The organism is Enterococcus mundtii, assembly GCF_013394305.1.
Lineage (GTDB): Bacteria > Bacillota > Bacilli > Lactobacillales > Enterococcaceae > Enterococcus_B > Enterococcus_B pernyi.
Window position 1 is genome coordinate 1 of the sequence record NZ_AP019813.1, and the last position, 56621, is coordinate 56621.

General features: G+C 35.7%; 43 protein-coding genes and 7 pseudogenes. 9 read left to right on the top strand and 41 right to left on the bottom strand.

The window, feature by feature from the left end; all coding sequences use genetic code 11:
- The first annotated feature begins 90 nt into the window (after positions 1 to 90).
- Positions 91 to 324 carry an AbrB/MazE/SpoVT family DNA-binding domain-containing protein gene (locus HZ311_RS15440; protein ID WP_178946905.1) on the top strand — a complete coding sequence of 78 codons (234 nt, stop codon included), beginning with the start codon at positions 91 to 93 and terminating at the stop codon, positions 322 to 324.
- Complete coding sequence (locus tag HZ311_RS15445) at positions 321 to 728, top strand: type II toxin-antitoxin system death-on-curing family toxin (protein WP_178946906.1); 408 nt, start codon at positions 321 to 323, stop codon at positions 726 to 728. Before HZ311_RS15440 ends, HZ311_RS15445 begins: the two co-directional genes overlap by 4 nt.
- 504 nt (positions 729 to 1232) lie before the next feature.
- Here HZ311_RS15445 and HZ311_RS15880 read toward each other — a convergent pair.
- From HZ311_RS15880 to mazE, 14 genes are all read right to left on the bottom strand, one after another.
- Positions 1233 to 6248, bottom strand: a complete 5016-nt coding sequence (locus HZ311_RS15880) for a WxL domain-containing protein (protein ID WP_228065639.1) — start codon at positions 6246 to 6248, stop codon at positions 1233 to 1235.
- Positions 6249 to 6261: 13 nt separating this feature from the next.
- Complete coding sequence (locus HZ311_RS15455) at positions 6262 to 7299, bottom strand: DUF916 and DUF3324 domain-containing protein (protein ID WP_137073118.1); 1038 nt, start codon at positions 7297 to 7299, stop codon at positions 6262 to 6264.
- A gap of 69 nt (positions 7300 to 7368) precedes the next feature.
- The gene (locus HZ311_RS15460; protein ID WP_137073117.1) at positions 7369 to 8196 is read right to left on the bottom strand and encodes a WxL domain-containing protein; all 828 of its coding nucleotides are present in this window, start codon (positions 8194 to 8196) and stop codon (positions 7369 to 7371) included.
- A complete protein-coding gene (locus HZ311_RS15465; RefSeq protein ID WP_137073116.1) occupies positions 8193 to 8516 on the bottom strand; it encodes an LPXTG cell wall anchor domain-containing protein in 324 nt (107 codons plus the stop codon). Before HZ311_RS15465 ends, HZ311_RS15460 begins: the two co-directional genes overlap by 4 nt.
- A gap of 589 nt (positions 8517 to 9105) precedes the next feature.
- The gene (locus HZ311_RS15470; protein WP_074802072.1) at positions 9106 to 10572 is read right to left on the bottom strand and encodes a helix-turn-helix domain-containing protein; all 1467 of its coding nucleotides are present in this window, start codon (positions 10570 to 10572) and stop codon (positions 9106 to 9108) included.
- 62 nt (positions 10573 to 10634) lie between these two features.
- Positions 10635 to 11855, bottom strand: a complete 1221-nt coding sequence (locus HZ311_RS15475; RefSeq protein ID WP_137073115.1) for an HTH domain-containing protein — start codon at positions 11853 to 11855, stop codon at positions 10635 to 10637.
- 2585 nt (positions 11856 to 14440) lie between these two features.
- Positions 14441 to 15793, bottom strand: a complete 1353-nt coding sequence (locus HZ311_RS15480; protein WP_178946907.1) for a HAMP domain-containing sensor histidine kinase — start codon at positions 15791 to 15793, stop codon at positions 14441 to 14443.
- Positions 15790 to 16446 (bottom strand): response regulator transcription factor, encoded by a 657-nt coding sequence (locus tag HZ311_RS15485; protein WP_178946658.1) that lies wholly within the window; start codon positions 16444 to 16446, stop codon positions 15790 to 15792. Before HZ311_RS15485 ends, HZ311_RS15480 begins: the two co-directional genes overlap by 4 nt.
- A gap of 12 nt (positions 16447 to 16458) precedes the next feature.
- On the bottom strand, positions 16459 to 17691 hold the full coding sequence (locus HZ311_RS15490; RefSeq protein WP_137072016.1) for an ABC transporter permease: 1233 nt from the start codon (positions 17689 to 17691) through the stop codon (positions 16459 to 16461).
- Between the two features lie 6 nt (positions 17692 to 17697).
- Entirely contained in the window at positions 17698 to 18381 is a 684-nt protein-coding gene (locus HZ311_RS15495) for an ABC transporter ATP-binding protein (protein WP_137072014.1), read from the bottom strand.
- Complete coding sequence (locus HZ311_RS15500; protein WP_178946908.1) at positions 18368 to 19621, bottom strand: efflux RND transporter periplasmic adaptor subunit; 1254 nt, start codon at positions 19619 to 19621, stop codon at positions 18368 to 18370. The genes HZ311_RS15495 and HZ311_RS15500 overlap by 14 nt, the downstream gene beginning before the upstream one ends.
- A 59-nt stretch (positions 19622 to 19680) precedes the next feature.
- Entirely contained in the window at positions 19681 to 19911 is a 231-nt protein-coding gene (locus HZ311_RS15505) for a hypothetical protein (protein WP_074802108.1), read from the bottom strand.
- Positions 19912 to 20173: 262 nt separating this feature from the next.
- Positions 20174 to 20515, bottom strand: coding sequence for a type II toxin-antitoxin system PemK/MazF family toxin (locus tag HZ311_RS15510; RefSeq protein ID WP_178946909.1), 342 nt, complete (start codon positions 20513 to 20515; stop codon positions 20174 to 20176).
- Positions 20515 to 20745, bottom strand: a complete 231-nt coding sequence (mazE, locus tag HZ311_RS15515; protein WP_023520685.1) for a type II toxin-antitoxin system PemI/MazE family antitoxin — start codon at positions 20743 to 20745, stop codon at positions 20515 to 20517. Before mazE ends, HZ311_RS15510 begins: the two co-directional genes overlap by 1 nt.
- A 230-nt stretch (positions 20746 to 20975) precedes the next feature.
- Between mazE and HZ311_RS15520 the strand changes: the two genes are divergently transcribed.
- Positions 20976 to 21560 carry a recombinase family protein gene (locus HZ311_RS15520; protein WP_178946910.1) on the top strand — a complete coding sequence of 195 codons (585 nt, stop codon included), beginning with the start codon at positions 20976 to 20978 and terminating at the stop codon, positions 21558 to 21560.
- A 28-nt stretch (positions 21561 to 21588) separates the two neighbouring features.
- On the opposite strand, the pseudogene HZ311_RS15525 reads toward HZ311_RS15520, so the two are convergent.
- From HZ311_RS15525 to HZ311_RS15550, 6 genes and pseudogenes are all read right to left on the bottom strand, one after another.
- Positions 21589 to 21906 (bottom strand): annotated as a pseudogene (locus tag HZ311_RS15525) (DUF7006 family protein); the annotation flags it as partial.
- 171 nt (positions 21907 to 22077) lie between these two features.
- Entirely contained in the window at positions 22078 to 24414 is a 2337-nt protein-coding gene (locus HZ311_RS15530) for a WxL domain-containing protein (RefSeq protein ID WP_178946912.1), read from the bottom strand.
- Positions 24415 to 24418: 4 nt separating this feature from the next.
- Positions 24419 to 25477 carry a DUF916 and DUF3324 domain-containing protein gene (locus HZ311_RS15535; protein WP_178946913.1) on the bottom strand — a complete coding sequence of 353 codons (1059 nt, stop codon included), beginning with the start codon at positions 25475 to 25477 and terminating at the stop codon, positions 24419 to 24421.
- A gap of 144 nt (positions 25478 to 25621) precedes the next feature.
- Positions 25622 to 26418, bottom strand: a pseudogene (locus HZ311_RS15540) (WxL domain-containing protein).
- A 4-nt stretch (positions 26419 to 26422) separates the two neighbouring features.
- Positions 26423 to 26791 carry an LPXTG cell wall anchor domain-containing protein gene (locus HZ311_RS15545; protein WP_023520679.1) on the bottom strand — a complete coding sequence of 123 codons (369 nt, stop codon included), beginning with the start codon at positions 26789 to 26791 and terminating at the stop codon, positions 26423 to 26425.
- A 738-nt stretch (positions 26792 to 27529) separates the two neighbouring features.
- Positions 27530 to 28864, bottom strand: coding sequence for a hypothetical protein (locus HZ311_RS15550; RefSeq protein WP_178946914.1), 1335 nt, complete (start codon positions 28862 to 28864; stop codon positions 27530 to 27532).
- A gap of 518 nt (positions 28865 to 29382) precedes the next feature.
- Between HZ311_RS15550 and HZ311_RS15555 the strand changes: the two genes are divergently transcribed.
- Positions 29383 to 30018, top strand: a complete 636-nt coding sequence (locus tag HZ311_RS15555) for a recombinase family protein (RefSeq protein ID WP_178946915.1) — start codon at positions 29383 to 29385, stop codon at positions 30016 to 30018.
- 68 nt (positions 30019 to 30086) lie between these two features.
- Here the strand turns inward: HZ311_RS15555 and HZ311_RS15560 are convergent, their stop codons facing one another.
- The 20 genes and pseudogenes from HZ311_RS15560 to HZ311_RS15655 form a co-directional block, all read right to left on the bottom strand.
- Positions 30087 to 30437: a DUF7006 family protein gene (locus HZ311_RS15560; RefSeq protein WP_178946916.1), complete on the bottom strand. Its 351-nt coding sequence runs from the start codon at positions 30435 to 30437 to the stop codon at positions 30087 to 30089.
- 19 nt (positions 30438 to 30456) lie between these two features.
- Positions 30457 to 31935: a helix-turn-helix domain-containing protein gene (locus tag HZ311_RS15565; RefSeq protein ID WP_178946917.1), complete on the bottom strand. Its 1479-nt coding sequence runs from the start codon at positions 31933 to 31935 to the stop codon at positions 30457 to 30459.
- 49 nt (positions 31936 to 31984) lie between these two features.
- Positions 31985 to 33268, bottom strand: coding sequence for a helix-turn-helix domain-containing protein (locus HZ311_RS15570; protein ID WP_178946918.1), 1284 nt, complete (start codon positions 33266 to 33268; stop codon positions 31985 to 31987).
- A gap of 62 nt (positions 33269 to 33330) precedes the next feature.
- Complete coding sequence (locus HZ311_RS15575) at positions 33331 to 36771, bottom strand: WxL domain-containing protein (protein ID WP_178946919.1); 3441 nt, start codon at positions 36769 to 36771, stop codon at positions 33331 to 33333.
- Between the two features lie 13 nt (positions 36772 to 36784).
- Positions 36785 to 37825: a DUF916 and DUF3324 domain-containing protein gene (locus HZ311_RS15580; RefSeq protein WP_178946920.1), complete on the bottom strand. Its 1041-nt coding sequence runs from the start codon at positions 37823 to 37825 to the stop codon at positions 36785 to 36787.
- Positions 37826 to 37916: 91 nt separating this feature from the next.
- On the bottom strand, positions 37917 to 38723 hold the full coding sequence (locus HZ311_RS15585; RefSeq protein ID WP_178946921.1) for a WxL domain-containing protein: 807 nt from the start codon (positions 38721 to 38723) through the stop codon (positions 37917 to 37919).
- A gap of 24 nt (positions 38724 to 38747) precedes the next feature.
- Positions 38748 to 39056 (bottom strand): LPXTG cell wall anchor domain-containing protein, encoded by a 309-nt coding sequence (locus tag HZ311_RS15590; RefSeq protein WP_224434981.1) that lies wholly within the window; start codon positions 39054 to 39056, stop codon positions 38748 to 38750.
- 610 nt (positions 39057 to 39666) lie between these two features.
- Positions 39667 to 39963 carry a type II toxin-antitoxin system RelE family toxin gene (locus HZ311_RS15595; RefSeq protein ID WP_074802064.1) on the bottom strand — a complete coding sequence of 99 codons (297 nt, stop codon included), beginning with the start codon at positions 39961 to 39963 and terminating at the stop codon, positions 39667 to 39669.
- Positions 39960 to 40199: a type II toxin-antitoxin system RelB/DinJ family antitoxin gene (locus HZ311_RS15600; protein ID WP_074802062.1), complete on the bottom strand. Its 240-nt coding sequence runs from the start codon at positions 40197 to 40199 to the stop codon at positions 39960 to 39962. The genes HZ311_RS15595 and HZ311_RS15600 overlap by 4 nt, the downstream gene beginning before the upstream one ends.
- A gap of 80 nt (positions 40200 to 40279) precedes the next feature.
- Positions 40280 to 40492, bottom strand: coding sequence for a hypothetical protein (locus HZ311_RS15605; protein WP_248299604.1), 213 nt, complete (start codon positions 40490 to 40492; stop codon positions 40280 to 40282).
- A gap of 134 nt (positions 40493 to 40626) precedes the next feature.
- Positions 40627 to 41976 (bottom strand): DNA cytosine methyltransferase, encoded by a 1350-nt coding sequence (locus HZ311_RS15610; protein WP_169059113.1) that lies wholly within the window; start codon positions 41974 to 41976, stop codon positions 40627 to 40629.
- A gap of 126 nt (positions 41977 to 42102) precedes the next feature.
- Positions 42103 to 42555, bottom strand: a complete 453-nt coding sequence (locus HZ311_RS15615; protein WP_178946922.1) for a transcriptional regulator — start codon at positions 42553 to 42555, stop codon at positions 42103 to 42105.
- A gap of 220 nt (positions 42556 to 42775) precedes the next feature.
- Positions 42776 to 44278 carry a relaxase/mobilization nuclease domain-containing protein gene (locus HZ311_RS15620; protein ID WP_178946923.1) on the bottom strand — a complete coding sequence of 501 codons (1503 nt, stop codon included), beginning with the start codon at positions 44276 to 44278 and terminating at the stop codon, positions 42776 to 42778.
- A 1-nt stretch (position 44279) separates the two neighbouring features.
- Entirely contained in the window at positions 44280 to 44666 is a 387-nt protein-coding gene (locus HZ311_RS15625; RefSeq protein WP_086335715.1) for a plasmid mobilization protein, read from the bottom strand.
- 237 nt (positions 44667 to 44903) lie between these two features.
- A complete protein-coding gene (locus tag HZ311_RS15630; RefSeq protein ID WP_023520661.1) occupies positions 44904 to 45185 on the bottom strand; it encodes a hypothetical protein in 282 nt (93 codons plus the stop codon).
- Positions 45169 to 46785, bottom strand: a complete 1617-nt coding sequence (locus tag HZ311_RS15635; protein ID WP_232092517.1) for a hypothetical protein — start codon at positions 46783 to 46785, stop codon at positions 45169 to 45171. Before HZ311_RS15635 ends, HZ311_RS15630 begins: the two co-directional genes overlap by 17 nt.
- A gap of 70 nt (positions 46786 to 46855) precedes the next feature.
- Positions 46856 to 47005, bottom strand: coding sequence for a hypothetical protein (locus tag HZ311_RS15640; protein WP_178946924.1), 150 nt, complete (start codon positions 47003 to 47005; stop codon positions 46856 to 46858).
- Positions 47006 to 47013: 8 nt separating this feature from the next.
- Positions 47014 to 47859 carry a replication initiator protein A gene (locus HZ311_RS15645; RefSeq protein WP_178946925.1) on the bottom strand — a complete coding sequence of 282 codons (846 nt, stop codon included), beginning with the start codon at positions 47857 to 47859 and terminating at the stop codon, positions 47014 to 47016.
- A 140-nt stretch (positions 47860 to 47999) separates the two neighbouring features.
- A complete protein-coding gene (locus HZ311_RS15650; RefSeq protein ID WP_169059064.1) occupies positions 48000 to 48287 on the bottom strand; it encodes a type III secretion system protein PrgN in 288 nt (95 codons plus the stop codon).
- 156 nt (positions 48288 to 48443) lie between these two features.
- Positions 48444 to 49936, bottom strand: a pseudogene (locus tag HZ311_RS15655) (primase C-terminal domain-containing protein).
- A 1705-nt stretch (positions 49937 to 51641) separates the two neighbouring features.
- On the opposite strand from HZ311_RS15655, the gene HZ311_RS15660 reads away from it, so the two are divergent.
- The 5 genes and pseudogenes from HZ311_RS15660 to HZ311_RS15675 all read left to right on the top strand — a co-directional run bounded on the left by HZ311_RS15660 (position 51642) and on the right by HZ311_RS15675 (position 54971).
- Positions 51642 to 52562: a ParA family protein gene (locus HZ311_RS15660; protein ID WP_178946929.1), complete on the top strand. Its 921-nt coding sequence runs from the start codon at positions 51642 to 51644 to the stop codon at positions 52560 to 52562.
- 12 nt (positions 52563 to 52574) lie between these two features.
- Positions 52575 to 53189 (top strand): hypothetical protein, encoded by a 615-nt coding sequence (locus tag HZ311_RS15665; RefSeq protein WP_178946927.1) that lies wholly within the window; start codon positions 52575 to 52577, stop codon positions 53187 to 53189.
- A 222-nt stretch (positions 53190 to 53411) separates the two neighbouring features.
- Positions 53412 to 53810, top strand: a pseudogene (tnpA, locus tag HZ311_RS15670) (IS200/IS605 family transposase); the annotation flags it as partial.
- Positions 53811 to 53824: 14 nt separating this feature from the next.
- Positions 53825 to 53936, top strand: a pseudogene (locus HZ311_RS16105) (helix-turn-helix domain-containing protein); the annotation flags it as partial.
- Positions 53937 to 54070: 134 nt separating this feature from the next.
- Positions 54071 to 54971 (top strand): annotated as a pseudogene (locus tag HZ311_RS15675) (RNA-guided endonuclease TnpB family protein).
- Positions 54972 to 55387: 416 nt separating this feature from the next.
- Here the strand turns inward: HZ311_RS15675 and xerS are convergent.
- A pseudogene (gene xerS / locus HZ311_RS15680) lies at positions 55388 to 56472 on the bottom strand (tyrosine recombinase XerS).
- Positions 56473 to 56621: the final 149 nt, after the last annotated feature.

Consider the following 56621-nt stretch of genomic DNA (forward strand, 5'->3'; position numbering starts at 1 on the left):
TATATAAATCAAATAAAATAGATTATATAAATTTGATTTCGAAAAACTTTTCGTATATACTGTATATACAAAAAAAGAGGGGAGATTCATATGCCTATTAAAGAAAGAAAATTTAGAGAAGTAGGAAATTCAGTTGTGTTGACTATTTCAAAAGAATTTCTTAAAGAAAATGGATTGAATCCTGGGGACACAGTTTTTTTAGATGAAGAGAAACTGAAAGCTGCAATTACAAAAAAACAACCCGTATCTGACGAAATTGATGTAGCGATAGCCCAAGCATTAATGGATTATGACACAACATTCAAAGAGTTAGTGGATAAATGACGATAAAGTATCTTGAAGCCAGAGATATCATAAAAATGAACGTGATCCAGATAAAGAAATATTCTCCTAATGAACCAATTGGTGTAAAAGACCCTGATGCTCTAGAAATGTGTGTCGGTCAATTACAGATTACTGCTTTTGGTGAGGAAGTTTACAGTTCCATTTATGAGAAAGCAACTATGCTATTAATACAATTAATTAAGAAGCATCCCTTTCATAATGCAAATAAGAGAACTGCTTTCTTAGCATTATTTGTCTTTTTAAAGATTAACGGTTATCTTCTAACTATTCCAGAAGAAAAAGCAATTAATCTAGTTATAAATATTGCTGTATATGATGGTGAATTTGATCAACTAAAACAAGAAGTCATAACTATTATAAAAACACATACAAAACCAAGTTAACAGGTCTTGTATGTGTTTTTATAATTGAATAATATTTTGTAGTCCAACTATATAGAAAACTATAATTTTCTATATAGTTGGGTTTTTAGCATCCTTGTCTCCTGTCTTTAGAATTTAACATTATTCGCTCTATTTTTTAAGGTAGCTATAAAATATTTCAATTGATTAGAATCCTTTTAATAGCATTGATATCTCCCATCACGGTGTATATAAGATATACAGAACAAGCACACTAAAGAATATTGAGCAGCTTCTTGGCATTTTTATATCACATTTTGAACAGATTCAGCTTGATGGAAATCATGTGTCTACCTTGATAATTTTATATCCATATCAGTCAGATTTATAAGGTGATTTACTCACAAAACTAGTCCGTGATCCCGTGTTCTTAGTTCCCAAGTATGTATCATGCTTTTTTCGATTTAGTTCATTACTATAGATAGTAGTTATTGAGTATTCGCTTTCCTAAAAAAGAAAAAGAGCCGAAGCTCTTCTTCTAACTTATCAATTATTGGGTACCATACTTAATTCCCAGGTTAAAGTCGTTTGGTAAGTGGTCGCTTTCGGAGCAGCTATTGGTGGCACTTCAAGAACGACACTTTCCCCAGCATTTTTTCTATCCCCAAACCGATAGATCCAAGTTTCTGCACCTTGACCATCTTTGGCTGTCAATAATTTTGTCTTGACTCCAGGAAGCAATGCGACTCTGTCAGTCTCATTTAATTCAGGTTTTCCTGTCTCTTGGACAGACGCTAACTGTTGATTGGTCAACTGTAAACTAGCTCCCTTTAGTTTATGATCATTTGGATCTGCGAACTGTCCGTTTTGGGTCACTGACAATACCCAACCGTTACGTGTGTCTCCTAGCCTTCGATCACTTATTTGAACATAATTTGGTCGTTCTTCCTTCTCATCGATGCTCCCGTCCTCATTCAATAATCTTTGTGGTTGAGCATAGTAGTTTTGCGTTCTTGTAGAAATACCTTGTTGGCCAAAGGTAAATCTAGAGACAAAATCTATACTTAATTTCCCCTGATTTTCAGAAAGCACTGGTGGATTTTCAGGTTCTACTTTTGTTTCAGGACTCAATGGATCAACAGGTGAGACTTTACTTGCTAGCTCAACAATATAAGTTCTAGCACTTGGAAAAACTGCATCATGATATTTATAATCCTCCATTTGAGGGTTTCTATTTCCATTATCATTATTAGTTTCTGGTCTTTTAAAAACACTAGTTATAGTACTATAACTATCAATTACGGCTCCCTGATTATCTTCCATCAAAACTTGCACTTCATCACTTTCATTTAGTTTAGTTTTTAGTTCGAAAGAAAAACTACCATCATTTCCTACTTTCTGTGTCGCTATATGCTGATTATTAATATACAACAACGCATTATTTCCAGGAATGTTTATATGATTTGGTAATGCCTTAATGGAAGTGGTCTCAGTAGTTAACTCTATAAAGTGGCCAAAATCAACTAACTCTGGTGGAGTTACATTTATAACCGTTATTGGACGGATCTTTTCCAATTCTTCTTGTGATAGGGATATCCCTCCCTCATTCATTCCTCTACTTATTGATACAAATTCAATAATTGTACCTTCTTTGAGGAGATTTTCAAATTCAAAAGATACTCTTCCAGCTTTTCCGAGAGCGTTATTTTCTTTTTCTTCCCATGTTTGGATCGGTGATTCGTTCCCCACCGTAGAAGCCGTATAATTATTAGAATTATTGTCGGGATCCGTTACTTTTATTTCGACAGTAATTTCATCCGTACCAGCTTCCCTTATATCATCTAATCCTTCTTTATAAGAAAACTCAGCTATAAATGATTGATCTGCATTGGTTGGTTGCCTAACTCCGTCTAAAATAGGAGCTGAATTATTAGCAGATATTCTGGATACTCTTCCAGATAGTCCAGGTAAAGAGTCTGTTAGGTTCAGATTATTACTCGAAGATGCGGAAACAAAATCTCTTCCTTCATAAGCGACATCAATTTTCTCAAAGAAACCTATTTGGGGATCATTATCAAACTTACTTCCAGTGGCCCATGCGGAAAAAAAAGTATCTGTTATATTTAAGCTAGATCCGTTTTTAGTTCCAAAAATATCACCTCCATCTTTCCTGACGTTTTTAAAATCAAAATAGTACGGGGAGTGTACATTGAATTCCATAGTGTCTTGGGCTACGAAAACCCCCCATTCACGAGTATTAATTGAAGAGCCTTCAGCATAAAAAATAGTATCCGCTTTTTGATTAAATTTTAGATGTCCACCATCAGAATACAAAGCTGCTGCATAATCATTCGTTAAACGTAATTGTGACCTAGCTCTATCCGCACTATTATTATCGATACTAAAATTATTCTCTCCATTCCCAAGATAAATAGTAGAATAATTTGATGAAACAGAGCCACTATTAGGACGATTGGTATAATGCCTATTATTTAAGTTGAGAGTTCCACCACTTGTAATAATAATATTATTGTTAGAACCACTCATAGATAGTGCTCGAGTATTAGTCCCAGGATTATCAAACTCTACGTGCTTGCTAGAAATAGATGAATTATTTCTTATATAAACATCATTTGACCCCGTAGTAATATCAATCAAAGGATTATTTCTTCTCGCTGAACTCTCAATATCTATTTTCGAAAAATTATCTACTGTAAGCTGTGCATTAGTCGTGCTCATTCCAATAGAAGTACCATATAAATTCTTACTGATAATTTCAGAATTATTCTCCACTTTTAAATCTGCAGACTCTCCATTCATAAAAATACTTCTAGGTCCACCCGATAAAACATCAATGGATATTTTAGAATTTTTTGAGACCTCTAATATTGGTGAGGATCCAGCTATTCGGATGGAGTTATTATTATCAATTGCTGCAGTATTTGTGGTACTCTGTGCTCTAATCGATAAGTTTGAGTTATCAGTTACCTTTAATGATGGATTAGTATTCCCATTTCCGATTAAGATATTTTCATGTATGCCGTTTCCTCCAGCTATAGACATTTGGCTGTTATTAGTCAATTCTAAAAAAGAATTTTGCCCATTCAACGTTACTCCATTGGCTGACCTCATATTTTTGATGTTGATTTCACTATCAGATGAAAGGAATTTGGGTTTGTTACCCGTGATTTCTACTCCATAACCAGTTGTACCAATAAAATCAATAAGACTAGATTGTGTATTAACTAAAGCATTGTGTCCAGATAGAGATATACCTGCACCCTCTGCAGTATTAAGCTTTAGATTTGATTTATTAGCATTTAGCGTGCTACTTTCTCCATTTAGATTGAGTGCTCGACCGGATATTGTATTTATATCTAAGTGACTGTCATTTAAATTAACTTCCGCATTTGTACCGTTTAAATATAGTCCGCGGCGTGCATTAGAAGTTACAGAAACATTGAGCTCTGACCCACTGGTAATATTTATTTTTGGTTCTACTCCTCTTAAATGAATAGCATTATTTAAAGTGTCTGTCGGAGATCGAGTAGCACTGGATGTTGTAACGGACAACTTTGAGCCACCTGTAACGGAAAGCTCTGGACGCGCATTATTGTCTCCTATTGCAACGTTTTCTAACGTCCCAGTTCCACCACCATTGATGGACATCTCACTTTTATTTCTCAAAGAAAGTAACGCATCTGTTCCTCGTAAAATCATTGCTTGAGAAGGATCAGTATCCGTCATTTCAATGCTACTCTCATTCATTAATACCTGTGGAACTATTCCTTGTAAGTAGATACCTCGACCTGTAGTAGCTGTCAGAAAAAATTGTGTCTGATTTAATGACAACTGTGGATTATCGCCAATTAAGTTTATTCTTTGACCTGTAGTACTTGTAAAACTCCCGGTCCCCTCCTCATAATCAACTTTAGGTGAATCACCAGTCAAGGCAAGTGTCGCTCCTGTTGTTGAGCGAATGTCACTATTACTTTTAGTGGCCGAAAACAATGGCTCACTACCTATTAGACTAATTGCTGCGTGTGTAGCAGAGGTCACAGATAATTTTGAATCAACAACTATTATTTTAGGATTATTTCCAGATAGATATATGCCTCTTTTAGCAGCCGTGCTTGTAACCGTTAGCTCACTAGCTGAATTAACCGAAATTTTAGGACTTGCGCCGCTGAGTATAATAGCATTATTTGTTGTAATGGTCGGAGTTGCTGGAGTTCCAAACGTGCTTATAGATAACTTCCCATTTGTTTGTAAAGCTATTTCGGATTTTTCTCCTCTTAAATCGATCGTATTTGCCGTCCCACCAGTTGTCATAATCGTAATTGCTGAGCCAGCTTCTATTACAAGTTTTGGCGCCGATACTAGGGCTGAAGAAAAGAAGATAGTCATATTACCTCGGCTAATTGTCACTTGTGCTTGATTTACAGCTTTGACTTCTTTTGCTTCAATAAAAGCCGCAGAAGAAATTATCCGCGTAAAATTGGAGTTCCCACCTGTAAAAATAATCGTTCCATCTGGCATAGAAGCAAGTCGCATCGTATTTGCGTTGACTTCTGCTACATCTTCTATTTCTAATACCCAATTGCGACTAACTTGCGTTGTTGCATTGACTAAAGGAGTAGTGCCAGTCTTTGTGATTGTTGCGTCCTCTATCCGAAAGGTCATTGGTTCACTCACTTCTGCTAATTGAAAATAAAAACTATTGTTACCAAAAGTCAGCGTATGACCGTTTCCTTGTATCTTGATTGGTCGATCGATCGTCATGATATTTGCTGTAGTTTCAGTTAAACTCGCTTGAACAGAGATAATTCCGACTTCAGGATTTGCAACTGCTTCTCTAAATGCAGCCATTGTTGCGACTTCTGCCGTATTTCCTTCAAAGACTGTCTTTTCGAATTTTTTGTTCTTAGAAGGAATTGATTCTTCATTCGATTCTTCGGTTGCTATAAGCGCTTCTTTTTCTTCTGATTGTTTCGTTGTATTCGTCTCTTCATTTGCTTCATCAGACGAATCCTGATTCGTTTCTGATTGATCTTCAGTCTCCGGTTCTTCCTTTTTCGATATTTCAAGTGTCGCAGTTGCTTCTTCGACCGACACCTCATAGTTGCCTTCAGATTCAAATACCACAGGAAGTACAAACGTTTGTTGCGCACGCTCCGCTTGAATCACCCATTCACCTGATTCTTCTTCTTGATCGATGGTAATCCCAGCTTGTAACTGATCTTTTCCCAGCTTTGCTTCCTTCGAAAGAGTAATCCTTGCCTCTGACACCTCTTGATCTGAGAAAAAGGTCACCTTCAATGGCGCTTCAACCGTTCCTTGCAGGCGAGAGTGAGGAAAATAAAAGCGAGGCTCGCTTTCTTCTTCCACTTCCAGGTAGTTTTTCATGGTTGGAAGTTCCAACTGTTCTTCTTTCTGTATCTGCCCCGCTTCTTTTTTCTCCGTAGTTTCCGCATAGACGATGCCTACTGGCAGGAGGAATGCATGTAGAATAAGAATCGTCGTCCCTAAAACGAGCATTCCTTTTTTCATTAGCTTTCTCATGGAATCCTCCTCTCTATACTTCTTTTTCGCTTTCACGTGTTCTTTTCTTTTGTCTCATCAGGTAAAGCACAAGTCCAAGTATTAAAATAAGCAAAATAATCGCTCCAATCATCCACCAATTGACACCTGAATCAATCGTTACGTCTTCTCGATTTAGCTTTCGGGCTTCATCAGCTTCAATCGTAAATTCACGCGTCCATGACCATTCATTGTCTCCAGAAGTAGCCGTCAATTCTAAGATATAGTTCCCACTTCGAAACCGGTCTCCTTCTAAGGAAATTGGAAAATTGAAATTGGAATTAGGTGCCATCTGCATCATTTCTTTCTCCGCCTTATAGAGAACCTCGTTCTCCCCTGCTCGTTTTACGGTAGCTTCCACCGCCAATTGATTGACAAAAGTGGGCGTAAAGTTTTGTAAAGTGGCGCTGATCACATTGCGGTAGTTCAATTGATCTGCAAACACATCTAATAGTTCTAACTCCGGTTGCACTGAGTCTCTGTTATTACTGACGACCACACCAACCACATAGGCAAATTCATTTTTAATGGCCACGCCTTCTCCTTCATTGGTTTCTTCTGTTTCCTCTTTTAGTTCGGCAATGCGTAACCCACCTGCTAAAAAGCCGTCAAAGGCTTCTTCTGGCATCTGTAAGGGAATCTCAACCGTCTTCTTTTCATTTCCAGCTAATTCAATGACACCGGAAGTAGTTATCAGCTCATCCAAGGAGTGGGTTAAGGTTGGATCCGCTTCTTCGGCATCTTTGCCGTATTCGACGTGTCCTAACACGTTGGTATACGCCGTATGCGGTGTCAACTGAATCCTTATGGGTTCTGCACTCGTATTCCCAATCTCCAAACGCAAGGTTTCTTTTTGATTCGGGGCTAGATTCAAATCGTAATAGCCTTTGTCCTCATCTACTTGGCTGTCTGGAAAAAGTGGTGTGGCATAAATATTTAGCGCCGTTTCTTCTGCTTGAACTGACGTCGGAAAGAAAAAGAAGAGAATAGCGAGTATCCACAGGTGTCTATCGTTCTTTTTTGTAGGTTTCATTCTATGAATCCTTTCTTACAAGGTGCTGTGATACTATTAGTTTGTCATTTGATAAACAAATTGTTTTTTTTAGATTTCTATACTCTTAGGATCTGGATTTTCTGGAGTTGTAGTTAATTCCCATGTCAGTGTGGAGCGATACGTCACGGCATCTTTTGCAGTTGAACCTGGGACAAATAGTTTGATTGCTTCATTTTCGACTACGTCCGCTCCCGCTGTGACTTGTTGTGCAATGGTCGCGTAGTTCCCCCAAACAACGGAAGTTGATCCGGCACCTTTTTTAGCTGCCGCTGTCATCACTGGCACAGCCTTTTCCCCGGGTAAAATCTCAAGGCCCGTAGCATGTACCTCGGGTTTTTGTTCAAGGTCTTCAACGCTATAAATTAGTTCTGGATTAAATAAGGTGATTTTCGCGCCTTTAAGTATGGAATTTTGTGTATCCTTTGGTCCCTCAAATTCAGACAAGCTAACCGTTAGTTTCCATCCTTTATTCGTACCACGTGTGTCTTGGACTTGTGCCAAACTCACATAAGGGACCATGTTTTCTGCGCCCGTCGTGCCTGCCTTTTGTTGTCTTTCTGCAACCATATTGTAATTTTTATCGGTAGTTGAGATAATTTGTGAGCCGAAGTTCATCGTTGGCACCGTCGCAATCGTTAACGGTCCTTTATTTTGTCCATCTGGTCCTGTAATAGGTGGGATTGTTACGTCTGGACCTTCTGGTAGTTTATCCACTTCAGTATCATCATTTCCTGGGGTGAATGTGATTTGACCTTCGGTTGTCGTTTTACGGACTTCGCTTGTTTCTTTCTGTTCTCCATCAGCAAACACTTGAACGCCTCCAGCTAAAATGGTAGTAGATAATGCAGTAACACTTATTAACCGAATAAATTTCATATGTGATTTCCTCTTTCAACTTTTATTTTTGATTTTCTTAGTCTTATTTTTACACTGATAATAACAACTAGAATAATGATTAACCAACCTATTAAAATCAGTGAGTGGTTTTGCACAATAGTGTTTGTTTGCGGCAGCTTACCGCCTGTTTGGGTGGTTAAAACCGGTGGTGGATCTGGTGTACCGATTGGCTCGTAATATCCTGAAAACTGAATTGATCCTTCGGACTCAGTCGACTGAATCAAGGCGGCTTCTACCCTATACGGTATGCATAGAAGTAACAATATATTGTTGTTAACAAGTTTTTTTGCATTTTTCATTTCCCTCCTCCTTTTACAAACCGATATATAACCCATCATATTTTGGTTGTATGTTTACAGATCGGTTTTTAGATATATCCTCTCTGCAACTGATACTTTACCTAAAATTTTCATTAAATAAAATCCATTATTTTCGTAATATAAGGAAATGAAAAAATATCTATAAACATTTCTCTCACATGTGAGTATTTTACGAATTGTAAATACGTTCGAATAAAATCGAGAAATAATTTTGTATTTATAATTGTCTTAACGCATCATAATAGGGATAAGTTTTTTCACAAAGAGTACTACCATGTCTTCTTTTAATCACAAGTCACTACTAAATCAGCATATGTTATACTTTTTTAATAAACTATCGTTTAATTTATTTATAAAGCAAGTTTAGAAAATATTTCGCTCTTATAATTACGCTTTAAGTTTGAACTTCCATTTTTATAATTATCTTGTTTTAAGGTTACTTCTTCTTTTAAGATTATTTCTATTTCTACGATTGGGTTCATAATTTCCTGAGAATGCGGCATTCTCCTTATTTTCCGTATTATTGAAATAATGTAGAAATATCTTTCTATTTTTCCAAAGAAAAAATTTAGTATAAGTGCCGATTTAGTTGCTTAGTTATACGTGTCCAATCATTCTCACTTGGAATCGTATTTACCAACAAATAATCTTTTTTTAATGAATACTCCCAGAGATAGGGACGATAATTCGTCACAACTAAATCAATTTCCTCAGCATCAATTCGATCTGACGTCAATTCTTGCAAGGGAAGTAATTGAATCCGATGATTGTGGCCTATACGTTGCTTGGCCTGCTGGTAAAGCGTTTGGACCACAATAGAATTACCTGCTAATAAAAATAAAACAGACTTTTTAGGATAATAAGTTCTAAGTAACAGATTAGTGAACAAAGTAAATTCGACAACGACATCCTCAAAGAACTGTTCACCTAATCCAAGCACCTTCTGATGCTGGCGTAAAAATTGACGGTTTGTTTGATAGGCTTGTGAGTGGTTCACAATAGCTTGATCTCTTTCTTCTGCTAATTGCTTATTCCAAATAGGATGAAGAGTGTAGGTGAGGCTTTTTGAAGCCAAAAATGAAGATAATAAATCGGTGAGAATCTTACGATCCCAGCCTTCAAACTGAGAATTCGAAAAATACTTCCATGCGACTGATTTTATTAAAGGCCGTTGATTAAATAGGCTGTAAAAATGTCGTTCTCGTTCAATCTGATTAATCGTGCGCTGCGCCACAAGTATTAAATAAAGCCAGATAAACTCATCCTTAGGTATATTTATATTAAATGCGTTAGCTAACAAATCTCGAAGAGAATACAGCATGATAAAATCCTTTGCTTTTGTAATCCTTTGCTTTTTAAAAAAAGTAAGGGTCACGAGTTTTCCTTGCTGGACTCGGTTCATCATAAGATATACCAAAAAATAAAATTCTGCAGCAGATACCCCAGTACCAACTTCATAATCGCCCAAATAATCGGATAAATTTTCCAGAATTAATGAGTGTATAATTTTGGGTGGCTGTATCGTATGCGTTGTGTATTCCCCCAAGTAGTAAAAATCATAAAAAAATTTCCTGATATTCTCTTCATCTCCAACTAACGTGACAGGATTCAAACTAAGTTTTAAATCATAGGATTTGAGAGGCTTTTCAGCCCGAAGTAAAAAACGTCGAAATGAACTTTCCCCGTAGTTATATTCAAGGGCTAGTTCTTGAAAAGGTTTTAATTCGCCTCTAAAAATCTGACCAATTACAGCAAAAAGTATCTCCGATTTTACCAAATCTGCCTTTTTGTCCATATAGCAGTCATGGTTAACCTCTTCAAATCTATATCCGGTTTGTTTAGCACATAAGATAATATGTTCCCCAAAATACTCTTTAATGCCGTTAATATCTTTTCCTAGCGTCCGTTGTGATACAGAAAGTCTTTTCGATAATGCAACAAGCGTAAAATTCGGTTCTTTTTCAATATTATTTAATATTTGAATCCATCTAGTACTCATAGAATTCACCATAAAATCTAATTGGAGTTGACGCATCGATTCCGTTCCTCCTTTTGTTAATTATATATCTTGTCTTTGATTACAATATGCCATGATACTTATGCGAAGTATCGGGAGATTGCCTTCTGTATCTCTTCTTTTCTGGGGAACTGAGATAGCTTTAAGACTCTTTCCTTCTGATTTATTTCCGTGAGATTACTCACTTCAAGAAAATGTTGATAAGAAGTCTTATCAAATGCAGATATGTTCACGACTAACCAGCCAGCTTGGAGTAATTCTGATTCTACTTCCTTTTTTATCCATCTCTTTAGTGCATTGGATCCTGACAATCGATAGGTAACGTAGAGAGATTTATAATAGAACTCTTTTTGACGAATAACCCTACTTTTATGACAGGGCAATAATTGAAAAAAAAGGTGCATTAATGATAAGTAGGTACTAAGAAACTGAGAAGCAAGTTCCTCATCTGTTTGTATTAACATATAAGAAGAGACATTTGGCAGAGAAAATTCTCTTAAAAACCTCTTTTGTAGCATTGGATTAAGAAACTGTTCCTCCTTTAAGGATAAAAGAAATAGTGCTGCTTTTTCTTGATTTGGTAACGAAATTGTGACTTGATAATTGAATGCTCGTACAAGCATTTTTTGGAGAGAAGTTTCCTCATTTTTTTTTAGCTCGCATCTCTGTGTTATTCTTAATTGCGCAATAACTATCCATTGGTTCATTCGTTTTTCATCTATCTGCCACGCTCCTTTTTGTACTCTTGTTTGTATCTTACATAACTGTTTGATTTTTTCTATAGCCACCTCTGGATAGACCGGCAACGAAAAATAAAAATCATAGAGTAGCTGACGGATCGTCACTTCTTCCCCCACAAAAAAGTTGTTCTTAGCATCTAGCTTAACTTTGTACTGCTTGGTTAAAAAAGATTGGAATTGATGCTTCATCCGGCCAAAACTGGCACTTGACACATTTAGTTTTTTTGCCCATTGGGCATTAGATAGTTCTTGTCCACTGGCAATGCAGTCAAAAAAGAAAAAAAATTGTTCTTCGGCTAATAAAGCACGTTTTTTCTGTTCATAAGTATTGGGATCTTGTAAGGAAAAATGATACCCTGTTTCATCTCCAATCCAAAGAATCGAGCAATCAAAATAGGCTTTTAATTCTTGGACATCATTTAAAATTGTTCGCCGTGTATAATTAGTTTTTTTTGCAAGCGTATTCAGCGTTGCATATTCATCTTGTTCTAATAGATTCAATAAATTAAACCATCTCCGGATCTTTTTTTTACAAATCAAATGCTCAAACAAAGGCTTCATTGATAGATATTCTCCTTTCGTAAAATAGGAAAAGGTCTCTTTTCACAGTTTTATTATTCGTTTACTGGTACTATACTGAGATACCGTGTAAAAGTCGTTTAATAGTTTGTAGATTTAGTTCCAGAAGCTTGCGATATTTAAAAAAATGTACTCTAACCTACATTATTCTCATTATCAAAGTGATACTGACTCCTTACATATTCTTACTAGTAATAAGGTCCATCATTTCTTCAGAAATCAATAATATACTTTCAGTTTCTTCATTATCTACACGTCGATTTTTTATTTGTACGTTCCTCAATTATCGTTAATTTGTCCTGCTACTTTTGTTAAGCGTTGAGGCTGTGAATGATAAGTTTTATCTCTCACTGTAATTGACAGAATCCACCTCCAACTGTTAAAAATAATCGAAGCTTCAATATGCACTTCACTTCGTTCAAAAACTGCTATTCTCAGAACTTATAAATAGAGCAGTTAGTGTGAAAATATTTGATTCGAAATTAATCTCGTGTTTATTTCCTGAATAATTAAATCTCTGATGAGAATTTTTAATGAAGAATATAATATAAAGTTGTTCTGTATACATTTTTCGTCTACTGAATTATTATTTAAATCATCAATATACTCAACTGAGTTTGTGACTCGATCTACATTCTTAAATATATCTATATCTGTTTTAATTTACTCTGATATTTCTTTATTATGACCTTCATAAAATCCGCTATCGTCTAAAGTTAAAACCTTCTCTTTCTTGTTCGACTCGTTATTAACCGATTATTCTCAACTATTTGACTGGCTATCTGATTGTTAGGCAACTTATCCCAATCCCTTTTTGCTTCTTATGGAAAATGAATACGAATTACTTTGGTTCCTTGTTCACCAAGAATAGATATTCTAATAGTTTCATTTGGAATCCCATTCATTTTTGATTATTAAGCGGATAAGCCATTTTTTCGATATACTCGGATCTATTTTATTCAAGGTTTTAAAGTGAATTCGAAATTTCTATTTCACTATCTTTTTTTAGTTTGATTAGAGAAACCTTCTTATAGAAAGACTGAAATACTGGATCCTGAAGAAATTAATACTATAGTTTTAGCAAATAATAATTCAGAAGATAATTTCTCTTTCTAGGTATCTTCATTAATCTTTTTTAATCAATTTCCATTGAAATACCAAACTAGAAACTTCAAAGTATTGATAATCACCCATTAAAATAGTTACTGTGACACTATGATATATTATTCTAAAATTTGTTTAATCTTCATTTATTATCACGCGTAACACCGTCAAGTAAACGCTTCCTTTTTATTTAAGAATAAATAAAACGACAATAGTTTGTTTACAACAAAACCTTGCAATATCAAATAATAGAAATTATCTACATTGTTATAGAAGAAAGAATCGAATATTATGACTCTACTGGTTAAATTTAATAATAAGGATTCAGGTATAATAATACACATCGATAAGCAATCGTTATCAAAATCTCAAGACTCATTTCACTCCTTATCTTTTTTAAAATGTTTTTATTTACATTATCCGAAATATACTTCAAATAAAAATCATTATTTGCACCTTCTGTTGAACCTGTGAAAATTATCTCATTATTTAAAATTTGTAAACTGATATCATACTATCTATTTAATATAATATAATTTAAAGAATATCTACTATTCTGTGTTTATGTTAATTCTATATAAAGGTTAAAAAATACTTATTTTCCATACTTTTTGCTTCGATATTTATATACTAACTGAAAAGATACCGAGTTACTGTCACTTAGTCATATAATATATACTACGTGTCAATAGCTGAGAATTTTTTGCAAAATTGAAAATAAATCAAATTAATTTGTGAACTATTATCCTTAATTAGTGCAATCATTTCTATTAATTTTTTTTAAACCTTAAATATTATTAAAATAGCGATATCCTATTAAACAAAAAAATACTACTTAATAGCACATCACTACAGAATAAATAACGATTTATGTGTCTTCCAATTTAAGTACAATACAATTTATCAAATATAATGGTATTTGAGTGCTACAAATTGTAATTGAAAAAAGCTGCTAAGAAGCTATACAATTATCTCACTAAACAGAAAGAGAATTGATATTGTTTTACCTAGAGTTTTTAAATGCTTCATTCAAATAATTGGAAAATGTTCAAATTGGTTCCCTTATAAAATTAGTAAAGAAATAAAACGATATACAATTAAAATAATTGATTAGTTATCCACTTCCATGTACTCAAAGACAATATAATATAAAAATATCTATGTTTACGATACAACTGTCATTTTTATGAGCTGTCCTTATTTTTAAATTAGAACAAATTTTTTTCGGTCCACATAAATCATTACCGCTTGTTTTCTTACTTTATATAACAACCTGATTGCACAACTGCTACTCACCAGGGACTAAATTTTCTACAAGAGTTTCTAGTACATTGTGAGTTTTTGGATGGGGTTGTTCTTTACTATTTAGTGGTATGGTATAGTGTGGTTTTGTACATTCCAGTTGAGTGTGTAAAAATAAAAAATCAAAGTCCCTGGCAAATAGCAGTTGTGCAATTTGGTTGTTAGCTGCTTTCAACAAAAATGACAGAAAAGCACATCCTTGAATTAGCAGTTGACTTGAATGAATACTCCCAGCCATATTTTTCAAAAAGTTGTTGTACGATAAACAATCCTAAACCAGAACCTCCAGTATCTCGACTTCTGCTAAAATCCGGTCGATAAAAAGGTTGGAAAATCTTACTTAATTCCTCCTCCGTAAGTATCTGATTCACTTCGTTTTCAATCACTAATTGTTTACCATCAAAAAACAGACTGATTTCTCCCTCATGCTTCGTATATTTGAAGGCATTACTTAGTAGGTTATCTAAAATTTTATCAATATCATTTTTATTACCGATGATTTTCTCCCCTTTTAGATTGACGACTAGTTTTTTCTGTTCTGCTTCCGCAAGTATCCGGAAAGAAGTCAATTTATGTTCGATCATTTCTTTGATTGAGACTTCTTCATAGACCACATCATCTGAAGGCAAATTGTTTCTTGAGGCAAAGAGGATATTATTGATCATTTCTGTTTGTTCTTGCAAAATATTTTTACAAACTTCTAAATAACGCTCTCTGTCTTTAAATTTCCCGACATTATAGATCATGCCATCAATCAGCCCCATCAATGAAGCAACAGGTGTTTTCAATTCATGAGAAGCGATTTGCATAAACTCTGACTTTGCTTGTTCCAATTCTTTCGTTTTAGCTACTTCAAGCTCTAACACTTCAATTGTTTGGATCAAAGAAACATATAGATGGTTGATATCTTGCGCTAAAAGTGAGATTTCATCCGTACCTTTGACATCACAACGAATATCCGCATCTAATTCGATCATTTTTTCTGTTACTTTGGATATCTCTTTGATTTTTTTTGTCGAATAAATACTATAGTAGTAAGCGCCGATGCCCCCAATGATTAGTGAGACGATGATGATAAATGGATATAAATGAAGTAACACTTGACTTGCTTCTGCGACTGGTTGCATTGAGTATATACCAACTAAATAATAAGTGTTACCTTGTTTGTCAGTAATTTCTTGATAAAGGTTCGTTTCATCAGGTACAAAACTTAGTCCTGAATAGTCAAGATTCTCGTCAAAGAAGGGACCAAGGATCATACCATTGTTATTAATCAGCATGATATCAAGACTTTGTTCTCTTCCAAACCAGTATTGATCAACCACCTTTTGCATAGTAGCTAAGTCTTTGTTCTCTATACTCTTTGCCACTTGATTGAATTCCTTGTTTATTTCGTTCAGCTTCATTCGTTCATAGTAGATAGGCATCGTGAAATATAAAACAATCAACGAAAGAATCGAAACTAGAAAAATGATGATCCCAGAAAACAAAAAATTTTTCAGCATGATACTCATGGCGTGTCCTCAAGCTGGTAGCCTCTATTTTTGATCGTTTTTATGGATAAAAGTGGCATTTTCTTTCGGATATTTTTTAGATGATTATCTAATATTCGATTTTCCAACTGATATTCATACGACCAAACTTGATGTACTAATTGTTCTCGCGTGATGATTTTCCCTTTGTTTCTTATTAGAATCACTAAAATATCATACTCTTTTCTTGTTAAATGGATTTCTTCCTCTTGGTATTTTACAAGACCACCATCAAGATCAATGGCGTACTCCCCGACAGTGATGTGGGGATTTCCTTGATTCATCCGAAACACATTTTCGATCCGTTTGATCAAAATAAGTGGAGAAAAAGGTTTGACGACATAGTCACTGATCAAATGAGAAAAACTGAGCAACTGCGTATATTCATCATCCAAGGCAGTCAGCATGATGATCGGCACATCCGACGTTTCCCGAATTTTCTTTAAAACATCCGTCCCCCTTATCCCAGGCAACATAATGTCCAATAGGATCAAGTCAAATGTTTCTTCAGCAAAAACTTCCAATGCCTGTTCGCCACTTCTTACTGAATAAACTTCATATTTACGCTCTTTTAAAAATTCCGTCACGATTTGATTGATCATATATTCATCTTCAACCACTAAAATTCTTTCCATATCACTCTCTCCTTATTCAAAGCGTAATGCCTCAATAGGGTTTAATTTGGATGCTTTCATCGCTGGTAATAAGCCAAATATCACACCCATTAGGGAACAAAAAACTAAGCTAACGATAATAGACAGTACAGACACAATATAAGGATAATCAAGCGACTGTGTGATAACATAGCCACTTAGTAAGCCTATAAGTATCCCCAGTATCCCACCAATCAATGTCAAGACTACCGCTTCTACTAAAAATTGTTTTAAAATAATTTTTCTTCTTGCGCCGAGTGCTTTCTTTATCCCGATTTCTTTCGTTCTTTCCGTGACAGAGACTAACATGATATTCATCACACCGATCCCCCCTACTAATAACGAGATACTTGCTATACCGGACAAGAGAATAAAACTTGACTGGTTCATTCGTTCCAATTCTCTGGCAAAGTCTTTCAGATTCATTACCCCATATTCATAATCGGATGGTGGGATCTGTTGATTAAGAATCTCTGCTGCTTTTTCTGCAGCGCCTTGTAATTGATCGGTATTATTTGTTTGGATCGTGACAAGTGGCACAATATCTAACTCATCAGATAGTTTATGTGCTTGCTGTAAAGGAACATAAGCTCTTTTCTCAAAGCTAAATAGATTACTACTATTGGGATCTAACTGAAATACCCCTTGAACTTTGAATGGCACGCCATTCACTTCGACAAACTGTCCGATCCCTTCTTCATTGGGAAATAATTCGTCATACAAGGAATCTTCCAGAAAAATGGCTTGTTGTTGCTCCTTGAAGGCTTGAGAAGCAAAACCTTCCCCTTTGATGAAGTTTAATTGCTCCAAATCCTCAACAGAAGAAGTGACAGCAGAAACTTTGGCGTCAGCCCCTTTTGCTTTCCTATAGATTTTCCCATCTTTTTGATATGACAAGCCACTTGCTAAGACCTCTGGTATCTCATTAATTTTATTTAATACATCTTCACGTAAAAACGGAAGGTATAACGGTTTTTTTTCTTCCTTTTCTGATAGGCCTCCCCCAAATAGGTTTCCACTTTGGAATGAACTTTTTTTATCGTATTGGATGTTCATCGTATTATTGTTACCACCAATCATTTCTCGTTTCATTTTTTCGGTATTTCCACCGATGATGCTGAAAATCGAAATAATGGCAGCAATCCCAATAATGACACCTAACATAGTCAACACTGAACGCATCTTATGAGCAAAAATCGATTGTAAGGCAAATCTGATTTCTTCCATTCTTGATCACCTCACTTTATTTTGTTCATCACTGATTATTTGACCATCTCGTAAAGTGATCGTGCGCTGACATAACGCTGCAATTTCTGGCTCATGGGTAATTAGAATAATTGTTTTTCCTGCTTGGTGGAATTCCTTAAAAAGGTCCATGATTTGGCTACTGGTTTTTGTATCAAGTGCCCCTGTCGGCTCATCCCCTAAAACAAAACTAGGGTTAGTCACTAAAGCTCTCGCAATTGCGACACGTTGCTTTTGTCCTCCTGATAATTCCATTGGTTTGAAGTCACTTCGATCCTCTAACCCTACGAGTTGCAACATATCCAAGGCACGCTTACGCCGCTCTTTTTTATTGACTTTTTTATACGTTAATGGCATTTCCACATTTTGCGAAACAGTTAATTTTGGCATGAGATTGAAATTCTGGAAAACAAAGCCGATTTTTGCGTTACGAAAATCGGCTAATGAATTGTCCGCTAACGTTTTGACATTCGTTCCTTCAACGATGTAATCCCCTGATGTAGCCGTATCCAGACAACCAATGATATTCATCAACGTCGACTTTCCTGACCCCGATGGCCCCATGATTGCGACCAGTTCTCCTTCATTGATTTGCAAAGAGATATCTTTAAGGACTTTTAGTTCTTTCCCGCCTTGCCAATATGACTTCTGAATGTTGTTAAGCGTCAACACTTGCACCAACCTCCATTCCCTCGACCATTCCTGTTTGAGGCAAAGCAAGTTGATCTTCAACAGTCAATCCTTCGACTATTTCTGCGAGTTCATTATCCATCGGATTTACCTTGACTTCATGCTCTTTGATCCGATCATTTTCTACTTTCCATACATAATATTTTCCATCTTTTTCCATGAGGTATCTTTGGTTGATGATTACTTTTCCTGACACAAAATCTTTCGGTAAAACATTGACATACACATTGGAACCAATCAGTGGCATTTCTTCTTTTGGATCAATCTTAACTTTGTAAGGAAACTTAGATAAATTTGGATTCTCTTCTTTTTGATCGTCTTGTTTTGCATCACTTGTTAAATTTGCCACCTGCACAATGGTTCCTTGCCAAGTATTCTCTTGGTCTTTACGATCCATAATTTCTACTCGCTGATCGACAGCAACTTTTTCACGATCAAATTCAGTGACTTGGCCATCCACGTACAAGTTCGAATCATCAAGGATCTCCATAAAGTTTTCTTCTTTTTGACGTTCTTTTGATTGATTGACTAAGTCACGATTCAATGATTTGATTCTTCCTGAGTTATCGGCTGTCACTGTGTCTTCATTCAGCCGTTCTTTTTCGTTTTCGTGAAGTAGTTGGGCTTTTCGCAAGTCTGTTTCTATATTCTTCACTTCATTGTCACCAGCAATAGCTTCTGCATGTAGACTGGTGATTTCTCCTTCTAATGCTTTGATCGTACTTTGTAACTCTTCGGATTTTTCCTTCGCATAATCTTGTCTTGCTTTTCCAAGCTCTGCTACTTTTTGGTTATGTGCTGTCCATTTTTGATTTGCAGTCACTCGTGCTTGTTCTACTGCTCTCACTTTGATTTCTACGTCCATTTCAGCTTCCACAACTTTTCTCTGTTGATCCGTTTGGTATGTAAACAAAGGTTGCCCTTTTTCTACGACATCGCCTTCATTTACCAGAATATCTTTCACTGTTCCTCGTTCTGGATCAATTTTGATTTTGTTGCTATTATTTGGCATGACTTTTCCTGCTAAAATCAAATTCGCCGCTTTCACCTCATCAATGAGGGATTTGACAGACCGTGCTTCAATATTTGTTCCTGCATTTTCTTCTTTTGTTTTCCCACTAGAAACAACTATACTGATTGCACCAACTACTAGTAAAACAGTGATGACTGCTACTGGAAAATACCATTTTCGGTTGAATTTTTTTCTTTTTTTAGGCTTCATGTACCTACTCCTTCATTCAGATCAGTCATAAAGAGCGCTTACTACATTCTATCCAATACTTACTCTTCTTCTTTTTCCGACACTTCTTCCTCAAACTCTTGAACAACCGTTCCATTATCAAAAACTTTTTCTGTTCCTTCTTTCCCATCCACGGTTACTTTTCGTTCACTTTTTACTTTTGGCATCTCTGATTCACTTGTATCTTTGGTCTCTGAACTGCATGCTGCTAAAAGACCAATAGAACATACTAATACCAGATAACCTTTATACTTTGTTCCTTTTTTCATCATAAAAAACCATCCTCTTCTATTTGTTTTAGTTATGTTTCTCTTGTTATATTTACTATCATACATGACAGACCTATTCTCTTTCTAAAGCTAATCTGTTTTTTGTGTAATTTTTTTGGTAATTTTTTTGAACAAAAAGATAGCGCTTAAATTTCACATACAAAAAAACAATCCAAGTGATCGTTGGATTGTTCAGACTACAAAAAAAATACCCAATTTAGGAGGTTATCTACAGCCTTAAGCATCGTGATTAAATTTACAATGCTTAAAATATATACTGGATAATCTGATCAATTTTAGCCATATCTTGTAAAGGTAAATTTTCTACCTTTTTGAGTTTTCTTTTCTTGAAATCAAGTGATTTTAATTGAGAAATAAGTACTTGCCCATTTGTATCTAAATCTGCAGGAAGAGAATAGCGCGTCGGTAGATTCTTTATAGTAGAAGTAATTGGACAGATTACCGCAAACATTGTCTTCCGATTAAACTCATATCGAGAAACAACTAATCCTGGACGTCTCTTTTGAATTTCGTTTCCTGTTGAAGGATCAAAATCAATCCAAACAATGTCTCCTTTTTTAGGAATGTAATTTTTATCTTCTAACACTATAAAATTTCTCTCCCTTCAGGAGTTAAATCTTCCCATTCATCTTTTTCATAATACTCAGCTTCTTCTCCTCCACTAAATGGATCATCGATTTTAGGAACTAACGTAATTGTTCCATCATCAGAATATACAACGATATATTCTTGGTTATCTGAAGGTTTTTTACCATTATCAGACGGAAGAGTAATTACTACAGAACTTCCTTGTAATCTAGATTTTGTAATAAGCATAGATACCACTCCTTTTATACCATGATAATATACAACACTGAGTAACGCAATGGTTTTAAAATATTTATTTAAGTATTCAGTGTACATAAAATCACCCGTTTCTGGACACTTTATTTTTTTACCTTAAATTTAAATTTCTCTATACTTTTAGTGTTCATAAACCCATATCAAAATCTATGTTCATTTAATCTATATAGATAAAGTTATGTTACAATAGATTTTAGTTAGGAGTGATTTTTTTGAAAATAGGATATGCCCGAGTATCCACTGGATTACAAAATTTAGATTTACAAGAAGATAGTTTAAACAAATTTGGTTGTGAGAAAATTTTTACCGATCATCTGAGTGGAGCAAAAAGTAATCGACCAGGATTGGAAATGGCCATCGATTTTGTTCGTTCTGGAGATACTCTCGTGGTTTGGCGTTTGGATCGGCTGGGAAGAAATATGGAAGATCTGATTTCGATCGTTAATCGATTGAATGAACGTGGTGTCAGTTTTCATAGTCTTCAAGAAAATATTACAATGGATAAATCTAGCTCTACTGGACAACTTATGTTTCATTTGTTTGCGGCGTTTGCCGAATTTGAGCGCAATTTAATTTTAGAACGATCGGCTGCTGGAAGAGAAGCTGCACGTGCAAGAGGAAGGTTTGGTGGTCGTCCTGAGAAGTTATCCTTTCAGGATTTGGAACTACTGAAGACTCTAGTAGATAACGGTACGCCTATTAAGACGATTGCCGAACGATGGAACGTTTCTCGAACAACCATTTATCGTTATCTTGGTAAAATAATGGAAAAGGAAACACCTAAGTAGTTATTAGGTGTTTCCTTTTCTTAGAAATTTATACTACATTAAATACCATTGAATATTTATTATTTGCACTCAGATCATTGCCACAAAGTTCCTTAAAATACGTACGGTAGTCCGTCTCCACAAGCCGCAGAATCTCTTTTATTGGCAAATTACTATAGTCGTAACAAATTATTTCTGCCATTAGTGTTAGTTTCGCATCGATCCCTATAATTTTAGGGAGATTTTCCCAAAAATTGTCTGGTGAAATCGTGCTTATCAATTGATTAAGTTCCTCGAACTGTTGCGTTAAGTACGCATTCAGTTCTTCATTTTCTCTTTTGTCATGTGACATTCTTTCTTGAAACTGACGTAGATATTCATCCTTTGTTAGAGTGGTTTCATCTTACATTCTCCTTTCCCTTTGTCTTTATTTTTATGGATCTAGCTACAGTATTTAGATCATCATTCTGGATAGCAATTTTTTGATTTATCAAAGTTTGTAAATTTATAGTAAGAGGAGAGAAAATGGAATGCTTTTCTAATTGTCAGGCACACTACTTAATTCCCACGTCAACTTGGTCGAATAAGTAGTTGCTTCTGGATTCGCTCCTTTTGGTATATTGAGTGCCACACTTTCTTTTGCTGTTTCTGCATCACCAAACCGATAGATCCAAGTCCCCATACCTTCACTACCTTGTGCTTTGAGCAATCTTTGGCGATTTCCAGGTATTAGGGGATGACCGGATTGAAGTTCTGGAGTGGTTCCGCCTTGAGCAGTAACGACTTGTTGGTTTAACAGAGTTATACTAGCGCCATTCAATACTTGGTTTTCTTTCCCTTTAAATTGTTCTTGTTGCGTGACTGCTAATTCCCAACCATTGCGCTCAGATTCTGGGCGTCGGTCACTGATCTGGACATAGTTAGGGCGTTCTTCATTTTCATTGACGGTCCCATCTTCATTTAGCAAGCGCTGTGGTTGTGCATAATAGGTTTGGTCATGAACCGAAATAGATTGTGAACCAAAGTTAAAAGATGAAACAAAGTCAATACTCAATAGTCCTTGATCTCCAGGTAGATCTGGTTTATTTTCTGGGTTCACTTCAATTTCTGGATTTAATGGATCTACAGGATCTACTGTATTTTTCATGTATCGAAAAATGACGGCTTGCTCTACTTCAGTAAATCGACCAGAAGTATTATCCGAGATTTCTTGTAACGTATACCCTTCAATTGCTTTTTCTTCAATTTGAAATGGTTCACGTATCCCACCAGTAATGATTTCTGAAGCGATAATTTCTTGATCATTGATATCTCTGTAATGAACGGCTACGGATCCTTTTTTTTGCCACTGATAAGTACCTGGATTACTACCATCGTATTCCCGCCAAAAATTAGCTGAAGAAGAGGCAATATAGGCTTCAGGAATTGTATTGGCTTGATTCAAATAATAAACCCAGTTGCCAGTATAGCTATCTGAAGAAGTAATGGTAGGCATAGTAGGAGGACTAGCCAAATGGTCAAATCGGGAATTTGTTCCTAGACGAAGATCTGAAAGATTGGTCGTATTAGAAAACATACTGGTAGCTACAGAGACATTTGTAGTATTCCAATTCGAGATATTTAATGATTCTAGTCTACGATTACCAAAGAACATCCATCCCATATCGGTAACATTCGACGTATTCCAGCTTGAAACATCTATCACTGTTAGACTTTCGGTAGTCTGGAACATCGCTCTCATACTGGTAACATTTGACGTATCCCAATTAGAAACATTTAAGGTTTCTAGATTACGATTACTATTGAACATAAAAGCCATATCAGTAACTTTCGAGGTGTCCCAGTTTGAAAGATCTAACGTTTTTATGTTGTTCGTTCCACCAAACATATTATTCATATTAGTAACATTTGAGGTGTCAAATCTCCCAACATTATCAATACTTTCCAGATTTGGCAATGCCCAAAATAAAGCGGTTGAATTTGATGGTAATATCACTTGATCTTCTACGATAATTTGTTTGACCGAAGAGTAGGTTTTCCATGGTGCATCTCCTCTTGCGCCAGCTTCCCCACCATATAATGTGATTGTTTCAGTTCCTTCCTCATACGACCAAGGGACCGTTCCCCATAGATTCTGTTCAGGCTCATAAGTATAGACAACCGTTTGTTCTTCTACTCCAAAAGTCCCAGAGGCATTTTCGGGAATCTTACTCAATTGCCAACCACTAATGCTTAGCGCTTCGGTTGTATAAGTTTGATCAACTAAACCAGTCAGCACGCTAGGATCAGCTAATTGATTCCCTGCCTCATCTTCATGCTTTACAGTAACATTTCCACCTTGAACTGGTTCAAAGACTGCACGAATCACAGAGTTTCCTGCTTCCCTTTGGCTTACACTAAGATCTTCGCTATTTGGACTAAATATAAATATCGGACCTGAGGCGACTTCCCAGTGTAAAAATCGATAACCGGGATTGGGAAATGCTCTCATATTTCCCAGATTATCTCCTACCCGGAGCCATACCACATTCGATCCTGCCGAATCAGTTCGTCTTGGGTTGCCACCGGCTGGAGGGCTTGCAACTAATTCTAAACGATATTCAGTAGCACGATTACTTACCTCTTCACTTTCGTTTTTTTCTGATTCTTCTTGCTTTTCTGGATATTCCGAAGTCGCTGTTACTTCATGATTATCAGAAGAGCTTGAATAATCATGTGTATAGGTTAGTGGATCCGATAATTCTGCTTCTTTTGTTAGTTCCACAGGATTCTCGATCGCAAACACAGGCATACCCGTTTCAATCACTGGAGAAAAAAGCAAAGGAAAACAAAGAAGATAAGTGCTTGCCACGACCAGGGCTTTTTTAATTTTCATCGGGCTAGACCTCCTCGTCATTTTTAAGTCTTCGTTGTTTAATAAGTAGCCAAACAATAAGCAATAACAATAGAATAATCAGGCTAATCACTGCAACGATCCACCAATTAATACTTGTATCAATCGTGACATCTTTCTGATTTAATGCTCGGGCTTCATCCGCCTCGATCGTAAAGGTTCTTTCCCATTGCCATTCCTCTTCCCCAGAACGTGCCGTCATTTTCAACAAATATTCACCACTGCGAAAACGAGCGCCTTCTAAAGAAATCGGAAAATTGAAATTAGAATTTGGTGCCATTTGCATTTGTTCTTGACTTGCTTGGTATAAAATTTTTTCTTCCCCCACTTTTTGAACCGTAGCTTCAACTTCTAAGCGATTCACAAATGTCGGGGTGAAGTTTTGTAGATTCGCACTGATGACATTGCGATAGTTGAGTTGATCGGCAAAGACATCCAACAACTCTAAATCTGGTTTCACGGCGTCTTGATTGTTACTCACCACCACACCGATGATATACGCAAACTCATTTTGGATGGCGACACCTTCTCCATCGCTCGTTTCTTCCGTTGTGTCTTCTTTGACTTCTTCAATCCGTAACCCACCAGCTAAGAAGCCTTCGAATGCTTCTTTAGGCATCTTCAGATCGAGCGTCACCGTTTTCGTTTCGTTACCACCAAGCTCGATGATTTCGGGTTGTTCAATTAATTCATCCAGCGAATGCTTGAGCGTAGGATCGGCTTTTTCCGCGTCTTGTCCGTATTCCACGACCCCCATCACATTCGTATACGCAGTATGTGGCGTTATTTTGATTTTCTTTGCTTCTGCATTGGCGTTTTGTAGTTTCAATGTCAGTTTTTCTGTCGCATCCGGTGCAAGTGTCAACTGAAAATAGCGTTCGTTGCCTGACTGTTGATTGTCTGAGAACTCCGGTGTCACATAAAAATTCAAGGTTCCCTCTTCTGCCCCCACACGCATCGGTGCCACCAAACTGACCAACAACAGAAGCAGTATCATTCCTGTTTGTTGGATTATATTTTTTCGATATGTACTGACTTGTTTCATTCATTTACCCCTTCCTTTAAAGAAAGTAGCGCTACAAAATTGTAACGCTACATCTTTTGTTTCTATCAACTGAAACCGTTGGTTTCGTCAGGACTATACGCCAACATTTTACTCAGGTTGGTTTACATCTTCGTTATCGTCATTCTAAGGAGTAGAAGATAATTCCCAAGTCAGTGTGGATTTGTATTGTGTCGCATCTTTTGCTGTCGAACCAGGAATAAATAATCGGATGGCATTATTTGTAACTACATCAACCTTATCGTCCGCCTCTTGTGCATCTAAGTTTGCTTGATCCCCCAAACGACGGAAGAAACACCAGCACCTTTATCTTTTTCCGCAGTCATCACGGATACAGCAGACTCATTTGGTATTAATTTTAATTCAGCTGCATGAGCCACTGGTGCATTACCAGGCGTACTTCCTCCATACTGGATTCTTGGATTCAATAATGAAATCTGTGCACCACGCAAAGTATCATTGACTGTTTCAGTCGTTGCTTTGAAATCTGTCATACGTACTTGTAGATCCCAACCCGCATTCGTCCCACGGACATCTTGTACTTGTGCAAAACTGACATAAGGGACTTTATTTGCTTCACCAGTCGTACCGGTTTTTTGTTGTTTTTCTGCGATCATATTGTAAGTTTGATCCTGATTCGAGATCACTTGTGAACCGAAATTCATCGTGGCAACTTTCATAATCGATAAAGGTCCAGTTGTGCCTGGCACTTCAGGCTTGATCTCAACATCTGGTCCTTCTTCTGGTGGAACAACGACGAGGTCTTCCTCTTCATTTGGTGTAAATTCAATTGTTCCATCGGTTGTGACGTTACGTATTTCTTTTGATGTTTCCTCAATTGTGTCGTCTGCGAATGCTGTGAGTCCTCCGGCAAAAATGGTAGAGCTTAGCGCTGCAATAGTTGCTAATCTAACAAATTTCATCTATTTAAATCCTACTTTCTTTATTTGTTTTTTTCTTTTTGTGTCGCCAAAACCAAAAGCCAAGTATTGTGCTGACAAGCAATAGACCAGACGTTGACCATATGCGCTTCTGACTCTCGTTTGTTTTCGGTAATCTTCTGGATATTGAGTGATTGACCATTGAGGGGTGTTGAGCAATTTCTTTTGGTAAATCTTGCTTGATCGCACCTTCCGGTGCTGGTTCAGGTGTTCCAGGTATTTCATATAGCCCAGTAAAACCAATCGTACCTTCTGTTTCCACCGAACGTATTTCAGTTCCATGAACAACTAACGGTGCATACACATGAATAAGTAACATACCTATACTTAGTATGTATCTATTTTTACGTTCCATATTCGTCTCCCTCAGTATTCCCAAAAATCTTCGTTTTTAAGGAGACGACAAAAAAAGACATCCGATTGCATCAGATGTCTTGAAAAAGTGATTATATTAGGTTTTTAATTAAAAAATATAAATAACGTATTTACATTATTAAAAACGAAGGTTTTTGATAATTTTTAGTAAAAATGTACTAATATATAAGCATTTACTTTCTAAAAGGATAACATTTTATATTTTCAAAAAAAAACAATTTTTTCATATAAGAGCGAAAAATTTGTTTTCTTTTATTTTTTATCATCTCATTTAAATTCCATAAAATATTTATTTGTAGGTTCTATTGATAACAAATATTTGTTGATAAATATTAATCCTTCTAATTTCCTGATGATGTCTATCTACAGTAAATTCAATTGTACTCATACAATATCTTCCTGTAATTTACACACATTTACGCCTTATCCGTTCACTAATTCTTGATTGAATAACTAGATTTTAGACCAACTAAACTCTTTTCCGAATAGAAAAAGTCATTCTTATTGTTGAAAAAATCGATCGAAGTGATTATTTGGAAGGTGTTCTTGATCCAGATATTACTTCTCTTTAATTGGAGGATACAAATCAACGGGCAAAAAAATAGTCGAAGCTTTCTTTACTGGACTTTCTAGAGACATAAAAAAATTTTAGTAGATTTTTGATCTTTCAATCAAATACAACAAATTTAAAGCAGACTTATTTCAACCTCTTGATACATTAGTCTCGTACATTATGATTTTTTACCGAAGAATTTCTCACTGATCCTCTGGAGACGTTTGGCTCTATAAACATTGACATAGTTAAAGCTTTCTCTTTGATGTTATTAAAATTCCTATTTATTTTTTCTTTATCTTTTTCTAAGTTTTTTCTAATATCATTGACGTTTGATCGTATTACCGTTATTTCTTCCTTAGTCAATTGATTGGCTCGAACTTTCGTTCCTTCTAATTTTATAAACTTTTTAAATCTACTAAGAAGATTCTTTTTTTTATTATTATAAAATGATGCTTCAATATTATAAGAAGCTACTCTTTTAAATTCTGGAATGCTATTAGTAAAATGTTTATTTAATATTTTACCATTTTCTATCTTTCTCATAACTTTAATGTCTTCTGGATACTTGTTTCTATCATCTTTTAAATAACAATACATTTTATATTGCTCTCTTAAATAATTACTGATATCAGTTCCATACCCCATTTTTTCTAACCGGAAACACGCAACTTCTGTAAGAATACCGTTTAAAGAATCTGTTCTACCTTGTTTATCAGTGGAAAAGATTAACTGCCCTGGAGAACTTTTTTCTGAGAGTACGCTTTTCAATGAAGCTACCACCTCTTTCATTAAACAGTTTCCTTGTATATATTGACTTGATGTAACATTGCGTCCATAATACTCGCTATTTGCTATTTTACTAAGAAAGTGTAACGGTTGATATTTTATATCAGAAGGTTCAAATCCTCTATCTGTAAATCCACTTGCAATAGCTTTAGCCATTGAATTAATTCCATCAGGAGTATTATCTATTTTATAGAAATAATTGCTTACAATATAATTTTTTCCATAATTATTGAAATTCTCATTTGATTTTTCAAAACGTTCAGGAGGAGAAGCACCAGCTTTGTCAAATATTTCCACTTGAATTTCTTCACCAACTTTTTTTATAATGCACGATACTTCATGCGCTCCAGTTTTGGTTTTAAACCCAGTTGGCACTACTAAGAAACTATCATCATTATGATTGATAAGTTGGTCAGTATAATGAGATAAAAGAGTCGCATTTTGGGAAGCATAGTAGCTTCGATCTAAAGAAGACTTTATTAAATCAATATTACGATGTTGAAGTTCTTCTGGATAAGATTCAATAGCTTGTTTTACGAGCGAAAATATTTCTTTTTGAACATCTAATTTATCTAACGTATTTCCTTTAAAATTAAAATTTTGAAGGAATAATTCACATATATCTTTACCATACCTTTTACTCTTCATATACTCAGTTCTTTTTTTATCGATTTCTGCGATTAATTTTTTTTCTTCTTTATTACTAATCATTTGTTTCCCCCTTACAAATCTTTTTAAGTATGGAAAGTTTAAACTAGTACTTCAATAACTTATCTAAGATCAATACAACGATTTTAACTATAGATGTACAGAAAATTTTTTGATTTATAAATGGAATAATACATTATTGCTTTTTTTCTAAATTGAGCATGTTTTCTACATCAGCTTAATTACCAATATATGTAAACTATCTATCTGTTCTCATTAAACTAAGTTACTTGGTCGTTAACTTAAACATTAATTAAAATAATCAGCTGATCGGTGATTTTTTTGTTTAATGCGCTGAGACACCACTTGCTATACGCTGTTCTTTCAATAAAGTATAGTATATCTAACATAGAAAAATATAATCCTTCTTTTTCATAGACACATGAAAAATTTTTCATTAGTGTAGATATACGAAACATTAGGATGTACCCTAAATAGACACTAGCCAATCATTGAAAAATCTCGATTTCTAATGTATGATTAGGGTGTATTTTAAATAATTCGAGAAAGTAGGTAAAAAATTGAAAGTTGCATATATTAGAGTCTCTTCTCTTGATCAAAATGAACAACGTCAAATTGAAGAAATGAAACAATTCGGAGCGGAAAAAATTTTTATTGAAAAACAATCTGGAGCCACAATTTCAGAACGGCCAATTTTTCAAAAGGCTTTAGATTTTGTACGTGAACAAGATACTTTTATTGTAGAAGCAATTGATCGATTAGGGAGAGATTATGATGAAATTATTGCTTCAGTTAATTACCTAAAAAATAATAACATCCGACTTATCATTACTAGTCTACCTATCATGGCGCAAGCAATTGGAGATCCACTCCTGGATAAATTCATTAAAGACTTAATCATTCAAATATTGGCCATGATTGCCGAACAGGAACGTAAAGAATCCAAACGACGCCAGGCACAAGGAATTAAGATTGCAAAAGCGAATGGTGTTTACAAAGGACGTCCTAAGTTATATAGCGCAGATACAAAAGATCCCCAACGTCGCCTTGTTTATAAAAGCATCGTTGAGGATCTTGAGAATGGCGTTGCTATTTCTAAGATTGCAAAAGACTACAATATTACTAGACAAACAGTTTATAGAATTAAAAATGAAATAAATAATAAGAATACCTATATAAAGACAAATAATCATTAACCATTATAAAAACTCTTACTAAAGTAAGAGCCTACACATTTAAGTTATTCCCATCAGCCATCAATCCATCATACCACATTGAAAATCATGGAATGTTTCGGGTCCATACTGCGTTTGTACCCACATAGTTCTTTGAAGTAGATGAGATAGTCACTTTCGACGATTCGAAGGATTTCCACATCTGAACAGTGATCAAAGTCGATCAGATCTGCTACTAGACTCATCTTGGCATCGATTCCTAAGATCTCCGGCAATAGTTCCCAAAAATTCTCCTGACAGATCTGACTTACTAAGGTCTCCAATCGTTGGATCTGGGTGTTTAAATAGACCTTTAGGTCTTCACTTGCTCGTTTTTCTGCCTCTTCAAAGGTACTTTGAAAGCCCTCCAAATACGCTTCTTTTGTAAAAAATGTAGGCATTGTTTTTTCCTTCCTTCTTTTAAAATGTTTCATGATCGATCAGTGGATTCAACTGATGCTTGACTCTTGCCCAATCTTGCGCCGTAGGGATACTGCCCATAAGAACGCAATCCGTGTCAAGAGCGTAATCCAAAAGGTACGGTCGATAGTTCGTTACAATCAAATCAACGTGTGCATCATTTAAATGTTCCGGCGTCAATTCCTGAAGCGGCATAAACAACAGCTTATGATATTCCCCTAATAGTACACGTGCCTGCATTCGGATTGATTGAACCATTAAATAGTCACCTTCTAATAAAAATAAAATTTTTTTGATCGGTTGGTAATAGTGGAACAATAAGTTCATATATGCCGTAAAACTCACCACGATATCTTCAAAATATTGGGCAGAAAAACTGAGTACTCGGACATGTTTTAAGAGAAATTGTTTATGGGCCTCATAAATCTGTTTATCGCATTTCTTCACCATCCAATGGATTTCTTCTAGCTCTTTGTTCAACACCGGACTCACTGCTTCATTCATCAAACGCGAAATGAAAAAAGAGGTTATAAACTGTCCTAAAGTATCCGTATCCCATTGTTCAAAGAAAGGGTCAGAAAGGTAATCTGACACGATGAACTGAAGATCTTTCCAATGGCTGAATCGTTGGTTAAAAGTTTGTTCTTGGTCCACACGATGGATCGTCCGTTTGGAAATAATCGATAAATGGATCCAAGCGAATTCTTCTTTTGGTAGATAAATCTCATATTCCTGTTTGATCCTTTCTTGTAAAGAAAAAAGCAACTGAAAATCTTTTTCTTGATAAATGCTTACTTTTACCCATTCAGGTAAGGACACAAGATGATTTTGATGGACTCGGACCATTGCGATATAAAGCTGGTAATAAAAGGCTGAAATCGTTATTCCTGTACCCAATTCATACTTTCCCAATTTGCCAGACAGTTCGTTCAAGACCAACGTATGTAAGTCTTCTGGCGGACGGATTGTATACGGAGTTTGTTCACTGCTATAATAAAAATCAAAAAAGAACTTTCGGATATTGACTTCTTCCCCTAAAAAATTGACTGGGTTAAAAGCCAACGTTAACTCATACTCAGCTAATACCGGTCGGATTCTTAATAAAAACCTTCGTAAAGTACTCTCTGCATAACTGTGCTGGTGAGCCAAGTCAGCCACTGTAAAATCTTTTCCCCAAAAAACATTTCCCACGATTTCAAATAACACTTCGTTTTCCAACAGTTGTTCTTTTTTCTCTTGGTAGTCCCTACGATTTCGTTCTTCAAAATAATACCCACTATAATTCGAACGTAATTCGATGCTTGTGCCAAAATGGTTTTTGAATGCTTGAATATCTTTTATCAAGGTACGTTGTGAAATAGCCAGTCGTTCACTCAGCTCTCCAATCGTAAAACGCCGTTCTTGTTCCATCACACTTAACACCTGCATCCATCGCTTGACCTCTGCGCTTGTAATAAACGCCATCTGAAACTCACGCAATTTTTTTCCCCCTCACTTTTTCAAATATTTCCCTCTCATGCTCGTTCACTCATCTTGACTCAGAAAATGCAGAGAGCACTTCATCGATTTTCTCCTTGCTAGGTACATAGGAAAGTTCAATCGTTTCACGAGCGTTTCTAGCTTGTGGTTGATTCACGATTTGTACATGACGTACTAGTCCCAGTGGATTCATTTGTGCAGCTTCCACCACCTGTAGGCCAGATTTTTTTAAAATCGTTTCAACTTCCTGTTTGATCCATCGTGTCAAAGCACGTGGTCCTACTAGCTGATAGGAAACATAAATCGTCTGGCTATATTTTTTCTTCTCAGCTAAAAAACGTTTCATGAGTACTTCTAAAGGAGACGGTTTATCACTGTTTGCATACGGAACTTGTTCTGGTGCTTCAAGTGTAGGTAGCTGGAAAAAGGCCTCCATTAAAAAAAGGAGTGTTTCGAAAAAACCATAAGTCAGACCTTCGGTCTCATGCATCGGTAACTCATACTCACTCGCAGGTGAAAATGTGCGGGTAAATGCCTGTTGTGTCAAAGGGTTCAAAAATTGACTCTCATCTAACGAGAGAAGAAACAACGCAGCTTTTTCTGGTCCTGGCAGAAACACACTCACCTGTTGATCCAAAGCCTGGATTAGAGTTGTTTGGGCTTGTTTATGTGCCACTTGTTCTTGTAAGCAATGTCCTTGGTCGACTCGTTGCTTAGCTAGTTTCAGCCATTGATTAAACAAGGTTTGATCTAGGTGCCAAGGTCCGTCTTGAATCGCCACTTTCTCCTGATGTAGGTCCTGAATATGTTCTGAAAGAAACCTAGGATACAATGGTAAGGTGAAATAAAAATCATAAAGGAATTGGCGAATCCCCGCTTCTTCGCCCCATAATTGATTGGTTTTAGATTCAATTTTTATCCCATAGTAGGTCGTTAATAACGTTTGAAGCTGCCGTTTCATCCGTTGGAAGCTTGCACTCGACACATCAAGATACGCCATCCACTGTTGATTGTCTAAACACTTTCCCGCAGCCAACTGATCCACAAAGAGAAAAAGTTTCTCTTCATTTAGTAACGCTTGTTTCTTCTCATAATACTCTTTAGGGTTCAGAAAGGAAAAGTGATAGCCCTTCTCATCGCCGATCAAATGGATCCGCTCACCAAAATAGTCCTTGATCGCCTTTATATCCTCAATAATCGTCCGTCGCCCAAACCCAGTCTGTTTAGCTAAGGTTTGTGCGGTAACATGTTCCTCTTCTTCTAACGTCGCCAATAAGAGCAGCCAACGTTTAGTCTTATCTGCCATGACTAAATGATCAAATAAAATGTGCATATTTTTTTCTGTCCTTTCTATGAAGAAAAAGAAAAGAGCCGCAGCCCTTTTCTTTCTTGTGACTAATTATCGGGAACTACACTTAGTTCCCAGGTGAGTGTTGTTTCATAGGTGCTTGCTCTTGGATTCGCGGTTGGAGGGACTTCAAGTGCCACGCTTTCGCTTGCACTTTCACCGTCACCAAACCGATAGATCCAGGTACCTGCTCCTTGGCCATCGAGCGCGGTCAGAAGTTTAGTCTTTTCTCCTGGAATAAAGGTAACACCGTCTTGATTATACAACATTGGTTCGTCGCTTCCATGAACAGACTCCAATTGTTGGTTAGTTAAAGACAAACGCGCCCCTCTTAGTTCATTTTCCTGTAGATCCGTAAATTGATTGTTTTGCGTAACTGCTAATTGCCAGCCGTGACGTTCCTCTTCTGGCCGTCGATCACTGATCTGGATATAGTTTGGTCGCTCTTCAGCCTCATTGACGGTTCCATCCGGATTTAACAAGCGTTGCGGTTGCGCATAATACCGCTTCGTTCGCGTAGAGATTGCTTGTGAGCCAAAATTGAAGGCCGAAATAAAGTCAATACTTAGTTGCCCTTGATCTTCTGGCAATTCTGGTTTATTTTCAGGATCCACTTCTAATTCTGGATCCAAAGGGTCTACCGGTGAGAAAGGCCCTACATCCTCAATGATTAATGTCGTAGCCGGTTCAAAAGTTACATCGTGAAATGTTAAGTCAGCGGCTGGGTTGATATTTCCACGCGCGTTATTCGTCTCTGGCGGATTGATCACACCTGCGGCTTCTGCCGAGCCTTCCGCATCTCTTAGAAAGACCTGAATCTCATCGTCTTCTTTTAAAGTTAAGTCAGATAAATCCAGGATAAAGTTACCCTCGTTGTCTACCGTTACATCAGAAGTGTCAAAGATTTGTCCATTATGAGTTGCGGTTATTTCAACCTCTTTGTTTTCAACATATCCCTGAACATGTGTTGCTGTTTTTCCGATGGTATTCACAGGGAACTCCGCTGGTTTTGGTGGGATAATTGGAAAGACGACAACACTATCTATTTTGATATCGTCCGGCAAACTAGGAACTCCAACTTCACCAACACCGCGAAAAGCAGATAGAACGCTAATCCGATCTCCCTCATTTAAAAGTTCCGGTAATTTTACTTCAAATATTCCCTCTCTATCTGCTTCACCATAGATACTATCTACTTTAGTAACTGCTCTATGTGTTTCTTTTTCTCCAGTAAGTCGTTCAATTTCTATCTCTAGTTCTACCTCGCCTTCAAACGCTGATCTATAGTCACTCCCTTCCGGAATACTTACATGACCAAAAATAGACTTATCTGCATTGGTAGGAACTCTTAATTCATCTACAACAGCACGTGCGTTATTTGCACTAATTCTACTATATGCAGTCATTCCAGCCGGTCCAAAAGTACTTGTATTAAATGATTCCGGATCGCTAGTCTGTCTAATAGTATTAAAGTTGCTTCCCGTTAATTCAAAATCAATCATATTCCAATACTTTTCTGCTTCAAGATCAAAATTAGAACCATTAGTCCATGCTGCAAAATTAGAATTTTTCAAATCAAATATAGAGGATGCCGATACACTATATATATTGCCTCCGTTTGGACGTGTATTTTTAAAATCAAAAAAAAGTGGATTATCAATAGTTATATTACTAATTGAACCATTAAATATTGCACCTGATTCAGTGCTCGATCTTCCAATTGCTGTAAAACTAGTTCCTTCCCTAACATTGATTTCCATCGAACTGTTTCCACCAATAGCAGGTCCAAAATCAGAGACAATATTTACTTCTGTTCCCACGCCACTCAAATCAAAAACTCCACCATCATTAGCAAATTCTATACCTTGATTCGCCGAATTATTAGGTGATCCGTTTCCACCATTGTACATTTGTAATTTACTATTTCCTTTTACAAAGAATTGACCATCCGCACGAAATCTTACTGCCGGAGCAGCTCCTTCTTCAGCCTCAATAATAACAGTACTATTATTATCTATATCAAATCGAGAACCTCGGCTTGCAGCCCCATAAAATCTAACTGTTGCATCATTTCCATCAAGACGAGAAGAGTAAAGTTCCATTTTAGAGCCATTGTCTACCAAAATTCTTGAATTCGTAGCAGTATCATAAAGAAGCGCACTAGTTTGAGGGGCTTCTATTTTCAAAGATGCTCCATTGTTAACCTCAATAAGCGATTCATTTGAATCAAATCTAATAACCCCTCCGTTTCTACCCGAGCTTGTTGAAGTTGTATTAATAGAAACTGTAGTGTCTTCATCCGTAATTTGAACTACCGGTAATACGCCTGAAATTTGTGCTAACTTTGCTTGCAGGTCAATACTTACTTTACTTCCATTTCGAGCAAAAAATTTATTGACTCGGAAGACAGCATCATCACGCCCATTCATAGTCGACCTATAAGTATTTTCGCCACCTATATATCCTGACTTTGCATTCGGTGCATTAACTAAACCAGATACATTCCCACTTCCCGTATGAACATTTTCAAAATTTAATGTCCATCTTTGACTGTTGGCTGCTGTACCTGTAAAAATTGCTGTAGTTCCCGGTTTTGTTATTGTTATATTTTTTAAAGTAATTGTCGTCTCTACGCTCACTGCTCCAAGTGTGAATCCAGCAGTATTATTGGCAAAATTTATCGACCATCCTTGTCCGTCAATTTCTATATTTCTGTTGATCGTACCTGCCGCTCCAGCGTTTCTGACTATGTCGTTTTCCAAAATAATTTTTTGTACATCATCGTTACTTATGGCTTTTTGAAATTCTTCCCATGTTGAAACACTTACGAAAGGCTCTTTCTCCTTTGTTTGTTGATCCTGCGGAGCTTCTTCCACAGGCGCTTCTTTTTCTTCTGATTGTTCAGTCATATTCGTCTCTTGATTGTATGCTTCATTTGATTCAACAGTTGAATCCTGATTCATTTCTGATTGATCTTCAGTCTCCGTTTCTTTCTTTTCCGATATTTCAAGTGTCGCAGTTACGTCTTCGACGGACACATCATAATTACCTTCAGATTTAAATACCACTGGAAGCACAAACGTTTGTTGTGCACGCTCCGCTTGAATCACCCATTCATCTGATTCTTCTTCTTGGTTGATGACGGTAACTCCAGCTTGTAACTGGTCTTTTACCAGCTGTGCTTCCTTTGGAAGGGTAATCCTTGCCTCTGACACCTCTTGATCTGAAACAAATGTCACCTTCAATGACTCTTCAACCGTTCCTTGAAGGCGAGAGCGAGGAAAGGAAAAGCGAGGATTGCCTTCTTCTTCCACTTCTAGATAGTTTTTTATGGATGGAAGTTCCAATTGTTCTTCTTCCTGTACTTGCCCCCCTACCTTTTTATCCGTGGTTTCCGCATAGACGATCCCTACTGGCAGGAGGAATGCATGCAGAACAATAATCATCGTCCCTAAAATGAGCAATCCTTTTTTCATTAGCTTTCTCATGAAATCCTCCTCTCTATACTTCTTTTTCGCTTTCACGTGCTCTTTTCTTTTGCCACATCAGGTAAAGCACAAGTCCAAGCATTAAAATAAGCAAAATAGTCGCACCGATCATCCACCAATTGACACCAGAATCAATCATTACGTCTTCTCGATTTAACTTGCGGGCTTCATCGGCTTCAATCGTAAATTCACGCGTCCATGACCATTCATTCTCTCCCGATGTAGCTGTTAATTCTAGGACATAGTTCCCACTTCGAAAACGGTCGCCTTCTAAAGAAATCGGGAAGTTGAAATTAGAATTTGGGGCCATCTGCATCATTTCTTTCTCCGCCTTGTAGAGAACCTCATTCTCCCCTACTCGTTTTACGGTCGCTTCCACCGCCAATTGATTGACAAAAGTGGGCGTAAAGTTTTGTAACGTGGCGCTGATCACATTGCGGTAGTTCAATTGATCTGCAAACACATCTAATAGTTCCAACTCCGGTTGCACCGAGTCTCGAGTATTACTAACGACCACACCAACCACATGGGCAAACTCATTCTTGATAGCTACGCCTTCTCCTCCTGGGGCATCGCTATCTTCCTCTTCTTTTACTTCGGTGATCCTTAAACCGCCGGCTAAATACCCTTCAAAGGCGTCTTTAGGCATTTGCAGAGGAATTTCTATAACCTTTGTTTCATTTCCAGCTAAAGCAATGACCTCCGAAGGAGTCATCAGCTCATCCAAGGAGTGGATTAAGGATGGATCCGCTTCTTCAACATCTTTGCCATACTCGACATTCCCCAAAGTATTAGTATAAGCTGTATGCGGTGTCACCTGAACGTTGATTGGTTCTGAACTGGAATTTCCGACTTCTAGTCGCAAAGTCTCTTTTTGTCCAGGAGGGAGTAATAACTCATAGTATCCTTTACTTTCATCCACTTGGCTCTCTGGAAAAAGAGGGGTAACATACGTATTTAAACTCGCTTCTTCGGCCTGGACCGCCCGTGGCAAGAAAAAGAAGAGCGCTATAAGCAACCATAGACTTTTTTGTATCGTTTGTTTGTGTATCATTTGTCATAATCCTTTCTAAAAAAGCAGCGTCACAGAATTCTGTAACGCTGCCAGTGACTAATGGAACATGGAAATAGGAATGGTTTACTTCTTAAACCGCATCAGGTTCCTCATTATCTGGTGTTAGTTCTAATTCCCATGTCAATGTAGAGGTATACGTTACTGCATCTTTGGCAGTCGAGCCAGGAACAAACAATTGGATCGCCTTATTTTCGACGACATCTACCCCATCTTCCACTTGTTTTGCAAGCGCATCATGATCTCCCCAAACAACGGAAGAAGTTCCGCCACCCTTTTGGTTAGCAGCCGTCATGACCGGCACGGCCTCTTCACTTGGAATCAACTCTAAACCACTTGCGTGAATCGTCGGTTCCTGATTTGCATCATCGACACTGTAACGAAGGGAAGGATCGAATAACGTGATTTTGGCGCCTTTTAACACACTATTTAGGGTATCTGTTTTTGCTTGAAATTCACTTAAACTCACGCTCAGTTCCCATCCTTCATTGGTACCACGGGTGTCTTGAACTTGTGCCATACTGACATAAGGAATCATATTTTCCTCGCCTGTTGTCCCGGCTTTCTGTTGCATTTCCGCAATCATGTTGTAATGTTCATCAGCAGTTGAGATCACTTTCGTTCCAAAGTTCATTGTTGGAACTGTTGCAATCGTTAGTGGTCCTGTACCAGGAATTGGTGGGATCGTCACATCTGGACCTTCAGGATCAGGTTCTACTACTGTGTCTTCAATATTTGGAGTGAAGGTGACCTGACCGGTCGTTGTTGTTTTACGTACTTCTTTTGACTCTGGGTTTTCCTCTTCAGCGAAAGCCTGTACACCTCCTGCGAAAATCGTGGTTGATAATGCGGCTACAGTTGCTAAACGAATAAATTTCATACTTAAATTCCTGCTTTCTTTTAATTAATTTTCTTGTGTTGCTTTTCTTTTTTTATTCCCTACGACTAATAAAACACCTGCCACTAAGAAACTTCCAATCCATAGCCCAAGTGAGCTACCGGTCATATTGGTTTTTGGCAAAGTTCCTCCTGGCTTTTGTGGGCTGGTGCTGGGAGGTGGATCTGGTGGACCGATTGGTTCATAAGTTCCTGTAAACCCAATAGATCCTTCTGACTCGACGGATTGGACCTGTGTACCATACACCTGCAGGGGAAATTGTATCGCTATTATTAGGGACATTAGACCAATCATAAGACCAATAGTTTTTCGCATCTTCCCTCCTCCTTTAACATCTATCTCAAAAACTATCGTTTTTGGGTGTACAGCAAAATAGACATCTGAACTTGTCAGATGTCTAAAGTAATGTTGTTAAATTGGTGTTTCGATGACTTAGCATACATAAGTATTCGTTATTCTAAAAAACGATGGTTTCTAATACGTTTTAGTGAATAAACAAGGCTTAACCTTCAGCCTTCCTTATACTCATTATCTTATAATAATTTATACAAGATTAAAAATCACAATTTTCACCTCGTCATGCATATCTAGAAAACAACAAAAAAAACAAATGAAATCATGGATTCATCAGAATGAATGGGAGAAAATAATTAGTGCTCAAAAAAAAATAAAAGGTAAGGATCAAAAATATTTAAGTTTTTTGATCCTTATCTTTTATTTTTCTTGCTCAACTTCGATGTCATTTTCTAATTTAAGTGTTTAAAAGCGAAATAGAAAGTCCAACAGGGTATACTCTGTTGGACTTTAGGTAAATTTCTTACTAAGCCTAATTAAGTAAATAGCTGAAAGAACTATAAAATAAGTAAAAAAGGATCAAAAACTTAAACGTTTCTGACCCCCTTTGTAAATTAATGATAGTTTATTTCTATCTACCTAATCTTTTTTCTGCTTCCCTGTAGACTTCTTTTTCGTTCCGTTTGCCGATCACTACAATTTCAATTATTTCAATTCCTAAGTCAGACTGTTTGAATATCACTCGCAAACCTAATTTTTTATGTTTCATTTTTTTACAATCTGCCAGTTTTCCTCTAAGAGGTTGCCCAGTGTCTAATCCAAATTCCTCAATTTTTTTTAAAGACTTCCTTATTTGCAATTTTTGACTATTGTCTAGTTTTTCATAATCTTTTTTTGAAGCAGAAGTGTATTTTATTTTGTAACTCATTCCCACTCGTCCTCAATGCTATCTAAGTCTTCTCTCCAATTCTTTCCCATAACCTCTTCGGCAGAGAAATATTTTGGAGCAGAGATTTCAAAAGGAATTTTTTGCTTACTAACTATTTGTTTGAAATAGATATTAATGGCGGTTGTAAAATCAAGTCCTAAAGCTTCTAATGTTTCTGCTGTATTCTTCTTCAATTCAGAATCCAAATTAACGTTCAATCTTTCTTTTGTTGACATCTAACCCCTCCTCTTTATACACCTATTATACTCATTTAAGGTGTATAAGTCAAGAGTTTGATATCTCGATTTATGATTTATTATCGTTTAAAGTTACTCATACGTAACTGTGTAGAAAATGGTTCTGCGCCAAACAAAACGATCGCACTATTCTTTTTGACTACACGCAAGTATTGTGACCACAATTCTTCCCAGGGCAAAATAGTATCCCAGGAACAAGCAGTAGTTCCATATGGCAAGTCGCAAATGATCGTATCGATCGATCCGGAATTTTTTTCATTCCTTCTAAGCAATCTTCAAAGTAAATCGTATCTTTTTGAATCATAGGTTTCTCCTCTATGATTCAGGCCTGAATCTAATGGTTTAGTCAAGTCTTGATACGTTTACTATACAGGGTAGCTGTTCCCTGTTGAGTCTGCTTAAACGACTATGAAAGGTGGAAATGCTTCGCAATAAAGTAGATCACATCTACTGTCACACTATTTCCTGCTTGTTTATATAGTTGGCTGTCAGAAACCTTCTGCTCAAAGGGAGAGTTATAATGATCCATACGTTCAACCAAAATTCTTTGTGCAACTTGTTTACTGCCGAATTTGGCTGCTAGAAATGCCCAATCTGGAAACGATTGAAGCCTCCAGCACTCTAAAGGTGTTAATTTACGAACCTGAAAATCTCTCTGTGCTAAATTATTTGGATCCTCATCCGCATTATTGCGTATTTCATTCACAACAATTTTCGGCTGTTGCCCACCTCCTTGCATGGTATTTAACGTTGGACAAATCCCTTCAGGAGAATAGACACTGACCGCTGATCGATAACGTCCATCAATCTTTCCTTCTACTATGATTCCGTGGCGATCTTGTGCGGTAAGTGTGAACATTTCTTCTCCATTATTTTTTATTCTTCGACCATTCTGTCGAACTTCATCTTTATCTGGAGATATTATAGGAATCGCTATCTTATTTCCTTCTCCTTTGTTTGTCGTAAGAGTTGGAGCGATCCCCTCTATACTACTAACCTGACCATTCATACCATCCCCACTAGGATTTACATTTCCGACTACAATTTGTTTTGGCATTTTATAATCAGTAGCCGTTAAAGTTCCCATTAATCCGTTAGTATAATAGGTTCGTTCTCGAAAATTTGTATTTAAGTTATTGCGTTTATTTGTCGTCCCAGCTATATTGATTTTTGCTGATTTTTGATCAACTGATTTTTCTTCTCCTGTGAGAGGTAAAAACTTTCTGGCACCTGACTCTCTAAAATGTCCGACAATAAAGACACGTTCTCGGTTTTGCGGGACAAAATCCTTGCTGTTAAGCACTTGCCATGCCACGTCATACCCCAGTTCATCCAGTGTTCTGAGTATTGTTTCAAACGTAGCTCCGCCATTGTGGTTGAGCAATCCTTTGACATTTTCAAGGAATAAAATGCTAGGTCGCAAAATATGTGCGAAGCGTGCAATCTCAAAAAAGAGAGTTCCTCTAGTATCTGCGAAACCTCGTCTTTTTCCTGCAGAACTGAAAGCCTGGCAAGGAAATCCTCCTGTGATAATGTCCACACGTCCGAATCCTCGAATAGTGTCGTCTGAGATCCTCGTAATATCATGCATTTCCACCTCATTTTCAGTATTAAAGATCGCTTTATAACTCTGTCTAGCATATTTATCAATTTCACAAAAGCCGACACATTTATGTCCTGCTTTTTCCATTCCCATCCGAAAACCGCCTACACCCGCAAATAAATCAATAAAAGTTAGTTGTTTCGATTGTTTCATTCAATATTCTTTCCCACAGCTGTGTTCTTGTATTCAAGCTTGTAAGATAAGAATAATAAAAGAGCGGGTGAAAGAAGGGCATTCAAAAGTCTCAGAAATGTTTAGATTTTTGTTTCTGCTTTAGGACTACCCTCGCTTTTGATCCAGTAATTGGATTGCAGATGTAAACTGAATGAGCGATTTTTTTGAGTCAATCAAAATAATATTCTTCTGATAATGAACTCGCTCGCTGACTAATGATATTGATAAGCCATAAAAATATCGAAGTAAAAATATTTTCCTTCTTCGGTCAGTAATTTCAGGCTTATAAGGGTGATTGATTGAGAGATACCCTTTTATAAATAGTCTGTGTAAATACTCAAACTCTTTATACATTGGATCATTAATTACTTCTGGTGAAACATTTTCTCTGTGTATCATCGAATATGTTTCTTGAATCCTCGGAGTAGCTGGAATCCCAACTTTTTCTCGTAAATTTTTATACTCTGATAGAAATATACTGAATTTTTCTTTGGTGGTTTCCCATTCTATATCCACATCCCTGGGCAATTGATATTTGGCCACATCAAAAAGTTCCATTCGTCCCTCCATAATACAAAAAGCATTACCTCTCAAAAATGAGTAGGCAATGCTTTTATGTCATCATTATTTTTATTATCAGTTGTACCATGATTTTTTCTTCACAGCTCTGGCTCATTGTCTTTTTCCGTTGATCGAAGTTCAGATTTCACTCGAAAAGTAGAAAGATCTTGGGCCACATTGCGCTCTTCAATCGGTTGACAGTAAAGTTTTTTCGTGTCTATTTATCAAGATCAACCGAATCGTATACTGCCTTTTCTGTCAAAATACCCAAGGCGGCATCGTAAGTTTTTAATTGTTTCTCAAGCAACTTTACTTGTTTTTCCAGTTCTTTTTTCTCTCCATGTAAGGATTTTACTTTTTCTATTTGTTCAAGATTGGAGGGATCATACTTTAGTTTTTCATTCGCTCGAAATAACTTGTCGTCCAAAGTTGCTCTTGCTGCTTGCACAATTTCATAATTATCATAAAAGTCCTTCCCTAAAACATGTGGTAGTTGATCGCTGCTTACTTGACTAGTTGACAAAATATTTAAAGCTGTAACCATTTCTCGGACATTTTGAATAGCAGAATTTTTTCGTTTTGGAAACAGTCCGCTTTCTCCAGAAAGATAATTTGCTAAAGAGGCTCCCTTTACAAATTTATTTTTTTGTCCTTTTTCATCACTCCAAAAATAAAAAATATCTTTATAATTAAAATGCGCCTCGTAACGTCCGTCTTCCAATTTCTCTAACATGTAATCAGGAACTTTGACCACACCTGTTTCATACCGGCCATAGGCAATCTCCACATAGATCCCTGTCATCGTGTCTCTTTGTATTTGCCAGGGTTCAATGACAAAGGTTAGATCGGGGAAAGATTCTTTTTCTGCTTTTTGTTCGACATATTTTTTTGCAATATCCCTTGCATTGAAAACCGCTTCCGGTTTATTTTTACTTACCCGCTCGATAATATTTTCTTCATTGTAGATTCGTTGTTTTTTATTTATCGTATAATCACGAGCTGGACGTTGTTGTGGCAGATCCAATAATTTGTAGTTGATCACTTTCCCATATTCTTCTGAATTATGATTAGGATCAACATCAATATTTAGAAGCCTTGCCTTCACTAAAAAATCATCCCAGCTTGTACTATGGGTAAGCAAAAAATTTAACCGTTCTTTTAATTCAACTCGATACGCATTCTTTCTTCGATATTCTTGATACTTTTTATGTGAGTTTCTTTTAGGCGTATCGAGGATCATTGCGCCGTGATAGTCCGCTACCTTATCGGAGTAATTTCTTAAATGAGCCGCTGTTCCTCGTTGCCAGCGGAACTTCGTTAAATCGACACTTGAGGTTGTATTAAAAATAATATGGTTATGCAAATGTTCTTTATCTACATGGGTCGCAATGACAAATTCATAATTTTCACCTAAGAACTCGAGCGCAGTTTGTCTCCCAATTTCATGAACTTCTTCAGGTGTGAGATTGTCTTCAGGATCGAACGATTGAACAATATGTCTTGCAATTACTTCCTCAGTCTTTTTTTTATTCATTTTTCCACGGACTCTTTGAGCCAATGTTCTTGTTAAGTTCATTTCAAAAAAAGCATTGTTCACGGCGTTAACTTTATGACCACTCGTTAAAGTTTGGTTTTTTGTTTTTTCTGGATCTAGAATGTATCTTATCGCTTCTTTTAGATATCTTTCTTGCTTAATCGTGAGCGTTTTAGTCGTTGGCACTTCACTCCCTCCTCGTTAGCTTCTGAATTTCTTGTAGCAAAATGTCTTGTGAACGTACATAGTTATTTTGCATTTTCGCGAACTCTGAAACGAGATATTGGATATCTTCTTTTTCTACCAGATCGGTCTGATTTAATTTATGGGCAATCTGGTTGATATTATTGCCAATCATATTCAACTCAGAAACATATTGCCCCGTTTCACCTAAAGCTTCCTTCAAATCTGTAAAATCTATATTGATTACCCATCCGTTAAGGGCCATTAGACGAATATAATTAGTCATTGTTCCTATTCTCGCTAAGTTCATATTTTTCTTAATTCGCTGCTTTTCTTCTTCAGTAACATATACTTTTACTATTTCATTACGGAACAAGTTTTTTTTATCCATTTGAATCTCTCCTACGATAATCACTTAATGCTTCGCAAGGCTATGCCTTGCCCACTCCCGAACCAAAATCTTCCGCCCCTCCTGGGCGGAGTTTCGACAGTGGCAAGCATAGCGAGGTGGTCCCACCTCACGAAAAACCAAAAAATAAGGGAATCACGAAAATCTAGGATTTACGAGTTTCCTCTTTTTTGGTTTTAAACTTGGGGCATGCCCCAAACCCCATTTTCTTTCATTACATCAATGACCTTTTCCGAATTCTTCGAGATCTGAAATGAGCTTTCTGAATGATTGTTCAGATTCGTTTTTTAGTATTTCCTCTAACAAAGCAAGGCTAGAAATGTGAAGAGCGATTGATTCTTTCTCCACTTTTTCTAAGTTTCGTCTTTCTGATTGTAGCTGACCAATCACTGCTTTCACTGGTGGCAGAATAAGTTCTTGAGATTCGTCTCGTTCAAATCGCTGACAAACTTTCCAAAGATAATACTGACACAAAGGTCGCTTTTTAATCAGTTTTATCATCTTCGCTACTTTCTGAATTACCTTTTAATTTTTCTAAAGTATCCGCTAAATTATACTCTTCCTCAGATCGTTCTTCTTTTTTATTCGCCTTGTCTGTTGCGACATTTTCCATTGCTCGACTTTGGAGCTCTCGCGCACGTCTGATTTCTTCTTCCAATGTTGGTCGAACCAGCTCTGTTTCCTTTTCATACATATGCGCAGCAATCTTTTGTAAAAAATTATCGCTTCGAACAATCAAGTCAGTAAATAATTGTTGCAATTTCACTTTTCCGTTATTCATCGATCGTAACTGAGTTAACAAACTCAAATTAAGAGGCAAAGGTTTAAAACAAAAAACAGTCATCACAATAGAGGCGATACTTTCATTTTCAAATCGAATAATCTCTTCTGACGATTGTTTCTCTTTTTCTAAAAGGCAAACAATCAAATCAGCAAGTGTTTGTTCTTCTCCCTGATTCGCTTTTATTCGAATGGTATGATCTTCAAGGACTGATTCTTCTCTTTCTTCAAAAACAATTGTACGATTCGCAATCTTTTCTAAGATAGCGAAAACTTCTTTCGGACTCGTTTCTATTTTTTTAGTTTCTTCTTTTCCTTGCGTTTCCGTTTTTTCAAAATATGGAACGATTGGGGCATGAGTGATTTGTGTAAGCAGCGTTTGTTTTTCTTTCAGGATCTCCCCAGTTTCACTATTCACTTTTTGTTGGTTTCCTCCAAATAGAAAGACAGGTTCCGCATTATTCTTCAACGTCCTATTTTCTCGAATCCAATCATGGACTTCTTTTGATTCAACTGCTTCTGCACGTTGATAAAGCAGCAACAACTGATTCATTAACGATAAGTTTTTTGTCTTAGGTATACTTTTAAAAAAGCGTTGATAGTTTTTTTCATCTAACCAGTCACTTAAGTGATCGATAACATAGGCACAGATACTATTTGAATCTCCTTCATCTAACAACTTTTGTAAATGAGCATCAATAATAAAATCTTCTTCCACTTGTTCAGCTAATTTATTTTCTAACAGTCCGAGCAACATATCCTGCGTTTCTTTTCGATAATACTTTTGATCATTTCGATAAAAGTATGCCAAAAACATCTGACGTGCTTTCTCAATTTCATTCCCTTCAGCTTTTCCTATGCTATCTTTTGTCTTCAACCATACTTGTTGGACAAAAGCTTGCAAGAGCTTTTCAAGATCATAAGCATCCAATTTTGTTTCAGGCAGTAATGCTTCTGCCTTTACGTATTCCTTCCAAAATGAAGCGGGTAGTTCTTCAAACAGGGCAAGGCACATCGAATAAAAATCAATGGTTATCGGAACGATTGGTAAATCTTGTTTGTCAATAATTTTTGCTTTTAGATTGAATAAATAAGAAACAGCGAATAACTCTTCTTCTGAAAGAGACGTTTGTGTAAAAAACGCCTCATCAATTATTTCATATGGTACGCCTAACGCCTCTGCCGCATATTGAAATAATAAAACAAATGCACTATTCCGTTTTTCTACTCCGTGTCCCGTTAGATAAGCGAAAATGTCATGAGCATGTAAAGCAATGTCTAAAGCTGACAATTCATTCTTGAGTTTTAAATTTCTGGCCAACTTTTTTCTTTTTGCTGTATTCGCTTCTCATAATTGTCAGGAAACAATGTTGGCATTCTTTTTTACTCCTTTATCCCACTTCAAGTTCTGTCTCTTTAACGGAAACTGATTTGTTTTTTTCTTCGACAGCTACTTCCATTGATCGAATCAATTCTGATTTTTGTGTCTGCGTTAAATCTTTAATCGTATCTTTTTCTTTCTCACTCGCTTTAAGTCCCAACTGATTGCTTAAATCTTTTTAGTTGCGATCGGATATTCAATAAACCAGTTCTTAACATAGACAAAAATAAGGTTGTGAATATTATCAACTTTTTCTGTTTTTTGCTTTTGATATGCTTTTAGGATTGTTTTATATAATTCATTAGCTGCGTCGATTCCGTAATTCCCTATATCTTCAAAAATAACTACCGTACTAGTTTCCTTTTCTGCTTTGGCTTTTGCATTGTGAATTGCTTTAACTGTTTTTTGAGCTTCAACAAAATTTGAAGAAAATATTTTTATTAAATGCAATACTTTTTCAGGAACGAATGTAGCAATACTATTGTCTTTCATGATTGATTCAAAGTTATCTAGCAATAATTGATCTTGTAGCTGGTCTTTTTCTGTGGCTATATTGTGTCTATTAGTGTCTAAAGAATTATTAGAAGAATAGAATAGATTGTCTGCGATTTCCGCAAATACGGTGGCTTGATTTTGTTCCTCTTCAACAATTTGAAATACGTCTTCAGTTGTTACTTGCGGTTTTCCTAAATACAAGAGATTAGGAGTACTTTTTATATGTCCATTCTCTTCATGAATTCTACCTTTTTTCTGCTTTAGAAGACCGACTTCTTCCAATTCTCTTTTTATTTTAGAAACTTTTCCTTCACGACATCTTAAAAACCTCATAAGCTCAGATACTGTAAAAATAAAATAGATATTATCCTCTTCATCCACCCAATTATTTTTTACAGAATAATCAAAACGATTTTTGAGAAGCATATATGCAATTTTTGAATCATTTGTGAGTTTGAAGTATTTTTCCCAATATATTTCTTTTAGCTTATAATAAACTCTGACATTTGATACCTCCACATACTTGGATCATTTTTGTATTTTTAAGAAATATAAAAGTAACTATACAAGTTATTAACCTAATTTATAAATGATACATAGCAAGAAAAGAAAAAAGAGAAAAGAGATTTTCCTCCTTTTTCTACAAAATCAATCAAAAATTAATCGATATTTTCCTTTTTCTTTTTTGGATTTAATCCTTTTAAAAACTTATCCTCCAAGGCTAATAGTTCATCATAAACACTCCCCATAGACTGCCCTGATGATAAACTTAAACAGTACAAAAAATCGCAAGGTAACGTTGCTACAGAACGATTTCGGGTCACCCAACTTGCCACAGTAGACTGTCTATAATCATGAATCTCACAAAATTGTTCTACAGTCATCCCTAAGACACCGATAATAAAAACATTGATAGGATAAGGATAAACATAAGTATTGACACTCATAGTCAGTAAGTCCTCCGTTAAGATCTATTATTGCGTATGCAATAATAATAGCCCTCTTCTTAGAACAAAGCAAGTAACGGACAACTAGAAACCTCCAAGCAGAAAAAGAACAGTATCAAAGATATATTGTAAAAGGCAATTTGCACCTTTTATTTTTTACCCTGTGTCTAATTCAAAAAGATTCACTTCTTTAAGGGGGGGAAGGTAGCTGATACTTGTTTAAATGTCTCTTCTACCAAGCTCCCGTTTAATTCAAATACCTCTGTGATCCTTGTTGAATAAGCTAATCTGTTTGCTTTTCTTAATTGAATGACCTTCAGGAACAACATTTTGACTGAAGCAATGATCATTCCGCCATTTCTTCCTCGTGTTACCTTGTAGAAAACCTTATTCTCCTCCCTTAACTCGGTTAAGATCTTATCAAGTGTGCGCTTGGGCATCGTGAGTTCTGAAGCCAACTCTTTTTTAGACATATTTAAATAAGGCTCACTAGCATGACTTTTTTCGCTTAGATAAGCCAATAGATCTTCTTTCCATTCTTTTTTATGACTATATTTTCTTTGTTCTCTTGGCTTTTTAAATTTCCACCAACCACGACGTTGAATAAACAAATCTTTCTCTTGCAGTCCTGCAGAGATCCATTGCTGGCACAGCTCTAAAACAAAATCACGTTGTGCTGCCTGGTAAATTCCAGAATAAGAGCTCATAACGATTTTTCTTACTTCCCCTTCAGTCAAAGGTTCATTTAGTCGCTCATTAAACTCGAACATGTTGTATTCACATGTTTCAAGCGCATATCCCGAAGAGAAATAAGCAAGAGCCAATGTGAAAATCACATTGTTTCGACCTAAACGGCCCTCTCCACCGATAATATCTGCTTTACGTAATAATAGATCGAACCAGGGTTCATCCACTTGTCGATACTCTTTTTTCTCAGGGAAAACAACAATTTTAGCTTCTCGTTCCGATTCAGTTTTTTGACTAGAAGCTGTTTTCATTGACCAATTCAACCATTCAGAAAATGCGTATTGATAAGCTTCCTCGTAAAAAACTATATTTTTTTTGTTTGGAAAACGGGCAATTCCAAAGTGATTACAGCCCACATCGATTCCAGGTAATTGCTTTGCTAATTGTTTACGAATCGTTGTAGAAATACGTTTTGCAACTTCAACTACCTTGAAGTTGCTCTTTTTCGTTACGTAAGCTGGGCTACTCAATGAAAAATACACTTGGTAACCATGATCAGATTCTAAAATCAATGTTGGCATATAACCAATTTGATCTAAACAAGCAAGGACGATCTCCCCTTCGTGATTAACTTTTGTATCGATATCGACAACAAAGGTATTGATTTGGCTTAAATTGTTTTCAGAATGTCCTTTAACGACTGATCGATTCTCGTCAGCATACGTTCCATATCGATACACATTAGGAGTCCAATGTGTAAGCTTGCTTTCGTTTTCAAGAATCGCTTCTTCAGATGTGATCACCATTCCACGTCCAGCATTCATCAACTGTTTCGTACGGTACGCAAAGATAGCACCATTCCTACTAGTATTTTCATACTGAATAGGCTTAATGGTACTATTTCGATATTTATATGTTCGAATACCACTTTTCAAAAGCGTTGTATATAAATTAATCAACATCAACTTTACGTCCTTCCCACAAATTAAAAGAGAACACATCGAATATCTGCCGAAACAGATATACTATGTGTTCTCTCATTAATGTTGATTAATATACTCTTAAAAAGCACATCAAATAAACGTTTTTATGTTGAGTTGCTCGCCTTTTTTTGTTAGAATAGAGGCAATCGGAATTGATTTCCGAGTCCTTTTTAATATAAGTAGTTGGTAGCTACTTACATATTCTTGAGACGAGCGTGAACACATGAAGTATGGTCATGTGATTCAGAAATAATAGATTTTGGTAGAATCTTTTATTTCCGTCTCTTTTTTTATGTAATTTTCTAATATATCGTACCTCATAAATCTTAAATCTGTAAATAACAAGTTTAATGGAAAAACAGTTGCTATAAGAAAGAATGCCTAAATATCAACCTTTTCGTAACCTGAATAAGTGGGTTCTAGATGAGGGATATGATTTTCCGTTAATAGAACATAACTATTGGAACATATTTTAATTTTAAAAAAAGGATCTTTCTAGAACACTAAATATATACCTGCTTAAACTCATTATTCTTCTTATACAAAAATCTTTTTTTGTGTTCCCTCAATGACTTAGAAAATCATGTTTTCTTTAAACTACATGCCACAATAAGCTTATATATATTGCTAAAAATGATGGAATAATTTGTTAGGATTATCAGTTCAAATAGATTATTTAAAAGCATCTAGGTGATAACTAGCTACTTACACAATCATGAGACGAGCGTGAACACATAGTTGCTGTATGTGATTCAGAAGAATAAGTAAGGTCCAACTCACTTATTCTCCCTTCCCTTTTTTCTGCTTTAGGTTTCATAAGTAAGAATATCTGATAACCACTTTTAGTTCAAGTACTAAATCTACTAAAATATATTACATACTACCTTAAGTAGTGATAAACTATTATTATATACTACCTTTATCAAGAATTATATACTACCTTAAATTTAAATACTTATAATTATATACTACTTTAATTAAACATTATCTACTACCTATTAATCTTAATTTTAATATTATGTACTACTTTTATTAATATTTGTCTACTACCTTTATTATTAATATATTTAAGGTAGTAGACAAATAGATGTTTATAGTAGTACATGATATACTTTTTTTAAAAAAACAAGTTTAATTACTAGAATTTCAGTTTATAAATTATCTACTACCTTATTGCGATTAAATACTACTTTAAATATTATGATTCTCTCATTATATACTACCTAAAATATTTATATTACTTACTACCTTTATAATCTATTATTCACTACCTTAATACTATATATGTACTACCCTATGCATTTGTTACATACTACCTTAATTTTTTGTATTTTGTATTAAATACTACCTAAACTACAAATTACTTACTACCATATTAGCCTTTATACCTTCTTTAATTACTACCCACCTATGTGTTTCAAAAAAAGTTTACATTCGTTTCGATCTAAATGACTTATGTACATAATAGCTTAAGTAAAAGCAGTACTCTCAAAAAATATTTTTATGCTCATCGAAGTATGGTAGTAAATAATTATAGAATTTAAAGTAGTACATATTTATATTTTTAAAAATATCATTATATCGGCATCTTCGTAGGTAGTAGTTAATTAAATTTTTTGTAGCACTATTTATGGTAGTATGTTAATATTATTAAAAAGGTAGTAGATAATGCAAGGAGTGATATATCTTGTCAAAGAAATTCGTCATAGGTAATTTCAAAGGTGGAGTAGGGAAGAGTACATGTGCGCAAATGTTAGGGTTCGAAGCAGCTGTTGCAAAAAATCAAAAAACTTTAATCGTCGATCTAGATATGCAAGGAAATACTTCTGACGTAATGAGTTTAACCCATATGAACTTTTCTGAAGAAGAGGGTGGGGGAGACGGAGAGCCTCTTGATTACGAAAATACAATAACCGATGTACTAATTGGAAAAAAACCTATCGATTTAAGTCTTGAATTGGATGGGGAAGTCGACTGGAATAAGATAGTAGATAATGATACTCGAGTTAATCCTAAAGATGCTGTATATAAGGTAGTAGATAATTTATATATCTTACCCGCAGATATGAGTTTTGAACTTTACGACGATTGGATCAAAGATCAGTTCTCGGATTCCGCTGATAAGCTTGTTTATATGCAAAAAAGATTAGGACCGTTACTTGATGAGTTTGACGTTGTATACCTGGACGTACCACCATCAATTTCTATTTATAGTAAGTCTGCGATGTATATAGCTGATTTTGCGATTGTTGTTCTTCAGACTCAGGTTAAATCGATGAGAAATGCCATGCAGTATTTAGAATATATGGATTTCTTCGTTGACGGGTTTGATACGTCTCTAAAAGTTGCAGGGGTGATTCCTTTTATGTTAGAGAGTGGAGACGCTGTCGATCAAGAAATGTATGCACAAGCACAACAAATATATGGCGATCATTTGTTGAAGAATGTTGTATTAAAGAATGCACGCTTAAAGCGATATGACGGATCTGGAATTACGATGGAATTAACTAAAGCAGGAAAACTAAAACAGTGGGATAGACGCTGTCATCATCTGTTTATCAATATATATGACGAGTTGCTTGAACATGAAGCCTGGTATGAGTAGGAGGTCACTTAAATGGCTGATATAAAAGATCTAGGTATTTTCAAAAATAATAAGGGGCTAGATAAAATTAGAGCAGGTACCTCAACTAAAAAAAATAAAAAAAAAATAAAATCTGAAACTCAATCTAAAGATACAGAGAAAAATATAGAAGTAGTAGAAACCAATCATACCAAGGAATCTATTCAAAAATCTCAGATAACCCCTACTAAAAGTACGGAAAAGAAAGCTATTCAATCTAAGAAAAAATCCGATGCATCAAAGAAGGTAAAAGGGGTAGGGGCTCCAGTAAGAAAATTCGATCGTTCTTTTTCTGCACAAATGCCTTTAAAACTATCGCCTATTTTAAACGCAACCTCTAGAGTCATGGTTGAAAAATATGAAACTAACTTAACTAGAGACGAGTTATTGAGAAAAGCTCTTGATGAATACATCAAACAACATCTAACTCAAGAAGATAAACAAGACCTTTTTAATAATGTTATGAGAGAAGTAGAAATGTTCAGAAAGAAAAAACCTACTATTCCTGAAACTGATATAGATGGTACTGTGATTCGAACAGTTGATGAAATCGAGGCAGAAACTAATACAATTATACGTAACAACTGGGGAATGAATTATAAACACTAAAAAGATACTACCATAATTTATAAATTATGGTAGTATCTTTTTATTTAAAATAATAGTAGTACATAATACAGTTCCAAATGCTCAGTATACCTCTTTCTTTTTATGAACTAGCTTTAGCTAGGTTAAACAACTGACAAATATAAACTAAATAACAGAGAAATGTCTTGCAATAATTGATTTTGTAGAGAGACATATATTAAAATAATTGCGAGGTGTTTTTGTATGTCAGAAATTCATTATGGACGTGGTTATGTCTATTCTATTCAATATCATCTTGTTTGGTGTGTAAAATATCGACATGATGTTTTGTATGGTCAGGTAGATATTGATGTCAAACAGTTTTTGAAACAAATTGCTGATGATAATAATATAAAAATTATGGAAATAGAATCAGATAAAAACCATATTCATTTACTCATTGAATGCACCCCACAACACTATATTCCTAGTATTGTTAAAGCATTTAAAGGCGTATCCGCTAGACTGCTGTTTAAAAAACATCCTGAACTTAAACAACTCCTTTGGGGTGAACATCTTTGGAATCCATGCTACTTTGTAGCTACTGTTAGCGAAAATACAGAAGAACAAATTAGAAAATATATACAAAATCAGAAAAAGAAAAGAGGTGAATCCGTATGCTACAACATAGGGCTTATAAATTTAGAATCTATCCTAATCAAGAACAAGAAATATTAATGACTAAAACTATTGGCTGTTCAAGATTTGTCTATAATTATTTTTTGAATTTGTGGAATCATGAATATACGACTATTGGAAAAGGATTATCTTATAATTCTTGTTCTGCCATGCTTCCACAAATGAAAAGAAATGCAGAGACAATTTGGTTAAAAGAAGTTGACAGCATTGCGATTTAATCCTCATTGAAAAATCTTTATGATGCTTTTTCTTGCTTCTTTAAAAAACAAAATAAACGACCACAATTTAAAAGTAAAAAACATCCTATACAAAGTTATACAACTAAAAATACGAATAATAGTATCGTAATTAGAAATAATTTCGTAAAACTACCTAAGTTAGGACTTGTTAAATTTGCGAAAAGTCAAGAGCCCAAAGGGCGAATATTAAATGCTACGATTCGAAAAAATTCGAGTGGTAAATTTTTTGTTTCTATCCTGTGTGAAGAAGAAATATTTGAGTTTCCTAAATCTAATTTCGCTATTAGAATTGATCTTGGTATAACTGATTTTGCAATCCTTTCTGATGGTGAAAAGATTGATAACAATAAATTTACGTCAAAAATGGCAAAAAAACTCAAACGTGAACAACGTAAGTTATCAAGACGTGCAATTATTAGTTAAAAAGAAAGGTATCAATCTCTTTGAAGCCAAGAACTACCAAAAACAAAAACGAAAAGTAGCACGACTACATGAAAAAGTAATGAATCAACGCAATGACTTTTTAAATAAGTTGAGCACAGAGATTATCAAAAACCACGATATTATCTGTATCGAAAACTTAAATACAAAAGGTATGTTGCGTAATCATAAACTAGCAAAAAGTATTTCGGATGTTTCATGGTGTAGTTTTGTGACTAAGTTACAATACAAAGCTGACTGGTACGGTCGGAAAATCATCAAAGTAGATAAATGGTTTCCATCTAGTCAAATCTGTTCAAATTGTGGACACAAAGACGGCAAGAAATCTCTAGAAATTCGAGAATGGACTTGTCCTGTTTGTCATGCTCGTCATGACCGAGATATCAATGCTAGTATCAATATTCTGACCGAAGGTCTAAGATTACATTCCATGGGATTAGCTTAAATCCAATCATTAAAAACCGTAGGAACTACGGGGATAGCTTGGTAAATAAGAGAAACCGCTGTGAGTAAAGAAATACGCTTGCAAGTATGCTCTATTCCCAAGAATCTCGTGACTTTAGTCATGAGAGGTTCAAAGCTAACACAAACAACTATTGTAACCTATAGATAATTTTAGATTGAATCAATAGACGATAGTAAGTTGTCTATATTATATACTACTATAAATTATTAGTTCGGGTAGTAACTTCTCACACGGATAATAATAGTAGTATATAATATATTCTTCCTAAGCAATTTTACATAAAATAACTTAATAGTAATATAGTAGTAACATAATAAATTACTATTATATTACTACTATAAATACTTTTATTTGAATATCCGCTTCAATACTATTTTGATAGTTAATTCGATTACTTATAAAGCATTCAACGCATCAATTGTGGCAGCATTATCAATATGCGTATACAAAGTCGTGGTAGTAGTATTAGTATGCCCTAATTGCTGAGCTGTAAGAACTAGTGAATTAGTTTGTTTATATAACCTTGTGGCTAACGTATGGCGTAGCTTATGAGGACTAACTTGTACTTTGAATCCCTTTGAATATTTCGCTACCATGCGCTCAATTGCTATGCCTGTCATTCTTTTGGAATCACCTTTATAAATAGTCAAGAACATGACTTTCTCACTGTCAGTAGCCTTATAACGGCTGCTACGAATTTCTAGATAGTTTGCTAAATACCCCATAGCAAAAGCCGCAATATTTACAGCATCTCTTTTATTGCCTTTTCTTGTCACTATCACTTTATTTTTATCTAAAGACAGATCATCAATATTAATATTCACTACTTCAGATAATCGTAATCCAGATCCTAAGATTAAGGCATTAATAGCAAGATCTCGTTCAACATCCCTCAAATAATAGGAGAGAGCCTTAGCACTCAAAGAATTTTTGTATTCAAACTCAATGTAGTCTAAATAGTTTTGAGTATCTTCGTCTAAAAATAATTTTTTCTCGATTGCATTTGCTCGAGCAGCAAGTGTCGTTCTATCGGCTATCGTCGCAACCTGTTCCATAGGATTAGTCTCTAGATACGGTACGCCATTTGGATTATTTGAGCTAGAGGAGAGATACTTGAACAATACCTTTAACGCAGTTATATTGCGATTGATTGTTGCAACAGATAACCCTAAATTATTGCTATCTTGCAAATGATATTTAGTAGTTTCTTTCTTTACATTTTCTTTTGAACGTCTTTTCAGATGAGATTTATATAAATTTAATTCATAAGGAGTTATTTTTTTTAACGACTGAATAGAAGTATCCGAAATAATAGATTCTCCAATTAACCATTGAAAAAATAACTTATAATTTTTCATATATTCCAGAGTAGTGTGGGGGACTGATCTTGATCTTCACGAGCCTGAACAAAATCTTTCATATAATCTGGCATTTGAACTAATAATTCATCAATTTTTTTATAAGCATCTTTATATTTCATTAAAATCAACCTTTCTTTACAAATAGGGGAGAGCCCCCCCCCTTACAATCGGACTATACCAATTTATTAGTCATGCGTCAACAAATAAGGGGCCTTTTTTTAATAAACGGAGAGAGAGAATATATATTATATAGAAAGATACATCTTTC

What these genes read in the sequence shown, in the direction of transcription:
- HZ311_RS15440 (WP_178946905.1), top strand. Translation starts at nt 91, where the DNA reads ATGCCTATTAAAGAAAGAAAATTTAGAGAAGTAGGAAATTCAGTTGTG.
- HZ311_RS15445 (WP_178946906.1), top strand. Translation starts at nt 321, where the DNA reads ATGACGATAAAGTATCTTGAAGCCAGAGATATCATAAAAATGAACGTG.
- HZ311_RS15880 (WP_228065639.1), bottom strand. Translation starts at nt 6,248, where the DNA reads ATGAGAAAGCTAATGAAAAAAGGAATGCTCGTTTTAGGGACGACGATT.
- HZ311_RS15455 (WP_137073118.1), bottom strand. Translation starts at nt 7,299, where the DNA reads ATGAAACCTACAAAAAAGAACGATAGACACCTGTGGATACTCGCTATT.
- HZ311_RS15460 (WP_137073117.1), bottom strand. Translation starts at nt 8,196, where the DNA reads ATGAAATTTATTCGGTTAATAAGTGTTACTGCATTATCTACTACCATT.
- HZ311_RS15465 (WP_137073116.1), bottom strand. Translation starts at nt 8,516, where the DNA reads ATGAAAAATGCAAAAAAACTTGTTAACAACAATATATTGTTACTTCTA.
- HZ311_RS15470 (WP_074802072.1), bottom strand. Translation starts at nt 10,572, where the DNA reads ATGCGTCAACTCCAATTAGATTTTATGGTGAATTCTATGAGTACTAGA.
- HZ311_RS15475 (WP_137073115.1), bottom strand. Translation starts at nt 11,855, where the DNA reads ATGAAGCCTTTGTTTGAGCATTTGATTTGTAAAAAAAAGATCCGGAGA.
- HZ311_RS15480 (WP_178946907.1), bottom strand. Translation starts at nt 15,793, where the DNA reads ATGAGTATCATGCTGAAAAATTTTTTGTTTTCTGGGATCATCATTTTT.
- HZ311_RS15485 (WP_178946658.1), bottom strand. Translation starts at nt 16,446, where the DNA reads ATGGAAAGAATTTTAGTGGTTGAAGATGAATATATGATCAATCAAATC.
- HZ311_RS15490 (WP_137072016.1), bottom strand. Translation starts at nt 17,691, where the DNA reads ATGGAAGAAATCAGATTTGCCTTACAATCGATTTTTGCTCATAAGATG.
- HZ311_RS15500 (WP_178946908.1), bottom strand. Translation starts at nt 19,621, where the DNA reads ATGAAGCCTAAAAAAAGAAAAAAATTCAACCGAAAATGGTATTTTCCA.
- HZ311_RS15505 (WP_074802108.1), bottom strand. Translation starts at nt 19,911, where the DNA reads ATGATGAAAAAAGGAACAAAGTATAAAGGTTATCTGGTATTAGTATGT.
- mazE (WP_023520685.1), bottom strand. Translation starts at nt 20,745, where the DNA reads ATGCTTATTACAAAATCTAGATTACAAGGAAGTTCTGTAGTAATTACT.
- HZ311_RS15530 (WP_178946912.1), bottom strand. Translation starts at nt 24,414, where the DNA reads ATGAAAATTAAAAAAGCCCTGGTCGTGGCAAGCACTTATCTTCTTTGT.
- HZ311_RS15535 (WP_178946913.1), bottom strand. Translation starts at nt 25,477, where the DNA reads ATGAAACAAGTCAGTACATATCGAAAAAATATAATCCAACAAACAGGA.
- HZ311_RS15545 (WP_023520679.1), bottom strand. Translation starts at nt 26,791, where the DNA reads ATGGAACGTAAAAATAGATACATACTAAGTATAGGTATGTTACTTATT.
- HZ311_RS15550 (WP_178946914.1), bottom strand. Translation starts at nt 28,864, where the DNA reads ATGATTAGTAATAAAGAAGAAAAAAAATTAATCGCAGAAATCGATAAA.
- HZ311_RS15560 (WP_178946916.1), bottom strand. Translation starts at nt 30,437, where the DNA reads ATGCCTACATTTTTTACAAAAGAAGCGTATTTGGAGGGCTTTCAAAGT.
- HZ311_RS15570 (WP_178946918.1), bottom strand. Translation starts at nt 33,268, where the DNA reads ATGCACATTTTATTTGATCATTTAGTCATGGCAGATAAGACTAAACGT.
- HZ311_RS15575 (WP_178946919.1), bottom strand. Translation starts at nt 36,771, where the DNA reads ATGAGAAAGCTAATGAAAAAAGGATTGCTCATTTTAGGGACGATGATT.
- HZ311_RS15580 (WP_178946920.1), bottom strand. Translation starts at nt 37,825, where the DNA reads ATGATACACAAACAAACGATACAAAAAAGTCTATGGTTGCTTATAGCG.
- HZ311_RS15585 (WP_178946921.1), bottom strand. Translation starts at nt 38,723, where the DNA reads ATGAAATTTATTCGTTTAGCAACTGTAGCCGCATTATCAACCACGATT.
- HZ311_RS15590 (WP_224434981.1), bottom strand. Translation starts at nt 39,056, where the DNA reads ATGCGAAAAACTATTGGTCTTATGATTGGTCTAATGTCCCTAATAATA.
- HZ311_RS15595 (WP_074802064.1), bottom strand. Translation starts at nt 39,963, where the DNA reads ATGAGTTACAAAATAAAATACACTTCTGCTTCAAAAAAAGATTATGAA.
- HZ311_RS15600 (WP_074802062.1), bottom strand. Translation starts at nt 40,199, where the DNA reads ATGTCAACAAAAGAAAGATTGAACGTTAATTTGGATTCTGAATTGAAG.
- HZ311_RS15610 (WP_169059113.1), bottom strand. Translation starts at nt 41,976, where the DNA reads ATGAAACAATCGAAACAACTAACTTTTATTGATTTATTTGCGGGTGTA.
- HZ311_RS15615 (WP_178946922.1), bottom strand. Translation starts at nt 42,555, where the DNA reads ATGGAACTTTTTGATGTGGCCAAATATCAATTGCCCAGGGATGTGGAT.
- HZ311_RS15625 (WP_086335715.1), bottom strand. Translation starts at nt 44,666, where the DNA reads ATGGATAAAAAAAACTTGTTCCGTAATGAAATAGTAAAAGTATATGTT.
- HZ311_RS15630 (WP_023520661.1), bottom strand. Translation starts at nt 45,185, where the DNA reads ATGATAAAACTGATTAAAAAGCGACCTTTGTGTCAGTATTATCTTTGG.
- HZ311_RS15650 (WP_169059064.1), bottom strand. Translation starts at nt 48,287, where the DNA reads ATGAGTGTCAATACTTATGTTTATCCTTATCCTATCAATGTTTTTATT.
- HZ311_RS15665 (WP_178946927.1), top strand. Translation starts at nt 52,575, where the DNA reads ATGGCTGATATAAAAGATCTAGGTATTTTCAAAAATAATAAGGGGCTA.